This window comes from Actinoallomurus liliacearum (genome assembly GCF_039542035.1).
Lineage (GTDB): Bacteria > Actinomycetota > Actinomycetes > Streptosporangiales > Streptosporangiaceae > Actinoallomurus > Actinoallomurus liliacearum.
Map to the genome: position 1 here is coordinate 56,962 of NZ_BAABHJ010000041.1, position 57,671 is coordinate 114,632.

The 57,671-nt window shown below is 67.6% G+C and carries 42 protein-coding genes (2 of these 42 only partly in view); 21 read left to right on the forward strand and 21 right to left on the reverse strand.

Features of this window, described 5'->3' with window-relative positions; all coding sequences use genetic code 11:
- The 3 genes from ABD978_RS43355 to ABD978_RS43365 form a co-directional block, all read left to right on the forward strand.
- Positions 1-127: the final stretch of a helix-turn-helix transcriptional regulator gene (locus ABD978_RS43355; protein ID WP_345367557.1), read on the forward strand. Its footprint begins 767 nt before the window's first position; only the last 127 of its 894 coding nucleotides appear in the window; the start codon falls outside the window, past its left edge; it ends in the stop codon at positions 125-127.
- A gap of 350 nt (positions 128-477) precedes the next feature.
- The gene (locus tag ABD978_RS43360; RefSeq protein ID WP_345367559.1) at positions 478-855 is read left to right on the forward strand and encodes a hypothetical protein; all 378 of its coding nucleotides are present in this window, start codon (positions 478-480) and stop codon (positions 853-855) included.
- A 575-nt stretch (positions 856-1,430) separates the two neighbouring features.
- Positions 1,431-2,204: a G1 family glutamic endopeptidase gene (locus ABD978_RS43365; RefSeq protein ID WP_345367561.1), complete on the forward strand. Its 774-nt coding sequence runs from the start codon at positions 1,431-1,433 to the stop codon at positions 2,202-2,204.
- Between the two features lie 43 nt (positions 2,205-2,247).
- Here ABD978_RS43365 and ABD978_RS43370 read toward each other — a convergent pair whose 3' ends face one another.
- On the reverse strand, positions 2,248-2,709 hold the full coding sequence (locus tag ABD978_RS43370) for a MarR family winged helix-turn-helix transcriptional regulator (protein ID WP_345367563.1): 462 nt from the start codon (positions 2,707-2,709) through the stop codon (positions 2,248-2,250).
- Between the two features lie 103 nt (positions 2,710-2,812).
- Here ABD978_RS43370 and ABD978_RS43375 point away from each other — a divergent pair, with 103 nt between their 5' ends.
- Positions 2,813-3,373: an NADPH-dependent FMN reductase gene (locus ABD978_RS43375; protein WP_345367565.1), complete on the forward strand. Its 561-nt coding sequence runs from the start codon at positions 2,813-2,815 to the stop codon at positions 3,371-3,373.
- A gap of 11 nt (positions 3,374-3,384) precedes the next feature.
- Here the strand turns inward: ABD978_RS43375 and ABD978_RS43380 are convergent, their stop codons facing one another.
- Positions 3,385-6,048 (reverse strand): DEAD/DEAH box helicase, encoded by a 2,664-nt coding sequence (locus ABD978_RS43380; RefSeq protein ID WP_345367567.1) that lies wholly within the window; start codon positions 6,046-6,048, stop codon positions 3,385-3,387.
- Positions 6,049-6,624: 576 nt separating this feature from the next.
- Between ABD978_RS43380 and ABD978_RS43385 the strand changes: the two genes are divergently transcribed.
- The 4 genes from ABD978_RS43385 (at position 6,625) to ABD978_RS43400 (ending at position 20,211) form a co-directional block, all read left to right on the forward strand.
- Complete coding sequence (locus ABD978_RS43385; RefSeq protein WP_345367569.1) at positions 6,625-7,575, forward strand: HNH endonuclease; 951 nt, start codon at positions 6,625-6,627, stop codon at positions 7,573-7,575.
- Positions 7,576-7,923: 348 nt separating this feature from the next.
- Positions 7,924-13,125, forward strand: coding sequence for a DEAD/DEAH box helicase (locus tag ABD978_RS43390; protein ID WP_345367572.1), 5,202 nt, complete (start codon positions 7,924-7,926; stop codon positions 13,123-13,125).
- A 34-nt stretch (positions 13,126-13,159) separates the two neighbouring features.
- Positions 13,160-16,075 (forward strand): helicase-related protein, encoded by a 2,916-nt coding sequence (locus tag ABD978_RS43395; protein WP_345367574.1) that lies wholly within the window; start codon positions 13,160-13,162, stop codon positions 16,073-16,075.
- Positions 16,072-20,211: an Eco57I restriction-modification methylase domain-containing protein gene (locus ABD978_RS43400; RefSeq protein ID WP_345367576.1), complete on the forward strand. Its 4,140-nt coding sequence runs from the start codon at positions 16,072-16,074 to the stop codon at positions 20,209-20,211. The genes ABD978_RS43395 and ABD978_RS43400 overlap by 4 nt, the downstream gene beginning before the upstream one ends.
- Positions 20,212-20,449: 238 nt before the next feature.
- On the opposite strand, the gene ABD978_RS44160 is transcribed toward ABD978_RS43400, so the two are convergent.
- From ABD978_RS44160 to ABD978_RS43415, 4 genes are all read right to left on the reverse strand, one after another.
- Positions 20,450-20,581 carry a DUF397 domain-containing protein gene (locus ABD978_RS44160; RefSeq protein ID WP_425550829.1) on the reverse strand — a complete coding sequence of 44 codons (132 nt, stop codon included), beginning with the start codon at positions 20,579-20,581 and terminating at the stop codon, positions 20,450-20,452.
- Positions 20,578-21,459 (reverse strand): helix-turn-helix domain-containing protein, encoded by an 882-nt coding sequence (locus tag ABD978_RS43405; RefSeq protein ID WP_345367578.1) that lies wholly within the window; start codon positions 21,457-21,459, stop codon positions 20,578-20,580. Before ABD978_RS43405 ends, ABD978_RS44160 begins: the two co-directional genes overlap by 4 nt.
- A gap of 217 nt (positions 21,460-21,676) precedes the next feature.
- Positions 21,677-22,168 carry an NUDIX domain-containing protein gene (locus ABD978_RS43410; RefSeq protein WP_345367580.1) on the reverse strand — a complete coding sequence of 164 codons (492 nt, stop codon included), beginning with the start codon at positions 22,166-22,168 and terminating at the stop codon, positions 21,677-21,679.
- Positions 22,134-23,126, reverse strand: a complete 993-nt coding sequence (locus ABD978_RS43415; protein WP_345367582.1) for a hypothetical protein — start codon at positions 23,124-23,126, stop codon at positions 22,134-22,136. Before ABD978_RS43415 ends, ABD978_RS43410 begins: the two co-directional genes overlap by 35 nt.
- A 341-nt stretch (positions 23,127-23,467) precedes the next feature.
- On the opposite strand from ABD978_RS43415, the gene ABD978_RS43420 reads away from it, so the two are divergent.
- The 4 genes from ABD978_RS43420 (at position 23,468) to ABD978_RS43435 (ending at position 28,895) form a co-directional block, all read left to right on the forward strand.
- Positions 23,468-25,168, forward strand: coding sequence for an N-6 DNA methylase (locus ABD978_RS43420; protein ID WP_345367584.1), 1,701 nt, complete (start codon positions 23,468-23,470; stop codon positions 25,166-25,168).
- Positions 25,165-25,830, forward strand: a complete 666-nt coding sequence (locus tag ABD978_RS43425) for a restriction endonuclease subunit S (RefSeq protein WP_345367587.1) — start codon at positions 25,165-25,167, stop codon at positions 25,828-25,830. Before ABD978_RS43420 ends, ABD978_RS43425 begins: the two co-directional genes overlap by 4 nt.
- A complete protein-coding gene (locus ABD978_RS43430; RefSeq protein ID WP_345367589.1) occupies positions 25,827-26,075 on the forward strand; it encodes a hypothetical protein in 249 nt (82 codons plus the stop codon). The genes ABD978_RS43425 and ABD978_RS43430 overlap by 4 nt, the downstream gene beginning before the upstream one ends.
- 405 nt (positions 26,076-26,480) lie before the next feature.
- Positions 26,481-28,895 (forward strand): DUF4365 domain-containing protein, encoded by a 2,415-nt coding sequence (locus ABD978_RS43435; RefSeq protein ID WP_345367591.1) that lies wholly within the window; start codon positions 26,481-26,483, stop codon positions 28,893-28,895.
- A 130-nt stretch (positions 28,896-29,025) separates the two neighbouring features.
- Here ABD978_RS43435 and ABD978_RS43440 read toward each other — a convergent pair whose 3' ends face one another.
- Both ABD978_RS43440 and ABD978_RS43445 read right to left on the reverse strand, forming a co-directional pair.
- Entirely contained in the window at positions 29,026-30,138 is a 1,113-nt protein-coding gene (locus ABD978_RS43440; RefSeq protein ID WP_345367593.1) for a hypothetical protein, read from the reverse strand.
- On the reverse strand, positions 30,135-30,650 hold the full coding sequence (locus ABD978_RS43445) for a DUF4365 domain-containing protein (protein ID WP_345367595.1): 516 nt from the start codon (positions 30,648-30,650) through the stop codon (positions 30,135-30,137). The genes ABD978_RS43440 and ABD978_RS43445 overlap by 4 nt, the downstream gene beginning before the upstream one ends.
- A 259-nt stretch (positions 30,651-30,909) precedes the next feature.
- On the opposite strand from ABD978_RS43445, the gene ABD978_RS43450 reads away from it, so the two are divergent.
- Positions 30,910-33,054 carry a UvrD-helicase domain-containing protein gene (locus tag ABD978_RS43450; RefSeq protein ID WP_345367597.1) on the forward strand — a complete coding sequence of 715 codons (2,145 nt, stop codon included), beginning with the start codon at positions 30,910-30,912 and terminating at the stop codon, positions 33,052-33,054.
- Positions 33,055-33,121: 67 nt separating this feature from the next.
- A complete protein-coding gene (locus tag ABD978_RS43455) occupies positions 33,122-34,975 on the forward strand; it encodes a GmrSD restriction endonuclease domain-containing protein (RefSeq protein WP_345367599.1) in 1,854 nt (617 codons plus the stop codon).
- A 70-nt stretch (positions 34,976-35,045) separates the two neighbouring features.
- On the opposite strand, the gene ABD978_RS43460 is transcribed toward ABD978_RS43455, so the two are convergent.
- From ABD978_RS43460 to ABD978_RS43490, 7 genes are all read right to left on the reverse strand, one after another.
- A complete protein-coding gene (locus ABD978_RS43460) occupies positions 35,046-35,177 on the reverse strand; it encodes a hypothetical protein (protein WP_345367601.1) in 132 nt (43 codons plus the stop codon).
- A gap of 492 nt (positions 35,178-35,669) precedes the next feature.
- Complete coding sequence (locus ABD978_RS43465; protein WP_345367603.1) at positions 35,670-36,938, reverse strand: helix-turn-helix domain-containing protein; 1,269 nt, start codon at positions 36,936-36,938, stop codon at positions 35,670-35,672.
- A gap of 169 nt (positions 36,939-37,107) precedes the next feature.
- On the reverse strand, positions 37,108-37,230 hold the full coding sequence (locus ABD978_RS43470; protein ID WP_345367605.1) for a hypothetical protein: 123 nt from the start codon (positions 37,228-37,230) through the stop codon (positions 37,108-37,110).
- A 173-nt stretch (positions 37,231-37,403) separates the two neighbouring features.
- Positions 37,404-38,591, reverse strand: coding sequence for a hypothetical protein (locus ABD978_RS43475; RefSeq protein ID WP_345367607.1), 1,188 nt, complete (start codon positions 38,589-38,591; stop codon positions 37,404-37,406).
- Positions 38,588-41,482: a DEAD/DEAH box helicase gene (locus tag ABD978_RS43480; protein WP_345367609.1), complete on the reverse strand. Its 2,895-nt coding sequence runs from the start codon at positions 41,480-41,482 to the stop codon at positions 38,588-38,590. The genes ABD978_RS43475 and ABD978_RS43480 overlap by 4 nt, the downstream gene beginning before the upstream one ends.
- Positions 41,483-41,489: 7 nt before the next feature.
- Positions 41,490-42,932 (reverse strand): protein kinase family protein, encoded by a 1,443-nt coding sequence (locus ABD978_RS43485; protein WP_345367611.1) that lies wholly within the window; start codon positions 42,930-42,932, stop codon positions 41,490-41,492.
- Positions 42,933-43,420: 488 nt separating this feature from the next.
- The gene (locus ABD978_RS43490; protein WP_345367613.1) at positions 43,421-44,689 is read right to left on the reverse strand and encodes a phosphorothioated DNA-binding restriction endonuclease family protein; all 1,269 of its coding nucleotides are present in this window, start codon (positions 44,687-44,689) and stop codon (positions 43,421-43,423) included.
- A gap of 532 nt (positions 44,690-45,221) precedes the next feature.
- On the opposite strand from ABD978_RS43490, the gene ABD978_RS43500 reads away from it, so the two are divergent.
- The 3 genes from ABD978_RS43500 to ABD978_RS43510 all read left to right on the forward strand — a co-directional run bounded on the left by ABD978_RS43500 (position 45,222) and on the right by ABD978_RS43510 (position 48,705).
- Entirely contained in the window at positions 45,222-46,313 is a 1,092-nt protein-coding gene (locus tag ABD978_RS43500) for an endonuclease/exonuclease/phosphatase family protein (protein ID WP_345367615.1), read from the forward strand.
- A 155-nt stretch (positions 46,314-46,468) separates the two neighbouring features.
- Positions 46,469-47,230: an SDR family NAD(P)-dependent oxidoreductase gene (locus ABD978_RS43505; protein ID WP_345367617.1), complete on the forward strand. Its 762-nt coding sequence runs from the start codon at positions 46,469-46,471 to the stop codon at positions 47,228-47,230.
- 233 nt (positions 47,231-47,463) lie between these two features.
- Positions 47,464-48,705 carry a PP2C family protein-serine/threonine phosphatase gene (locus ABD978_RS43510; RefSeq protein ID WP_345367619.1) on the forward strand — a complete coding sequence of 414 codons (1,242 nt, stop codon included), beginning with the start codon at positions 47,464-47,466 and terminating at the stop codon, positions 48,703-48,705.
- A 133-nt stretch (positions 48,706-48,838) separates the two neighbouring features.
- On the opposite strand, the gene ABD978_RS43515 is transcribed toward ABD978_RS43510, so the two are convergent.
- Both ABD978_RS43515 and ABD978_RS43520 read right to left on the reverse strand, forming a co-directional pair.
- A complete protein-coding gene (locus ABD978_RS43515; RefSeq protein ID WP_345367621.1) occupies positions 48,839-49,384 on the reverse strand; it encodes a hypothetical protein in 546 nt (181 codons plus the stop codon).
- Positions 49,385-49,594: 210 nt separating this feature from the next.
- Positions 49,595-50,086 carry a hypothetical protein gene (locus tag ABD978_RS43520; protein WP_345367623.1) on the reverse strand — a complete coding sequence of 164 codons (492 nt, stop codon included), beginning with the start codon at positions 50,084-50,086 and terminating at the stop codon, positions 49,595-49,597.
- A 277-nt stretch (positions 50,087-50,363) separates the two neighbouring features.
- Here ABD978_RS43520 and ABD978_RS43525 point away from each other — a divergent pair, with 277 nt between their 5' ends.
- The gene (locus tag ABD978_RS43525; protein ID WP_345367625.1) at positions 50,364-50,843 is read left to right on the forward strand and encodes an ATP-binding protein; all 480 of its coding nucleotides are present in this window, start codon (positions 50,364-50,366) and stop codon (positions 50,841-50,843) included.
- A gap of 177 nt (positions 50,844-51,020) precedes the next feature.
- The gene (locus ABD978_RS43530; RefSeq protein ID WP_345367627.1) at positions 51,021-51,434 is read left to right on the forward strand and encodes a hypothetical protein; all 414 of its coding nucleotides are present in this window, start codon (positions 51,021-51,023) and stop codon (positions 51,432-51,434) included.
- A 64-nt stretch (positions 51,435-51,498) separates the two neighbouring features.
- Here the strand turns inward: ABD978_RS43530 and ABD978_RS43535 are convergent, their stop codons facing one another.
- Genes ABD978_RS43535 through ABD978_RS43545 form a run of 3 tightly spaced genes read right to left on the reverse strand, consistent with a single transcriptional unit; the run spans position 51,499 to position 53,161 of the window.
- On the reverse strand, positions 51,499-52,272 hold the full coding sequence (locus tag ABD978_RS43535) for a DUF6082 family protein (RefSeq protein WP_345367629.1): 774 nt from the start codon (positions 52,270-52,272) through the stop codon (positions 51,499-51,501).
- Positions 52,273-52,296: 24 nt separating this feature from the next.
- A complete protein-coding gene (locus tag ABD978_RS43540; RefSeq protein WP_345367631.1) occupies positions 52,297-52,839 on the reverse strand; it encodes a DUF6879 family protein in 543 nt (180 codons plus the stop codon).
- Positions 52,840-52,891: 52 nt separating this feature from the next.
- A complete protein-coding gene (locus ABD978_RS43545) occupies positions 52,892-53,161 on the reverse strand; it encodes a hypothetical protein (RefSeq protein ID WP_345367634.1) in 270 nt (89 codons plus the stop codon).
- Positions 53,162-53,521: 360 nt separating this feature from the next.
- Between ABD978_RS43545 and rho the strand changes: the two genes are divergently transcribed.
- On the forward strand, positions 53,522-55,288 hold the full coding sequence (rho, locus tag ABD978_RS44165; RefSeq protein WP_425550830.1) for a transcription termination factor Rho: 1,767 nt from the start codon (positions 53,522-53,524) through the stop codon (positions 55,286-55,288).
- Positions 55,289-55,485: 197 nt separating this feature from the next.
- On the forward strand, positions 55,486-55,842 hold the full coding sequence (locus tag ABD978_RS43560; RefSeq protein WP_345367636.1) for an SH3 domain-containing protein: 357 nt from the start codon (positions 55,486-55,488) through the stop codon (positions 55,840-55,842).
- A 127-nt stretch (positions 55,843-55,969) separates the two neighbouring features.
- On the opposite strand, the gene ABD978_RS43565 is transcribed toward ABD978_RS43560, so the two are convergent.
- On the reverse strand, positions 55,970-57,671 hold the 3' portion of the coding sequence (locus ABD978_RS43565) for a WD40 repeat domain-containing protein (RefSeq protein WP_345367638.1). 98 nt of this gene lie beyond the right edge of the window; the window shows 1,702 of its 1,800 coding nt (coding positions 99-1,800); the start codon falls outside the window, past its right edge — the gene reads right to left on this strand; its stop codon occupies positions 55,970-55,972.

The window sequence follows — 57,671 nt, forward strand, 5'->3', positions numbered from 1 at the left end:
CGACCAGCTCCTGGGCGTCTACACCGCCGAACCGCGAAGCCCGGCGGAGGAGGCCCTGCGCCTGCTGGCCGCCTGGACCGCCGACCCCTCGGACGAGAAAAACCCGACCACTCCGTATGTTCGGTGAGCCCCGTCCCGCCGGGGTGGTGGCCGGCCTTCCCGACCGACCTCGCGGCGCTCACCCTGCCCGGTGATTCTGCAGCTTCAGATTCCAGCGTTTTCCGTGAAGCGCTCGGCAATCCGAGGGGGAATGTCACAAGATGGCGGCAGAAGGGCCTTAGGACACAAGGGGCCAGCCGCTCTTGCCGAGAGTGAGGCGGAGGGCCGGAGTCAGCCCCTTCCGCTCGTCGATATGAGAGAAGTGAGAAGAGGCAGGCGATGCTTGAAGCGGTCAGGACCCATGGGCGCTCCGTCGTGGTGCTCCTCCTTCTCGGGGCGACTGCGGCCGTACTCACGGCGTGCGCGCATGGAAAGAAGATGGAGGCCACCACCTGCGCCTCGCCGAAGGTGGTCTTTGTCATCGGAAGCAAGCAGATCGTGGCCAGTTCCTGCAGTGACGAGTACGTCACTCAGCCCACTGAGACCGTCCGCGTCGGCCAGCGAATCAAAGTCGTCGCTCGCGCCGGCGAGACGATTCCCTTCAGCGATGAGCAACGAGTCCTCCGCGAGGTCTCCCGCACCGGTGACCGCCGGACCGCCGAGTACCAGGCGCTCCGGCCCGGCAGCGCTGGACTCGATATCCACTATGGTCCGCCGTGTCCCGACTCCGAAGAAACCGGTGAGTCGACCTCACCTCGCCACTCCGGCACGGATATCTGTTCCCTGCTGCCGATCCGGGTCGTTGCGGCGAATTGAGGGCGGCTCGGCATAGTCATTTCGGTCAACCTCGAATAAGGCGTGCCCGTCCGTTTCTGGCCATAGATCATTTAGGGTGATCTTGGCGGCTAACGTGTTACTCGCGTATTTCGTCCTGCTTCTGGTGGTAGGGGGTCCAGGCAAGGCGCCAGGCAGGGCCGAGAGCACATACGGAACACGCGAGGGGAACAGATGCGTCGCGCTACGTGGGGATATGCGAGCGGAGCGGCACTTATGGTGATCAGCCTGACCGCCGCCACTCCCGCGTCCAAGTCGGACAGAACTGACGGCACCGCTATGGAGTGCCGCCAGATCCCGGTAATCAACACGTACTACACCAACTCTGCGGGAAGGCGTACGGCAACACCTTCTGCGGACTCGTCGACGACACGCGTCTACAACGTCTATGGCGGCCCTATGTCGGTCACCGTGCCGCCCAAGACCTGGAATCCTGTCGCCGCATCGGACGCGGAGATTCAGCGTTACGGGCTCTATCCCCGACCGAAGTCACCCGCACGGCGCAAGATCTGGGAGGAGATGTACTCCCACGTCACGTCCTGGGCCGTCCCCGACATGTGCGCCAGAACGTCTACGCGGCCACTCCGAAGTATCCGACCAAGAACGCGCCGACCTGGTCGGGCGCCGTGGCCAAGCAGGTGAAGAAGGCTCCGGCGTTCACGGGGGCCTCCTACATCTTCGACGAGCCGTCGTTCGACGGAGTCTGCAACACCGCGTCCTCCTACAACCTCTGGTCCGGCCTGGGCGGAACCAAAGATGGCCGTCTCATGCAGAACGGTGTCGACAACATCGGCGGAAAAGGGCCCAACGACGACTACGCCTGGTGGGAGGTGCTCAGCAAGGACCGGAAGAACTACCTCCCAGAGATGAAGGTCAAGAACTTCAGCGTCCGAGCCGGTGACCGGGTGTTCGTCGGAACCAGCTACTACGCTCCGAAGAAGCAGGTCTCCTTCTCGTTCTACAACTACCGCACACGTAAGGCCGTCACACTGGGCCCCTGGGGAGTGATCAACACTCCCCAGGGAAGCTTTCTCGCATCCGTCTTCTATGACGGGTCCACGGCGGAGCAGATCGTAGAGCGCTCCCAGACTCTCAAAGACGGACCGCTGATGCTGCGCAAGCCGCACGCAGGCTACAGTCACACCTACGAAGCCGGCTTCTCGAACGGCAAGCAGGACGGCGAGGACTTCGCCTTCAAGAATATCTACCGATACGTCATGCAGGACATAAAAATCAATATCTCGGAGCCGGTCAAGTTCATCTCCAAAGTGAAGCACGAGGGCTCGTACCTGGCTCAGTGGAACAACAAGTGGGACCGCTGTTACGCCTAGGCAGGTTCACCCGCCGGCATCCCGGACTGACTCCGGCGGTGCCTCAGGTCGCCGCCGCGATTCGCTTCAGGACGTCGGTCAACCTGGCCAGGTCCTCACCCTGGACGTGGTCGAGGACCTGCCGCCGCACGCTGGCCAGATGAGCGGGCCATGACTCCTCCAGGCGTGCCAGACCGGCCTCGGTGAGCATGGCGTTGGAGCCGCGGCGGTCCTCCTCACATTTGACGCGCTTGACGAGGTCCTGCCGTTCCAGCCGCTCGACGATACGCGTCATGCCGCTCAGGGAGAGGTCGCAGCTGGCCGCGAGCTCGCTCATGCGCATGAGTCGTCCAGGGGCCTCGGACAGGTGCATCAGGGCCGTGTACTCGGAGAGCGGCAGCTGACGAGCACTCGCCATGTCCGCGTCGATGCTGCGGGGCAGCACCTGGATCACCCGGCCGAGAGCACGGATGAACGCCTCCTCGTCGGGGGTCATCGGCACGACGGGATCTCCGGTGACGGTCATGGGCCCAGGGTAGTCGCTTGACGAAGCAAGTATCTATCATGTTTGCTTGCTCAATCAATTAAATCCGGTTCGCGAACCGGATGAGCTTCACCCGGAGAAGAACATGACGAAGATCGGCATCATCCTCGGCAGCACCCGCCCCGGACGCAACGGCGAGGCCGTCGCTCGGTGGGTCTACGATGTCGCCAGCCGCCGCACCGACGCGGAGTTCGAACTCGTCGACCTGCTCGACTACAAGCTCCCGCACCTGGACGAGGCGATCCCGCCGTCGCTGGGCCAGTACACCCAGCCGCACACCCTGGCGTGGGCAGAGAAGATCGACTCGTTCGACGGCTTCATCATGGTGACGCCGGAGTACAACCACTCCACGTCCGCGGCGCTGAAGAACGCCATCGACTTCCTCTTCGCGGAGTGGAACAACAAGGCGGTCGGCTTCGTCAGCTACGGCTCGGTCGGCGGCGCCCGCGCCGTCGAGCACCTGCGCCTGGTGGCCGGCGAACTCCAGATGGCCGACGTCCGCGCCCAGGTCGCCCTGTCCCTGTTCCACGACTTCGAGAACTTCAGCACCTTCAAGCCCGGCGACCACCAGGTCGAGGCCCTGAACACCACGCTCGACCAGGTGCTGGCCTGGAGCAGGGCCCTCGCCCCGCTGCGCGAGAAGTAGGACCGATCCGGTCAGGTCTCGGCGGCGGCGCGCTCGGCGAGGCGTTGGCGTTCGGCGGCGACGACCTGGCGGACGAGTTCGGCCTCGGACAGGTCCACCGCCTCGGGAGTGGAGTCGGCCAGGTCGCTGACCCGGGCGAAGTCGTCGAACAGTCGCTTCTTCCGCGCCAGCAGCTCGACGATCCGCTGGTCGACGCTGTCCTCGGACAGCAGCCGGTGGACCTGCACCGACTGCACCTGTCCCATCCGGTGCGCGCGGGCGATGGCCTGGGCCTCGCTCGTGGGCTTGAGCTGCGGCTCGCAGATGACGACGACGGACGCGGACTGAATGTTGAGCCCGACGCCGCCGGCCACGATCTGGGCGACCAGAACGGCCCCGTGCTCGGCCGACGAGAAGTCGTCCACGATCTGCTGCCGTTGGTCCGCCGGCACCGACCCCGTCAGGGGCCCGAACACCGGTCCCCGCAGCGATCGGGCGACCAGGTCCAGTACCTCCCTGAAGTAGGAGAACACGATGACCCGCCGCTCGTTCGCCTCCGCTTCGCGGACGATCTCGATGAGCCGTCGCATCTTCTGGGACCGGGTTCCCTGGAGCATGGCCGCCTGGCGCATCTCCATGAAGTTCGAACGCCGGACGGCGGTGCGATAGCGGTCGGTGTCGGCCGCGGACATGGGCAGCCATTCCTCGACCTCGATGAGCTCGGGAAGCTCGGTCAGCACGTCCTCCTGGTTCCGGCGCAGGTACGCCGGCGCGATCTGCCGCCGGAACTTCCGCGGCGACAGTCCCGTGGCATCGACGACGAGGTCGGGACGGACGTACGACGCCAGGTTGCGGAACTCGGCGACCCTGTTCTCCAGCGGCGTGCCGGTGAGGAGGATCGCGCGGTCGCAGCACGTGATGAGGCGCTTCGTCCTGACCGTTCGCTGGGCCTCCGGGTTCTTGATGTAGTGCGCCTCGTCGACCACGACGCACGCCAGATCGCCGATCTGCGCCAGAGTCGGCTCCCACCACGCCAGGGTCTCGTACGTCGTGACGGCGACGCCGCCATCACGCCTCCAGGCGCGGGCCGCGCGGTTGCGCTCCGGCCCGTGCACCCGGTGCGCCCGAAGCTTCGACTTGCCCGTCACCTCACGGATCCAGTTGGTCACCACCGCCGCCGGGCAGATGACGAGGAAGTGCGTCTCGTCCCGGCTGCGCAGGTGGGCGAGTACGGCAAGGGCCTCCACGGACTTCCCGAGGCCCATCTCGTCCCCGATGATCACCTTGCGCTGCACGAGCGCGAAGCGGGCCGCGAAGCTCTGGTAGCCGCGCAGTGACGCGGTCAGGTACTCGCCGCTGAGCGCCTGGTCGCGTACGGCCTTGACGATCTCCTCGGGGAGATCGCCGTGCACCGCGTCCTCGTCCTCGGTGAGGAACCCGAGCTCGGCGAGCATCGCGAAGTAGTCGGCGGGCCGGGCGAGGAAGTCCTCCCATGGGTCCGCGGCGACACTCTTCCGGCGGCCGCGTGTGGGGGAGTCGCCGAGCAGTTCGGCGCGCCGCTTGACGATGTCGATGCTCTCGCGCAGGTCCGCGACCGCGAGCATTCCCGTCGGAATCACCAGGAGATGACTCGTCCTGCGGCCGACCGCCGTCCGCAATGGCGCGAGCTCCGCCGCACGCTCGAGGTCGGCCGCCGCGCCACGGGTCTGCCGGTACGCGTCCCATTCGGCGAGGCGGCGCAGCAGCTCGGTGGTCTCCGGACGACGGTCGTCGATGTCGATCCGTACGGGCATCTCGTCGTACGTCGTCTGCCAGATCGTCTGTGCGGCTCCGAGCATGTACCGCGCCGAGGTCTCCCCGACGCCCGGGAGCGTCTGCAGGGAGCCGTCCCGGTCCAGCACCTCCTGCACCGTACGGATGCCCGCCTGGGTGAGCGCGCCCAGCCGGAGGCGTTCGCCGGTGGCCGCCTTCAACGCCTCGACCGGCATCTCCTGCAGCATCCGCCGAACGTCGGCGGCCCGGACCTGCTGCCCCGCGTGGAGCGCGGCCGAGCGGTACGAGGCTTCGCCAGCGACGGCACGGTCGATGGTGTCGAGCGCCTCGGCCAGGCCGTCGACGGCGGACCGGTCGAGCAGCTCGGGCTTCGGACCGCTCGACCCCGGCAGGAGGGAGAAGCGGAGGGCCGGGTCGAGCAGCGCCTCGTACCCGGAGTCCGCCCGGTCGACGGGCGCGGAGAAGACGCCGAGCTGCTCCAGACGCCGCGGCGCGTCTGCCTCGATGACCGTCGGATGCCGGCTGCGCAGGAACTCGGCTGCCTCGTCGGCCGTCTGCTTCTTCGCCGAGCCGCTGAGAAAGCGGCGTACGCCGAGCCCGCGGGCGACGTCCGCGAGAGCGCGGGGCACGTCTTCGGTGAGCAGCCGTAGCAGGGACTGGTCGGCGGATGTCGTCACCGGCAGGTTGGCGCGTTCCCGAAGGTGCCGGACGATACCGGCGTCGTCCTTGCCGAGCGGAACGACCCGCCAGGCGGACTCGCCCGTCCGGTCGATCACGAGGCTGCGGGCGAGCAGATCCTGCTCGGCGCTGTCGGCGCTGTCCGAGATCGCCTGGCGCCAGGACCGTACGTCGGTGGCTTGTTCACTCCACCGCCGGAAATCCGCTACGAGGTGACGAACCTGTTCGCGCTCTGTTCTGTCCATGCCTCGCCACGGAGATGGTCGACGGGTCAGCTTGAGTGATGGTAAAGGAGAAACCTGCCACGGGGGACGCGACCTCCAAGGCCACAATCGGCGTCGATGTCGCGCTAACCAGCGATGTCGTGCTCGTCAATAGGGCCTGGCAGCAGGCCGTCGATCCGGAGGCGACGGGTGAGGCTCGGGGATCTCGTGTCCGATGTCTGGGTGTCCGGGTGACCGTCGGTCCCGTCGGCCTCGCACACGACCAGGTCCGGTGCGTCGCCGCCCCCTTCGCCGGCGTCGACTTCGGCGCCTCACCACCACGGGCATCGCCGCCGACTTGCCAGAGCCCCAGGTCGTTGGCGCCGCCCCCTCTTAGAAGAAGGCCGATCGAGCGGAGGCCGATCGATGTCGCTCCCGTGAGAGGTGCAAGTGCAGCGGGGTGGCCGTCCCTCCGACGTTTCGGTAGGACTGTGAGGCAAAATGCTGCCGAAACGTTCGCACGATACTCGTCAGAGCCATCAGAAGGACGCATGCTGCCGCAAGAAGCAAAGTGTCCGATATTGGCGGAATGATCGTTGAGTTTGGATAATCCGATGAGTGAAGAAGGCGTGGGTCGGGGTCACAGACGGGTCGTGGTATCGGTTCCTTGCCGAACGCCCGGAGCTCGGTGAGGTCAACTTCTGGCGGCCGTCCAGCAAGGATGAGTTCAAGGCGCTCAACCGAGGCGAACCGTTCTTCTTCAAGACCAAGGCGCCGCACAACCGGATCGTCGGTGGTGGCTTCTTCAGCGGCTTCGAGCGGTTCCCCCTGTCGGAGGCGTGGGACCTGTTCGGCGAGGCCAACGGCGCGGCGAGCTTGGATGAGCTGCGGCAGCGCCTCAACGCGAACCGGAGAAGCAACCCGATCGCGGTCGGTGACGATCCGGTCATCGGATGCATCCTGGTGCGTGACGTGCGCTTCTTCCCCGCAGGGCAGGAGGCCGACCCGCCCCAGGACTTCGCACGCAACCTCGTGCAGGGGAGGGGGTACAAGCTCAAGGAACACCCGGAGGCCGCCTACCTCATTCGCCTGGCCACTCGACTACTCGGATACGACGTCGAGATAGACGACTCGAAGCCATGGCATCTACCCGGGCCTGTACTGGGCGACCCTCGCCTGCAGCCTCGCCGCCTCGGGCAGGGCTCGTTCAAGACGGCCGTGCTCGAAGCGTACGGTCGGCGGTGCGCGATCACGGGCAGTCGGATCCGTCCGGCCCTCCAGGCCGCGCACATCCTCCCGGTCAGTAAGGGTGGTCTGCACAGCCTGGACAACGGCCTGCTGCTGCGTGCGGACGTGCATGTCCTGTTCGACAAGGGCTACCTCAGCGTGGACCAGGGTTACCGGCTCAAGGTCAGTCCACGGCTTCAAGCGGACTTCGAGGACGGCGAGGAGCTCTACGCGCGAGCCGGTCAGCCGATCGCCCTGCCCCAGCGTGCCGCTGACCACCCCAACCGGGACTTCCTCGAATGGCATGAGACGCGCATCTTCAAGGCGTCACGACGGGGCTGATCATTTTTCGGGAAGTTTCCCCAGGTCAGGGTGATAGTGGTTGATTGTGTCAACCGATCTCGAGAGCTCGGCGTCTGATTCACGTGAGCGGGTTGGGTTGTTCTCGCGTGTCGACGGTTGTCGATATCCGGCATTGAAGTTCCGTAGTTCGGCCGCGAAGGCTTCCCTCTGCTCCTGTCCTGGTATGCGCTCGTATCGACGGTTTGTGGCCTCCGAATAACATTTCGAGGTCTAACTATCGACGATTCGCGCCTTTCTCGGTAACTTGCGTGACGAAGTCGCTGCGGGCGGAGGATGTCGGGGCATCCCGGAGGATCGCAGGCGTGCGCGGGGTGCAAAGGGGAGTGTGTGGACGTCTTTCGGGTCCATGGCCAGCTCATCGACGACTACCGAGCGTTCACCTCTGGTGCCGTCAGCGTCAGGGACGAGAACATCGCCGCCAAGGTGCGCGAGGGTCTCGACGACGGCGAGCAGTGGCCGGATCCGTGGCTCTCCCTCAACCCCAGCTTCGAGAGCGGCGGCACGGTCTCGGACCTCGTCAAGGCGGGCGTGCTTCACCCCGAATGCGAGCGGATCTTCCGGAGAGACAAGCCCGAGGACTCCCTCGATGGTGAGCCGATGGAGCTCTACCGCCACCAGCGCGACGCGATCGAGGCCGCCCGCACACGGGAGAGCTACGTCCTGACGACCGGCACCGGATCGGGCAAGTCGCTCGCCTACGTCGTCCCCATCGTCGACCGGGTGCTGCGCGAGCGCGATCAGGGCATCCGCGGCGGCGTCAAGGCGATCATCGTCTACCCGATGAACGCGCTGGCCAACAGCCAGCGGGAGGAGCTGGCCAAGTACCTCCGCCACGGCTACGGAGAGGGCCGCGAGCCCGTACGGTTCGCCCGGTACACCGGCCAAGAGTCTGAGGCCGAGCGCCGGGACATCCTGGACGACCCGCCGGACATCCTTCTGACCAACTACATGATGCTCGAGCTGATGCTTACGCGTCCGCGCGAGCGGAAGGGCCTGATCCGGGCCGCCGCGGGCCTGCGGTTCCTCGTGCTCGACGAGCTGCACACCTACCGTGGTCGGCAGGGCGCCGACGTGGCGATGCTGGTACGCCGGGTCCGTGACGCGTGCGAGGCTCCCGACCTGCAGTGCGTCGGCACGTCCGCGACCATGGCCAGCGGCGGCAGCACCGAGGACCAGCAACGCGACGTCGCCGACGTCGCGAGCAAGGTATTCGGCGTCCCGATCGAGCCGGACCGGGTCATCGGCGAGACGCTGCGGCGGGCCACGGAGGACGGCCGGCACGACCCGGCGGAGCTGGCGGCCAAGGTCGCCGAGCCGACGTCCAAGGCGACGTACGACGAGCTGACCCGTGACCCCCTCGCTCGCTGGATCGAGTCGACCTTCGGCCTGGACACCGAGAAGGGCACCGGTCGGCTGATTCGCCGCCGCCCCACCACCATCCGGCGGGCCGCCGCCGACCTGGCGGCGCTCACCGCGAGGGACGAGAGCGACTGCGCCGAGGCGATCAAGACGACGCTCCGGGCGGGCGCCGAGGCCCTGCATCCCCAGAAGAACCGCGCGCTGTTCGCCTTCCGGTTGCACCAGTTCCTGTCCAAGGGGGAGACGGTCTACGTCTCACTCGAACCCGAGGACACCCGCCACATCACCCGCGACTACCAGCTCTGGGTCCCGGGCGAGCCGGAGAAGCTGCTGCTCCCGTTGGCCTTCTGCCGCCAGTGCGGCCAGGAGTATCTGTCGGTCGCGCGGGACGACAGCGGCGGCCGGCCGCGCATCCGGCACCGCCGCGATGAGGACGGTGAGGCCGGGTACCTCTACATCTCCGAGGCCGCCCCGTGGCCGGACAGCCTGGTCCAGGCCCTGTCCGAGCAGCGGCTGCCCGACTCCTGGCTCACCGTCGACTCCGGCGGCAACCCGGAGGTCATCTCCTCCCGGCGCAAGTACGTGCCGCAGGTCCTGAACGTCCTGCCCGACGGGACGATCCTCGACCGCGACCTCGGCGGCACCGGTGGTGTACGGGCGGCGTTCGTTCCGACGCCGTTCGGGTTCTGCCTGAGCTGCGGCGTCGCGTACGACCAGATGCGCGGCAACGACTTCGGCAAGCTGGCCCGGCTCGACCAGGAGGGACGCAGCTCGGCCGTGTCGGTGCTGAGCGGCAGCGTGGTCCGCAGCCTTCAGGAGATGCCGCCGGAGGAGCTGAGCGAGAACGCCCGCAAGCTGCTGACCTTCGTCGACAACCGGCAGGACGCGAGCCTGCAGGCCGGTCACTTTAATGACTTCGCCCAGGTCGCCCAGTTGCGGGGCGCGCTGTACCGGGCCGCCGTCGAGGCCGGTGACGAGGGCCTGTACCACGAGACCGTCGCCCAGGCGGTGACCGCCCAGCTCGACCTCACCCACGCCGACTACGCGGCCAACCCCGATGAGCTGACGACCCAGCGCAGGCGTACCGAGAAGGCGCTGCGCGACGTCGTCACCTACCGGCTGTACGTCGACCTGGAACGCGGCTGGCGGGTCACCATGCCCAACCTGGAGCAGACCGGCCTGATCAGCATCGACTACGCCGACCTCGACGAGCTCGCCGCGAAAGAGAACGTGTGGGACGGCACGTACGGTCCGCTGCGCACCGCCGACCCCGAGTCGCGCGCGGAGCTGATGCGGATCCTGCTCGACGAGATGCGGCGGGTCCTGGCCATCGATGTCGACTGCCTCACCGACCTCGGGTTCGAGGAGATGAGCCGGCTGTCGCGGCAGCTGAAGGACCCGTGGGCGCTCGCCGAGCGGGAGAAGATGGCGCCGGTCGGCACGGCGTTCGCCCGGTCCGGCCGGGCCGGGGGCAGCCGCAGCGAGCTGAACCTTTCGGGCCGCAGCAGGTTCGGCCGGTACCTGCGCCGGCCGGGGCGCTTCCCCGCCTGGACCGACCGGGTCGACACCGACGACGCGCAGCGGATCATCTCGGATCTGCTGAAGGCCCTGGCCGTGCACGGGCTGTTGACCGAGGTGGTCCAGCCCCGGGACGGCGGCGCACCCGGTTATCGGATCAACGCCACGGCGATCGTCTGGCGGGCGGGCGACGGCGAGTACGGGGTGGCCGATCCGCTGCGCTGGCAGTTCAACGGCACCGACAACCGCCCGCGCGTGAACCCGTTCTTCCGGAATCTGTACCGGAACCGGTCGCGGGGCTTCGCCGGCCTGTTCGCCCGGGAGCACACCGCGCAGGTGCCTGGTTCGGTCCGGCAGGACCGCGAGCGGGCGTTCCGCGACGCGAAGCTGCCGCTGCTGTACTGCTCGCCGACGATGGAGCTCGGCGTCGACATCGCAGGCCTCAACGCCGTGACGATGCGGAACGTCCCGCCGACGCCCGCGAACTACGCCCAGCGCAGCGGCCGGGCCGGCCGCTCGGGGCAGGCGGCCCTGGTCACCACGTACTGCGCCAGCGGCAACAGCCATGACCGGTACTACTTCCGGCGCTCGGACGAGATGGTGGCCGGTGCGGTGGCCCCGCCGCGGCTCGACCTGAGCAACGAGGACCTGATCCGCTCCCACGTCCACGCCATCTGGCTCGCGGAGACGGACCTGCCGCTGGGCCGGGCGATGCCCGAGCTGATCGACCTCTCCGACGAGCGGAAACTGCCCTTGCACGGCCACGTCCGGGACCAGCTCCGTGATCCGCAGGCCCAGGACCGCGCCCTGCGCCGTGCGCAGCGGATGCTCGCCGGCCTGGAGGACATGCTCGACAAGGAGACCTCCTGGTGGGACGACGAGTGGCTGGAGAGGGTCGTACGGTCGGCGCCCGGCGCGTTCGACGCCGCCTGCGAGCGGTGGCGTGACCTCTACCGCAAGGCCAAGACCGAGCGCGAGACCCAGCACCTGCGCGCCGACGACTACACCCTGACGACGGAGGCCAGGAACCGCGCCAAGCGCCGCCGCGCCGAGGCCGAGACCCAGCTGCGGCTGCTGCGCAACGAGCAGGACGGCGAGATCCTCTCGGACTTCAACCCGTACCGGTATCTCGCCTCCGAGGGCTTCCTGCCCGGCTACTCGTTCCCGCGGCTGCCGCTCGCCGCGTACATCCCCGGGCGCGGCGGTCTGAAGGCCGACCGGGACGGCGACTACCTGCAGCGTTCCCGCTTCATCGCGATCCGGGAGTTCGGCCCCGGCGCGCTGATCTACCACGAGGGCAGCACGTTCCAGGTCAGGCGCGTCCAGGTGCCGACCGAGGCCAGCGGCGAGGTCGCGACGGGTGAAGCGCGTCGGTGCGGTAACTGCGGCTACCACCACACGCCCGTGGTGGGCACCGACCGCTGCGAGATGTGCGACATGCCGCTGCCCACGGTGGTCAGCGGGTTGATGCAGTTGCACACCGTCTTCACCGAGCGCCGCGAGCGCATCAGCTCCGACGAGGAGGAGCGCCGCCGGGCCGGGTTCGAGCTGGAGACGTCCTATCGATTCCAGGACCACGGCCGGCGGAAGGGGCGCCTGGACGCGGTCGCGGCCGACGAGGACGGCCGCGTCGCCGAGCTCAGCTACGGCGACAGCGCCACGGTCCGCGTCGCCAACCTCGGATACCGGCGGGGCCGGAACGGCGAGACTGGTTTCTGGCTCGACACGGTCAACGGTCGCTGGCTCCCGTCGCGGGACCCCAAGAAGCCCACGCCGGGCACCGAGATCACCGACGAGGAGACCGGCCTGGCCGACGGCGAGACCGAGGACACCGTACGACGCCAGCGCGTCATCCCTTACGTCGAGGACCGCCGCAACATCCTGGTGCTCACCCTCGCCGAGCCGGTTCCAGTGGAGGTCGCGACGTCGCTGCAGTACGCGCTGGAACGCGGCATCGAGGCGGTCTTCCAGCTCGAGGACTCGGAGCTGAACAGCGAGCCGCTGCCGCCCGACGCCGGGCCCGACCGGATGCGCATGCTGTTCATCGAGAGCGCCGAGGGCGGCGCGGGCGTGCTGCGGCGTCTCCAGGCCGAGCCGGGGGAGCTGGCGCGGGTCGCGCGGGAGGCCCTGCGCATCGCGCACTTCGACCCCGGCACCGGGGCGGACCTCGGCGGCCCGCTCATCCGCACCCGCTGCGAGCGCGGCTGCTACGACTGCCTGCTTTCTTTCAATAACCAGGGCGTCCACCACCTGATCGACCGGCGTACGGTCCGCGATCTGCTACTTCGTCTGGCGGCGGGCCGTGTCCGGCGCAAGGAGGACGCCGAGCAGCTGATCGAGAAGGCCGGCAGCCGCCTGGAGGGCGAGCTGATCACCTGGCTGAGCAACCGCGGCTACCGGCTGCCCACCGAGCAGCAGGTGCTGGTCACCGAGGCCGTTGCACAGCCCGACTACGTCTACCGGCTTCCCGGGGCCAAGGTCGCGGTGTTCGTCGACGGCCCGGCGCACACCGGCCCGGTGGCCGCCCGTGACGCGGAGGCCGAGGAGCGTCTGATCGACGCGGGCTGGCACGTCATCCGCTTCCGCCATGACGACGACTGGGACCGCGTCGTCCGGGAGAACCGCAGCATCTTTGGGCCCGGCGAGAACTGAGCCACGGCGACCCCCCGAGAGGACACGTCACTTCATGAGCACGAACGCGCCGGAAGCCGTCCGATACGCCCCCGGTGCACTGGTACGCGCCCGGGGACGCGAATGGGTCGTGCAGCCCGGTTCGGACGCCGACCTGCTCGTGCTGCGCCCGCTGGGCGGCGCCCAGGACGACCTGGTCGGCGTGCTCCCGGCGCTGGAGAAGGTCGAGCCGGCCAGCTTCCCGCCGCCGACCGCCGACGACCTGGGCGACCAGTCGTCCGCCGGGCTGCTGCGCTCGGCGCTGCGCATCGGCTTCCGCTCCGGCGCGGGCCCGTTCCGCTCCCTGGGGCAGCTCGCCGTAGACCCGCGCTCGTACCAGTTCGTGCCGCTGCTGATGGCGCTGCGGCAGGAGACCGTACGGCTGCTGATCGCCGACGACGTCGGCATCGGCAAGACCATCGAATCCGGGTTGATCGCCGCGGAGCTGCTGGCGCAGGGCGAGGCGACCGGCCTGGCCGTGCTGTGCAGCCCGGCGCTGGCCGAGCAGTGGCAGGAGGAGCTGCGCGCGAAGTTCGGCATCGAGACCGAGCTGGTGCTGGCCTCCACCGTACGGCGACTGGAACGCTCCCTCGACGTCGGCGAGTCGCTGTTCGGCCGGTACCCGAACGTCATCGTCTCCACCGACTACATCAAGAACCCGAGACACCGCGACGAGTTCGTCCGGCACTGCCCGGACCTGGTGATCGTCGATGAGGCGCACACCTGCGTCCCCGCCGCGACCGGCGGCCGCGACGGCAGGCAGCTCCGCTACGACCTGGTCCGGCAGGTCGCCACGAAGCAGACGGCCGACGGCCGGGACCGTCACCTGGTGCTGGTGACCGCGACCCCGCACAGCGGCAAGGACGAGTCGTTCCGCACCCTCCTCGGCCTGCTCGACCCGGAGCTGGAGACCGTCGAGCTGGACACCGAGGTCGGCCGCCGGAGGCTCGCCCGGCATTTCGTCCAGCGCCGCCGCGCCGACATCCGCACGTTCATCGGCGAGGAGACCCCGTTCCCCAAGGACCGGGAGAGCAAGGAGATCTCCTACAAGCTGTCCGACGACTACCGGAAGCTGTTCGAAGCCGTCCTGGACTACGCCCGGGAACAGGCGCTCGACGAGAGCGACGGCGTCGTACGGCAGCGGGTCCGCTGGTGGTCGGCGCTGGCCCTGCTGCGCTCCCTGGCGTCGTCGCCGCGCGCCGCCGCGCAGACCCTCCGCACCCGCGCGGCGAACCTGGAGGCGACCTCGAAGGAGGAGGCCGACGCGCTCGGCCGCGCCGCCGTCCTGGACCTCACCGACGACGACTCCACGCAGGTCATCGACGCCGCGCCCGGCGCGGACACCGAGGACGGCGCCGGCGGCGCCCCGCAGCAGCGGCTGCGCCGGCTGGCCAAGCAGGCCGACGCCCTGGAGGGCAAGGCCGACTGCAAGCTCACCGAGCTGACGACCATCGTCAAGGACCTGCTCAAAAAGGGCTACAACCCGATCGTCTTCTGCCGCTTCATCCCCACCGCCGAGTACGTCGCCGAGCACCTCGCCGCCGCCCTCGGCAAGAACACCGCCGTCGCCGCCGTCGCCGGCACCCTGTCCCCGGCACAGCGCGAGTCCCGCGTCCAGCGCCTGGTCTCCGGCGCCACCGCCGACGACATCGAGGACCAGGAGCCGCCGGAGCGCCGGGTGCTGGTGGCGACCGACTGCTTGTCGGAGGGCGTCAACCTCCAGGAGGGCTTCGACGCCGTCATCCACTACGACCTGGCCTGGAACCCGACCCGTCACGAGCAGCGGGAGGGACGCGTCGACCGGTACGGCCAGCGCCGCGACGTCGTCCGCGCCGTCACCCTGTACGGCGCGGACAACCAGATCGACGGCATCGTCCTGGACGTCCTGATCCGCAAGCACGCCGAGATCCGCAAGGCCACCGGCGTGTCGGTCGCGGTCCTCGACGAGTCCGACAGCGTGATCAACGCCGTCCTCGAAGGGCTCCTGCTGCGCCGCGAGGACGCCGAACAGCTCACCCTCGACCTCGGCGTCACCTCTCGGCGCGACGACCTGCACGCCGAGTGGGTCAGCGCCGCCGAACGCGAGAAGGCGTCCCGGGCTCGTTTCGCCCAGCACGCCATTCGCGCCGAGGACGTGGCCCGCGAGGTCGCCGAGGTCCGCGCCGTGCTCGGCTCTGGCGCGGAGGTCACCGAGTTCACCAAGACGGCCCTGGTCATGCTGCGCGGGCAGATCGCCCCCGCGGCCGACGGCGGCTTCACCGCCGACACCGCCGGCCTGCCGTCCGCGCTCCTCAGCGGCCTGGAATCCGTGCTGGGCGCCAAGCACACGCGCAACATCGCCTTCCACCCGCTTCCACCGGTCAAACGCGGTGAGGCCGCGCTGACCCGTACGGACGCGGCCGTCGGCACCATCGCACGGTTCGTCCTGGACGCCGCCCTCGACCCGAAGCTCGACGGCTGGCAGCGACCGGCCCGCCGCTGCGGCGTCATCCGTACGAGGTCGGTGTCCAAGCGCACCACCCTGCTGCTGGTCCGCTACCGCTTCCACCTGTACCTGCCGACCCGCGACGGCGGACGCCGCCAGCAGATCGCCGAGGACGCCCGCGTGCTCGCCTTCCGCGGCAGCCCCGCCAACGCCGAATGGCTCAGCGAGGACGAGGCCCTGGCCCTGCTCGAGGCACGAGCCGACGAGAACACCGCGCCGGAGTTCGCCCGCTCCACCGCGACCCGTGTCCTGGACGGCCTGGACGCCATCCGCCCCCACCTGGAGCAGTACGGCGGCGACCTCGCCGACGCCCTGCGCGCGTCGCACGCGCGGGTCCGCGAGGCCGTCGGCGCGATCCGTCGCGGCCTGCGCGTCGAAGCCGAACCCGACGCCGACGTCCTCGGCCTGTACGTCTACCTGCCGATCACCGGAGAGGTCTCTCGATGAGCCGCACCAGCACCCTCCCCGTCGGCGTCGCCTCCGTCGGCGGCCTGCTGCCCGAAGAGACGCTGCGCCGCCTGTCCACCGGCAACAGCCTGTCCGGCACCGCGCCTGCCGCGTACCACCTCGGCAAGGACGAGACCGTGGTCGACGCGGCCGAACGCGCCTGGACGTACCTGCGCGGCCGGTACGCGTCGTTCAAGGACCAGCTCGCCAAGCTCCCCGAGGACGACCCGGCGATCGGCGTAACCCGGGAGTACTGGCTGGGCCGGCTGTTCCAGGAGCTCGGCTTCGGCCGCCTGCTGCACACCCCCGCCGGGGGACTGACCAGCGACGACGGCGAGAAGCAGTTCGCCATCAGCCACCAGTGGCAGCACGTCCCGATCCACCAGCTCGGCTGGGGCGTCGCCCTTGACCTGCGCACCAAGGGCGTGCCCGGCGCGGCCGACTCGGCCCCGCAGTCACTGGTGCAGGAGTACCTCAACCGCAGCGACGCCGCCCTGTGGGGCATCGTCACCAACGGCAGGCTGCTGCGGGTGCTGCGCGACTCCAGCGCGCTCGCTGGCTCCGCGTACGTCGAGTTCGACCTGGAGGCCATCTTCGAGGGCGAGGCGTTTGATGCCTTCGTGCTGCTGTACCGCGTCACCCACGTCTCCCGCTTCGAGACCCAGGGCGAGGACGCCGGCCCGGCATCCTGCTGGCTGGAGAAGTGGCGCCAGGAGGCCATCGACTCCGGGCTCCGCGTCCTCGACCAGCTCCGCCTCTCGGTCAAGGCGGCGATCGAGGCCCTGGGTACCGGCTTCATCCAGCACCCCGACAACGACGTGCTGCGTAAAGCCCTGGCCGACCGGGACAACACGGAGGTCACCCCGGAGACGCTGCACCGCGCGCTGCTGCGCGTCGTGTACCGGCTGCTGTTCCTGTTCGTGATCGAAGACCGTGGTGTGCTCTTCGCGCTGGACACCCCGGTCGCGGCGCAGGACCGGTACATGGCGTTCTTCGCCACGGCGCGGCTCCGCCGTCTGGCCGCCCGCCGTCACGGCGGCCCGCACTCCGACGAGTGGCAGGCCCTCAGCCTGGTCCTCGACGGCCTCGGCCGGAAGGACGGCCTGCCCGAGCTCGGGGTACCCGCCCTGGGCGGGATCTTCAAGCTGACCGATGCCGACCGGCCCCTGTTCGGCTGCGCGCTCGCGAACGAGCACCTCTTCACGGCCGTCCGGTCGCTCTCGCGCGTACGGGACCTCAAGGCGAAGCGAATCCGCCCGGTCGACTTCCGGCACCTGGGCGCGGAGGAACTCGGCTCGGTGTACGAGTGGCTCCTGGAGTACGTGCCGAAGCACGACGCGGCGCAGCGAACGTTCACCCTGCTCGAACTCAGCGGCAACGACCGCAAGAAGACGGGCTCGTACTACACACCGACGTCGCTCGTCGACTGCCTGCTCGACACGACCCTCGACCCGGTGATCGACGACGCCTTGAAATCCGCCCGGACGAAGGAGGAGCAGGAGAAGGCGCTCCTCGCGTTGACCATCTGCGACCCGGCCTGCGGCTCCGGTCACTTCCTGGTCGCCGCCGCCCGCCGCATCGCGAAGCGCCTCGCATTCGTCCGTACCGGTGACCCCGAGCCAGGCATCGAAGACGTACGGCACGCGCTGCGGGAGGTCGTCTCGCAATGCATCTACGGCGTGGACCTCAACCCGATGGCCATCGAGCTGGCCAAGGTCTCCCTCTGGCTGGAGGCGGTGGAGCCCGGTAAGCCGCTCGGCTTCCTCGACGCCCACCTCAAGGTCGGTAACGCGCTGCTCGGTACGACCCCGAAACTGCTGGCCGGCGGACTCCCGGACGACGCCTTCAAGCCGATCGAGGGCGACGACAAGAAGTGGGCCGCAGCTCTTAAGAAGCGAAACAAGGCCGAGCGCGAGGCGTGGGGGAAGCGAGCCTCGCAACTACAGGGCAAGCTCTTCGACGACTTCGGTCTTCGGTCGGGCAACGCGGACTTGGTCGAAGCGGCGATCGGCATCACTAGGGCCGGCGACGGCACCTGGGCCGACATCGAGGCCCAGGAAGAGGGCTTTCAGGCCCTCCAGGAGTCGGCGGCATACGTCGACAAGAAGCGTGTCGCCGACGCCTGGTGCGCCGCGTTCGTCTGGTGGAAGGTCGAGGACAAGGGCTACGTCGGCACCCGGCGACACGCGCCCGCAATCACGATGGACAACCTGCTCGACATCAAGCGCGGCGCGATCGCCCCGGAGATCGGCGCTGAGCTGGAGAAACTCACCGAGCAGTACCGCTTCTTCCATTGGCACCTGGAGTTCCCCGAGGTCTTCGGCGTGCCCAAGGACGAAGAGGCCCCGGGCGTTGACGAGCGAACAGGCTGGACCGGCGGCTTCGACTGCGTCCTCGGGAACCCGCCGTGGGACAAGGTCGACTTCGAGGACAAGAAGTACTTCAGCGTCGTCGACCCCTCGATCGCCGCCATTGCCGGCACCGCACGCCGTACGCGCATCACCGAGTGGATCGAGGAGCACCCAGAGGAAGGGGCGCGTTACGTGGCGGCGCGCCGCACCGTGAAGGCCACATTCCACTTCGCGAGCCAGTCCGGAGTTTTCCCGCTATGTGCGAAGGGGTTGACAGTCAAAGGTGTTAACTCTCTTCAGACCGATCAGCTGTTCGCCGAAAGCTTCGCGTCTATAACCGGGCCGGTAGGTCGCTTCGGCTGCATCGTCCCCACGGCCATCGCCACCGGAGCGGGAGCCCAACATCTCTTCCAAGATTTCACGAGGCGTGGTGCGATTAAAGCCCTGTACGACTTCGAAAATCGCAAGCCGCTCTTTACTGCAGTGCACTCAAGTTACAAATTCTGCATACTTTCTTCGGTGGGTCGAGCCTTGCGTGAACCCATGGCGAAGCTGGCGTTCTTCCTGTACGACACCACCGATCTGGACGATGCGCGCCGTGTCTTCGAGCTCAGCCCGGATGAGATCGCCCTTATCAATCCGAACACCGGAACCCTCCCCATTTTTCGCTCCCGCCACGATGCCGACCTCACCGCGTCGATTTATCGCCGAATCCCGGTCCTGTGGAACGATATGGCTCCGGACGGCAACCCTTGGGGGATCGCCTTTAAGCGTCTTTTTGACATGACCGACGACTCTCATCTCTTCCAAAAGAGGGGAGAGCTGGAAGCTGCAGGGTGGGAGCTTAAGGGTAATGTGTTCGTACGAGGCCGAGAACGTATGCTGCCGCTGTACGAGGGAAAGATGGTGCACCACTTCGACCATCGCTGGAATTCGTATGCCGGAACGGGTGAAGATGACCTTCGCCCACTGACTTTGGCCGAGAAGCGAAATCCTAGCGCTACAGCGGATCCTCGGTACTGGATCGCCGAATCCGATATTCCGAGCAAGGGTAAAAGCGGTGACTCCGTCCTGCTCCCTGGAGTCGCTGCCCGCTTGGCGGACATGGAGTGGGAAAGGGGTTGGCTCTGCGGATGGCGCGACGTCTGCAGAGCGACTGATGAGCGGACAGCCATCCCAGCTTTCATTCCCCGGGCTGCTGTGGGCCATAAGTTCCCACTGATGCTATCAGATCAGGCGCCGACCCTTATTGCAGTGCTCATCGCCGTACAGAGTTCCTTGCTATTTGATTATGTGAGCCGTCAAAAAATAGGTAGCACAAGTATGGGATTGTTTATTTGGAAACAACTTCCTGTGCCCACACCCGGTAGCCTCGCGGCCCATGTCACTTTCCTTATTCCTCGCGTCCTCGAACTAGTCTATACGACGTACGATATGGCCCCGCTAGCCCGTGATCTAGGTGACGCTGGCAGGGCTCCATATCAGTGGGACGAAGACCGTCGTGCGGTCATTCGCTCCGAGCTGGACGCGTACTTCTTCCATCTCTACGGAATCGCTCTGGGTGACGTGGATTACATCATGGAGACTTTCCAAACCGAGAACGGTGGTCTCAAACACAACGACATCGCCAAGTACGGCACGTACCGAACGAAAGACCTGGTCCTTGATGTCTACCAGCGTATGGAAGCCGGAGGTGCCAGTCTCAGCACTCCGCTTGTCGATGGCGAGAATTTCGTATCCGTCCTTGATCCACCACCCGGGCATGGGCCGCGGCATCCAGCGTAGACCCGTGTAAGACGGCGAAGCTGACCAACTGGCCGCGCTTGGCGGCATATGCCACCTGAACGTCGTCACGTCGGCGATCGCAGCGGATCATCTCGCGAGCGAGCGCCCTCTTGGTAACTGGTGTGGTACAGCGTGTGCACGTCGGCCAGACCCCGGCGAAAGACCTTCACGTCCGGGTCGCCTACATGCTTGGCGGTTGAGGCCTCTCCAACGGAGCTGTCGCAACTCTGCAGGGCGCTCAAGCGTTGCCCGAGGGATCCAATATGGCGTCGACCTTGGGGCTAGGGTTAACGATGCTGGCTACCTCGACACATGACTCGTTCGGCTCGCTACGGTGTGACTTCTGCCAGGTGACGTTGCTCATGTTCATGTACTGAGTCCTACACCGCTGCTGATCTGTTCAGCAAGGTCGTGCAGGAAGGTGAGGCTGCTGACTTCCGACAGTGATTCGTTTCGTACGTACTCGTATCTGCGTATGTAGCGCGTCACCTTCTCAGATCCCGTGTGGAACAGATCGTTCGCGACGGTCGTTTCGACAACCATTGCTGGATCGGCTGCGTCCAGAAAAGTGAACAGAATGAGCTGCGACCTCGGCATCAACGACTTGACCATCCCGGTGACCAGGGGGAAGACGCGCACCGCTACGCGTGGCTGGGTCTCGGCGATTTTGATGACGTGGTGGAGCTGGGCGTACATCACGTCGGGTGGAACGCTGAAGCGGCGGAGGCCGACCTCGTCGAGGATGACCTCGTACTCGGGACCGTCGGGGCGGAGGACGGTGCGTTGGCGCAGAAGCCGGGCTTCGACGAGGCGTTCGGGGATGTAGGTGATCGGGCCTTCGGCCTTGGCGTGCTCGATGAGCGCCCAGGTGTAGTCCGGGGTCTGTAGGATGCCGGGCATTGCGCCGGGTTGGTACTCGCGGATCGTCTTTGTGCCCGACTCGATGTCGGCGTACAGACGCTGTCGGTCGCCCATCGCGTCGCCGTACGAGTCCCACCAGCCGCGTTCGGCGGCGTCGCGGGCGATCTTGACGATCTCGTGCCACTTCTCGCCGGTGACTCCTAACACGTCGAGGATCTTCATCACTTCGGCGAGGTCGGGGCGGATATGCGCGTTCTCCAGCTTCGAGATCTTCATGCGTGACTGGTGGATCCGGCAGGCGAGTTGGTCGGCGGTCATGTCGCGTTGTTCGCGGATCGTACGCAGTTCTGCGGCGAGGCGTCGCCGGCGGACGAAGGGGCTGCTCATCGTCGACCTCCCCGGGTCGTCGATCAGGGGGTACTGAGGCTGATTACAGCATGTGTTGTTCGAACACGCTAAGGAATCGACGGACATTCGCGCTGGTCCGGTGCCCGGACCGGTGCGTAGCGCGAACGTTCGGCTCTGGAGCGCTCTTGCGCGATAGCGAGCAGCTCGGCGCGGTCGGCGCCGCAGGCCCCGTCGCTCGCCTGATCGGCTGTCGGCCTTACTTGGCGTCGAAGTACCGGGAGAGGTAGAACCGGTACATCGCGCCCGTTGAAGGCGGCACTTCGCTGTGCTTCTTGATGACCCGATGACCGGAGAAATGGGCGGTGTTGGTCTGGAGCTCGCTGGTGAGAGCCTTCACGACGTAGCCGGACGACAGGTCCTGGCGCTCATTCTCGGTCTTGAACCGGCCGACGTACTGACCGAGGAAGCGTTTGCCATCGACGTCGACCTCGACGCCCAGCTCATCCTCGGCGATGCGGGCGATGACATCGTCGATGCCCTCGCCCTTGAACATGCGCAGGCCCGGCAGGGCCCAGCAGTTCTCGTACGGGGCGATGATGCGGCGGACCAGGACCACGCCGGCTTCGTCGGGCAGCTCGACGACGAGGTCGAAGGTCGGGATGACGCTCCACTCCAGGAGTTGTTCGAAGACCTCGCGCGGCGCGAACTTGATCTCAGGGCGGGTCCGGGTGCGCCGTTGAGCTGCCATGGATGCTCCTCTGAGCGATGCCGGTCGCAGTGCGCCAGATCGAGTCGCGGTCGGGAAGGACGATCGGGTCGTCGACGAGTTCGATCTTACGGGCGTAGCTACCGACCGTACGGTCATGTTTGATATCGCTCACCCGCAACAGCATCTGGAAAGCGGCTGGGCGCTGCCGCAGTCGATCGGCGATGCCGCTCAGGACCTCGCGGTCCTTGAAGAGAAGCTCCAGGGCGCGAGTTCCTGTTCCGTGACTGCCGCCGAAGCTGACGATGAAGTGGCCTTCGTCGATGGCGCTGTGGGACAGATAGTTCCGGACCTTGGTGACGAGCAGGTAGTCCTCTAAAAGGAGACCGTCCTCGTCGACCCTCGGCACGTAGAGCCGGTCCGGTCCGGCGATGCGCCAGTTCGGGCGCTCCACCAGGCCCCGGCCGGCGACCAGCCTCCGCGCCACAGCCGAGTCGGCGATTCCATTCTTGGAGATGACCCAGCGGAACGGCAGGTCGAGTGGTATCTGATCGGCTGCCAGGGAGTCCGGGTCGCCGTCTGGCGCGTACCCGAACAGCAGTCGAGAGAGCCCTTCGGAGGTAGGGCTGCCGATGAGCGCCAGGTCGTGGGCTGCGTGGGTGAGGATCTCGTCCTCGACGCGAAGACGTCCGGTCTGCTGGGCGGATACATAGGCATTGCCGCTCGCGGCGGCGAGCCCGTGGAGATTGTCGGGATGGAGGCTCTGCGTGCCGCCGTAGAGGACGTGCTTCGAGTCGTGCCGGTAGGCGATGAGCCTGCTCTGGTGGAGACCGAGTAGCTCACGGGCGATATTGGCCTGGTCCCGGAATCGTGCTCTCGTCCGCATCCAGCGGGCCGCACGCGTTGACACCGTGACCATTCCCGACGCGCCCGCCGCCTGAGTGGCGACGGTCAGCACCGCGCTGATGTCCATGGAGGAGCCCCGTCTGCGATCCGGCATCGAATCACACTGCCAGCAGTATGTCGGTATCCGGCTGCCCGCAGAACGTTCCTTAGCGGAACGTTCTGCTATCGCCCGTGAAGCAGCGGCGCGGCCGTTCGCTCGGTCAACGGCCGACGGCCGATCGTTCCGCGCAGCGACATTCCGTGCGGGGCGCTTGGCGGTCGGGTGCAGTGCTGCAATAGCGCCTGCGACTCACGGAATCCGCCGCGAGAGCGAGTTCACACTTCCAGCGCACGGTGGTGCGCACTGGCAGCTTGTCCCGGCTACGCGCTAGCTTCGTTCTCGCTGGACGAGATGGCAGGAGAGCGGGTGCGATGGTAGACGCGAGTGGCAGGCGCTTGTCAAAGGCCGAGATCGCCAAGGCGGCAGGGGTCCGCAGGCCAGCTGTGAACAACTGGGAGAAGCGGCATGCCGACTTCCCCCGGCCGGTCGATGAGGGAGACCGCTACGAGGTCGAGGCGATGGCGCGGTGGCTCATGCGCCGGCCGATTCCGGCGAACGTGTTGCGGCCGGGTGAGCCCGCCGGCAGTACGTATGGCGAGCGATTCGCCCGGAGCATCGGCCTCATACCACAGACGGAGAACCCGGAACCCGCGCAGACGTCCGCGCGGGCGGCGGTGCGCTCGGCGGCCGACTCGGCATGGGAGCCGCCCAGGGATCTCCTGCCGAACCTGGAGAAGTGGCGCGGTGAGGGAGGAGACCCAGAGTCGTATGAGGAGCTGCTGCTCGTGCTGCTCCACCTGCGCTGCCACGATCCGCGGCTCTGGGGGTCGCTGGTGCGGGCGGCCCGCCCGGCGGCGCCGCTTCCCTTCGGGACGGTCCTGGCGCGAGCCCTCGTTGAGCACCAGCAGCGCTACCCCGTCGTCCGTGACGCCGTAGGGAACGTCGGGCTGAAGATCTGGACGGACCGGCAACTCGCCGAGGTCGTGCGGATCCTCGAAGACGTGTGCGCCGGCGAGCGCCGGGACGTGCCGTCGACCATGACGCGGGCGGCCGTCGTGTGCCGTGCGCTCCTCGACGGGTTCGCCACGGACGATCGCGTACGCGGCGGTGAATTCCACACTCCGGACTCCATCGTCCGGCTGGCGGTCCGCCTGCTCGCTCCCAGACCCGGAGACCGCGTCTACGACCCGGCCTGCGGAGACGGCGCGTTCCTGGCCGGCGCCGCCGCCCGCATCGAGGAACGGGGTGGCACGTCGCGGTCGCGCTCGTTCGGCGGGCAGACGATGAGCGTACGGTCGCTGCGGATGGCCGCGCTCAACCTGGCGATTCACAACCTGACGACGGTCACGGAGCTCCGGCGGGGCAGCGCGCTGCGCGAGGACCCCTCCCGCACCGGGAAGTCCGACGTCATCTTCGCGAATCCGCCGTTCAACATGCGGGACTGGAGCCGGCGCGATCCGACGGACGATCCGCGGTGGCGGCGTTTCGGACCTCCGCCCCGGCACAACGCCAACTACGGCTGGCTGCAGTACGCCGTCGCGAAGCTGTCCCCACGCGGACGGGCGGCCGTGCTGATGCCGAACACCGCGGCGGTCTCCGCCAACACCCACGAGCACGGCATCCGCCGGAAGATGGTCGAGCAAGGCGTCGTGGACTGCCTCATCATGCTTCCCGAGCAGCTCTTCCGGTCGACACCCGTGCCCGTGACGCTCTGGCTCCTGCGGAGCCGCCCCTCGGACGACTCCCACCACGTCCTGTTCATCGACGCAAGGGCGCTGGGCATCAAGGTGGATCGCAAACACCGGGTCCTGCGGCCGGAGGACATCGACAAGATCACCGAAACGTACGAGGAATGGCGGCGGGTCGGCCCCGCGTACACCGGCGATGCGGGATTCGCCGCCGTCGCCTCGGCAGCGACCATCGTGGACCGAGCGTGCAGCCTCGCGGCGAGCAGGTACGTCACCGCCGAGCCGAGCTCCGACCCGTACGCCGAGGAGAAGGTGCGCCGGCTCCCCGAGGAGCTGCAGAAGTTGCACCGCCGGGCGGCCGAGGTGGACGCCCTCGTCGACGACCGGGTGAGTGAGGTGCTCCGATGAGGACCCTGATCGGGGATGTGCCCGACGGCTGGCAGACGAAGCCGCTGGAGACGTTCTGCGAGGTGACGGCCGGGCCGTCCGGCGGAGCGGCCCGCACTCGGCGCAGGACGGGCACCGGCGGGGCGCGCGTACCGCTGATCGTCCCTAAGAACATTGTCGAAGGCCGGATCGTCGCGGAGAAACCCGCGTACGTCTCCGAGGAGAAGGCCGAACGGCTGAGGAATTACCGGCTCGAGCCCGGAGACGTCGTCGGCGTCCGGACGGCCAGCATCGGCCGGTATGCGCTCGTCGGCGCGGAGCACGCGGGCTCGCTGTTCAACACGGCATGCCTGCGGATCCGCCCGGACAAGGAGCACGTTTATCCCGGTTATCTCCTGCACTACCTGCGGAACCCGCTCGTACGGGAATGGGTCGAGCAGAACTCGCTGAAGTCGACGATCCGCAGCATCAACACCGAGACGATCCGGCAGCTCCCGCTTGTCCTTCCTCCCATGCCCGTACAGGAGTCGATCGGTGGCGTCCTGAGCGCGCTCGACGAGAAGATGGCCGTCCACGCGGAGATCAGCCGCTGTGCCGGGGAGTTGCGCGACCAGCTCTCGCCGCTGCTCCTGACCGGTGCACTGCCGGCGTCGTACGGAGCACGGCCGGGGGACGACCGATGACGGCGACGTCGGTGCTCACGAGCCTGACCACCCTGGTGGCGACCCAGGGCCTGCCCGCGGTGATCAAAGCCGGCGCGATCGGCGTCGTCGCGCTCACGGCCGCTCGCTCGAAGAAGGGGTGGCGCCGCCGGGACGCCCGGGAGACCCTCAGGATCCTGGTCCGGCCGGAGCCGGAGGAGAAGCCGTCGTCGCGCGGGCGCAAGCGGGTGAAGGGAGTGCGGCAGCGAACACCCGGTGGAAGGTGACGGCCGATCCGCCCCGGGGTGGGCAGAGGAGATCCTGAGTGGTGGGTGCCTCGACGGTGCCCATACCGCCCGGTGTCGAAGCTCGACCGGCGGGCCTACTCCGGGGCGTCGGCCGGCCACCGGTTCTGGGACTTCAGGATCTCCTTGTAGATCTGGTACTTCGGATCCTTCGGACCGTAACTCCAGTGCGCGGACCGGTAACGCCCGGGATGGTCACGTGAATGTTCCGCGTCGTGGTGTCGTAGAACACTCCGTGCTCCACGTACACGGTGCGCTGCTTCCCGCCGGTGCTCAGGCGAATTCGAGGGAGCTTCGTTCGGGCAGAGGTTTGATGCCGGTTCGCCGGGGTTCTGTCGGTGGAAGGACCTAGAGTTCTGTCGCGAGCCAGATCGCCAAGGAGGTTGCGTGCCCAAAATTCCGAACAGTCGCAAGGCCAGCCGTGCTGCGGTCAACGCTCTTCGAACACTACTGGAGCAACATGACCACATTGTCGATGAAGTCCCTGGTCAGAATGATTTCGGGGAAGACCTATGGGTCAGGTTCACTGTAGACCGCAATCTAACTGGCGACCTTATATATATACAGGTTAAAGGTGGTCATTCATATCGGCGAGCGAAAGGCTACAGTGTATCGGTTGGTCGCCATGGCGACACATGGGCCGATGGAAATGTGCCGGTCATCTGTGTCATCCATGATCCGGACAAGGATGCTCTATATTGGGCAAACGCCACTCAACAGCTGAATGCAGCACGGCGTCAGCGGCGCTCTTTGAGATCTATTAAAGTCAGTGCTAAGGATTGCCTTGACGACGCATCGATGGCTGATTTCGTCGCACGAGTTCGCCATTATATAAGCCGTTATCAAGGCAATCGGGCCGTGCGCACACAACTCAGCGATATGACGGGAGTCGAATTCGGCCCCTCGGATATAGTGCGACACTTCGTCAACGTATATGGCGAAGACCTGGTGTTCTGGCAGCGGCGGGGCGAAGGATATGCAACGCTGCTTCACAGCGATCTCGACTGGGAGCCAGTGTATATCGGTCCCGAGATGCTCCACGCTGATGCGCTGACGGGGCTCGGTCTAGGTCCGACGCCTGCAATCGGAGGCATAATCCTCAACATGGCTGAGGCCATGTGGCTGGCCGCATGCTTTGAGGCGACCGATTGGGCGCGTGAATCAACGCCAGGCCAGGAGCGAATCAAGCCTAGAGTCGAGGTTTGTGACAACTATGTATCTCACCGTATCAAGCATCGACTCCTGAGTGCTCCAGATGCAATCACGAGGTCGATAGAAATCTTCAAGTCAAAAGGTGGCGCCGATCCAGGAGTTTTGGATGAGATACAAAGATTAGGGTCCAATGCCCGCGTCGTGGAAGAAGCGCGCACAGCGTCTTGGGAGAAGTGGGAGGACTTGTCGCCTGAAGCTCGCAAGCTTGCCGCCATCTACTTGGTTGAAGATGTCGGAATAGGGGCTCCATCTCTTCCTATTGACCGGCAGTTCGAAATTAGTTGGCGTTGGAATCGACCTTGGAAGGAGTCTGACTTTTCGGCCAGATCGGGTCAACCGAGTACCCGGCTGACCCCCGACAGAGAGATCGTTCGTGCTCACGACCTCGTAGTAGGGGACAGAATCTATTGGCGTAATGATGACAGCAGCGAGGAACGCAGGTTGGTCTCCGACATCTGGCGGTCTGAGAAGACGCCTATGGCTATATGTCTGCGCTTTGATGCGCGCGATGTCGGGGACACCTTCTGGCTGGGAGAACAGTTTGCCCGTGCGGATTGCGCCGCCGCAGAGAGCCCCGACGCGCGCAGAGACATCCTCGCCTTCGTTCCCGATCTCACCGAAGCAAAGCCACAAGTTATGGCGATCGTGGACAGAGGTAATGGTCTAAACGTTGAGCCTATAGAGATCGTAGACTGGCCACACGAGGCGCTGGCTATTTGTAACATGCTTAACGCCCCTGATGCAATTTTTGAGATTTCCGGTTTGTGGTACAGCCTGCCTGTCGGCGTCAGAGTCAGCCTAGAACAGGCCAGGGAACGCATGGTCGGTGGCGATAATGAGCGACATGAGCTGGCGCTGCTCTCCGTGGCTCAGCTAGACCTCCCTGAATTGCCGGACCGGGAGGCTGATATCGACTGGGCACAGCTATTTCCTTCGGCGGGCTGTCCCGAAGAAGGATGTCCGTACTGCGACGGCTGCCCGGGTCACGCCGAGAAGGTAGAAGGGGAACGCGGCGTCAATCAGTGTGCGCCAGGCGGCTCATGCAGTTGTCAGACCACGGATCTCAAGCCTGATGACGAGCCCTGTGACTGCATGTTTATGGTGATCGGCCCACGTTGGGCAGCTGCCATTTACCGCGAACTCGCTGACATAGCTGAGATACTCTGCGAGCAAGCCGAGGACCTCATGTGGGGTGTCGAAGGAGGGTACGTCGGGTTCCCGCGGTCTCTATGTGCCCAGCCTCCCCAATTCTACGTGCGGCTGGCGCAGACGTGCGCCTCCCTCTGCGGCGAGCTCGCAGAGGGACGGATCCCGATCCCTCGCACCACTGCCGAGTACCTCATGCTAGACGAGGCTGTGACGTCCTACCTCGCTGGCTGGACCGGCCGGGACGGACTTCAAATCGACGAAATGAAGCAAGAATTGGCACATCTGCCCGAGGCTCACGGAGATTTTGATCTCGATGCTTTGTGGATGTTTCAAAGCGTCGACTCAGATTGGGTTGAGATCGCACAATCTGAAACGGTGTACGAGCCGTACTCGATGGATCGTATCTTCGACGAACTACCCGGGGCGTCGCTTTGGAGTTGAGCGCTGCAGGGGTGTCCCGACGGCCTGGGCTGAGTGTCGACGTGCCGATTCACTCCGACGCGTCGGCTAGCCATCGATTCTAGGATTTCAGGCTCTCCTCGTAGAGCCGGTACTTCGGACCGTCCGGACCTCATGTCGGCAGCACCCGGAACAGGCTGACGGGCCGCAGCTCGGTGCGACGGCCGGTGCGTCTGAGGGCACCGGCGGCGCGGACTTCGAGGCCCTGACCGTGGGCGCGCAGCGCGCGATCGTAGTCGTCGGACGGTAGCTCCACCCAGACCTGACGCTGCAGATCGCTTCGCTTGGTGCTGACCCGGCCTCGTACGACCGCCCATCCGGGCTGGTCGGGGCCCTCTCGGCGGAGACCCTGAATCCGGCCGTGCAACACGGCCTGCTCGGTGGTCTCCTTTCGCCCCAGATCGTCGGCGGCGTGCCTGAGCATCGTGATCTGCTCTGTCTCGAAGCGGATGGGGGCAGTGGGGAGATCCGTCGGCTCGTCCTCGGCCCAGGCGAACCGCATCTCGACGGGCTGATCACGATCGGTGCCGCCGAGCCGGGCCAGCGCGCGGCACAGTGTCTTCGATATTCCTTCTTCGACACGCTCGGCGAACGGCGACAGATCGGCGATCTCGTCGGCCTCCGCCGCGGCCGCCTGCGTGCTGAGCAGCATCTCCCGCAGCTTGACCAGGGCCCGGCGTTCGAAGGGGGTCGCGGGGAAGAGCGTGTCGCTGCGCGGTAGCTCGATGTGGGTGGCGATGACGAAACTGCCCGGCCCGGTGGTAACGAGCGTGCGCGCCGGGAACTCCTCGACGATCTTGGGCTTCCGTGGTGGCAGAACGAGCTCGCCGCGGTGGGTCTCCTCGGCGTACGCGGCGGCGATCAGCAACTCGCGTACGCCCTGGAACGCTTCGGCGGCGTCGGCGGCCGAGATCATGCCCGACGGCGCGTCGGGGAACGTCCGGATGTACTGCCGGTCGACGTACGACGCGGTCACGCTGTGGATGATCTGCGACTCGGGACGCGACTCGGCCTCGGCGAGCGTACGGATCACGTCGTTGACCCGCTGTGGGTAGTCGCGGAACCGGGACGAGACCGGGACGATCACTTCGAGCTCGTCCGCCTCCAGGGCCCAGATCGTCGCGCGGCCGTTCAGGTCCCCGACCAGCCGCCACCCGGACGTACGCAGGTAGCGCTCGATGTCGCCAGGCGTGAGGCGCTCCAGGTCGGCGCGGCTCGCGGTCACGACGGCTCCCCACCCGGGTCGGCAGCGTTCACCAGCGTACGAAGCGAATCTACGGTCAGCAGATTGACCTTGGGAATATCGACCCGCTTCTTCGCGTCCTTTTTCGCGTCGACGACCGGATCGTCCTTCGCCAGCGAATGCCAGTACACGCTCTTGCGCAGCAGCAGGCCGTCCGGGTGCAGGCTGACATAGTGGCGTGGCTCCGGCGGGACGATGACCAGGAAAAGGTAGGTCGGGAAGGTCGTCTCCGGATCGGCGAGGGCGTTGAAGTGCGGGACCTTGAGGTAGTGACGCCAGTGCGTGCCGTCCCCGGCCGCGGCCGAGTCGGACTTGACCTGCACGTTGATGGGTGTCGACCGCGCGCCGCGACGCCCGCCGACGCGGTCGGGCCACAGGCAGAAGTCGATGCCGTCGAGGTCGGGCTCTGGCTTGGCGAGCCTCAGGCCGGCGGCGGCGCTCAGCACCCGGACGAGGGCCTCCGCGTAGCCGCCCTGGTGATTGTTTCGGTCCACCGTCTCCTGGGATGCCTCTCCGCGCGTCGGCTCATCCGGCTCTAGCGTCCTACGGTTAATCCACCTCTTAACGCGGCGTCAAGGCAAAGTCACTTGGTCATTTAGGCCGGTCGGGCCGTTATGGCCTTTTCGTTGGTGGCCAGATATGGACGTCATGGGGCTGAAGGGGCGATTCGTCGGCGCGCTGGGCTGAGGATTCGTCATCGATCAAATACGCTGTGTTTCGCATAACGGTCAATCATGCAGCCCGGGGGGATCAGTGCCGCAGCTCGCGTTCGCCACCAGCTTCCTCGAGGAGTACGAGCGCCTGGAAAAGCCGGTTCGGCAGGGTGTCCGCGACGCGATGGAGAAGTTCCAACAGCTGAGCGTCGCCGAGCTGTACGCCGACAAGGGCCTGCACCTGGAGCCGGTGTCCAAGGCGCGCGACTCGCGCATGCGCAGCATCCGGATCACCGGGTTCTGGCGGGGCGTGGTGCTCGCCCCGGACGACGGGAGCGAGACGTTCCTGCTGCTGCGGGTCATGAAGCACGACGCCGCGTACGAGTGGGCGATGAAGCGGGTCGCCACGGTCAACGCCGCCACCGGCGGACTGGAACTGCGCAACGTCGCGGCCATCGAAGAGCTGACCCCGATACTCCAGCACGCGGCCGAGACGGCACCCTCGTTGTTGTTCGAGGAGCACTCCGACGCGGTGCTACGCCGCCTCGGCATCGACGACGGGGTGCTGCCAGCCGTACGCACGATCACCGGCAAGCCGCAGTTGCAGGCGTTCGCCACGCTGTTCCCCGAGGACCAGTTCGAGGTGCTGTTCTTCCTCGCGGAGGGCAACAGCCCGGACGAGGTCTGGCGTGAGGTCGTGTCCGTACGGCGCCCGGCCACCGAGGCGGCCCCGACCGAACCGGCCGACCTGGCCACCGCGATCGCCAACACCCGCGACCGCATCGCGCTCGTCTCCGGCCCGAAAGAGCTGGAGGACATCCTCACCAAGCCGTTCAGCGCCTGGCGGATCTTCCTGCACCCAGCGCAGCGCCGGGTGGCCTACCGATCGGCGTACAGCGGACCGGCGCAGGTCTCCGGCGGGCCCGGCACCGGCAAGACCGTCGTCGCCCTGCACCGCGTGAAACACCTGCTGGAGAAGAACGACGACACCCGAATTCTCCTGACGACGTTCACCAACGCGCTGGCCGACTCCCTGCGGGAGAACCTCGCCCTGCTCGTCGACGACCCGGCGCTGCTCGAACGCGTCGACATCACCACCGTGAACGCCGTCGCCCACCAGGTCGTCGCCGAGCACGGCACCGTACCGTTCCTGGTGCCCGACGCGGACGCGGACGCCCGCCAGCGCTGGCAGCGGATCGTACGCCGCCTCGACCTGCCGTGGAGCGAGCACTTCCTGGCGCTGGAGTACCGGCACGTCGTCCTCGCCCAGGGGATCGGCTCGATCGAGGAGTACCTCCGCGCGTCACGGGCCGGCCGCGGCGCCTCGCTCCAGGCCGCGCAGCGCGAACAGGTCTGGCGGGCTATCGAGGAGTTCACCCACCGGCTCGGCACTGAGGGGAAACGCACGTATCTGCAGCTGTGCGCGGACGCCGCCGACCTGCTGAAGACCGCCGTCCCGCGCTATGACCACGTCGTCGTCGACGAGGCACAGGACCTCCACCCGGCACAGTGGCGCGTGCTGCGCGGCGTCGTCGCCGAGGGACCGGACGACCTGTTCATCGCCGGTGACCCGCACCAGCGGATCTACGACACCCGCGTGTCCCTGCGCTCCCTCGGAATCAGCGTCGTCGGCCGATCGAGCCGGCTGAAGATCAACTATCGGAGCACCCAGGAGATCCTCGCCTGGTCGTCCGGCATCATGACCGGCGAGCAGGTCAATGACCTGGACGGCGGCTCCGACACCCTCGCCGGATACCGATCCGCGCTGCACGGCGGCCGCCCGACCGTCACTCCCGCTGCGAGCCAGGCGGCCGAGCTCGACGCCCTGGTCACCAAGGTCCGCTCCTGGGTGGACGACGGCGTCGCGCCTTCCGAGATCGCCATCGCGACGCGCTTCCACCAGTTCGGGGCACGTGCCAAGGACCGCCTGGCCGACGCCGGCATTCCCGCGGTCGCCCTTAAGGACGGCCCGGACCCCTCCGACGAGGGCGTGCGTATCGCGACCATGCACGCAATGAAGGGCCTGGAGTTCCGCTGCGTCGCCACCATCGGCGTCAACGAGCGCGCCTTCCCGTTCGAGCCCGCCGTCACCCCGGCCGACGTCGACCGGATGCAGCACGAGGTCGACATGCTCGCCGAACGCTCGCTCCTCTTCGTCGCCTGCACCCGCGCCCGAGATGACCTGTACGTCTCCTGGCACGGTAAGCCGAGCGCCTTCCTCCCGGTCGCGACGCGGTCGGACTGACCCCGCCGATCGTCCCGCACCTCACCGCAGCTCGCACCAACCCACGGTTCTGAAAGGGATAGTGATCTTGGGCTTCCAGACCCCCCTCCACGCGCTGGCCAAGTACCTGGAGTGGACGACGAGCGGCTCCATCCAGCTCCCCGACTTCCAGCGCGGCTACAAATGGGACGACGAGCGCATCCGTCAGCTCCTCGTCACGATCCTTCGCGGGCATCCGCTCGGCGTCGTCATGATGTTGGAGACGGGCAACGACCAGATCCGCTTCGCGCCGCGCGCCATCGAAGGAGTCGTTCTCCCCGACGGCACGGAGCCCAACCTGCTGCTTCTCGACGGTCAGCAGCGGCTCACGTCCCTCACACAGGCGCTGACCGGTGACGGCGTCGTCCACACGAAGGACAGCCGCGGCAAGCTCATGGACCGCCGCTACTACATCCACATGAAGACCGCGCTGCTCGGCGAGGACCGGATGGACGAGGCGGTCATCGCCATTCCTGGCGATGGCGTGCTGCGACGCAACTTCGGCAAGGACATCGTGCGCGACCTGTCCACCCCCGAACGCGAGCGCGCCGAGGGATACTTCCCGGCTCGCCTTCTCTTCGCGGGGGCGGAGACCGTCAACTGGCTGTTCGCCTGCGAGGACAAGGAGCAGGCCAGTACGTTCCACGCCAAGGTCATCGAGCCCTGCCTGAAGTACACCATCCCTGCCATCGAGCTCGACAAGACGACCACCAAGGCGGCCGTCGCCACCGTCTTCGAGAAGGTGAACACGGGAGGCCTGTCGCTCAACGTGTTCGAACTCCTCACCGCGACCTTCGCCGGTGACAAGAAGTACTACGACACCCACAGGACCGACTTCCGGCTCAACGACGACTGGAAGGCCACGCAACAGGCCTTCGCCCCGTACCCCGTCCTGTCCTCGGTGGAGAACACCGACTTCCTCCAGGCCGTGAGCCTCCTCACGACCCTCAAGCGGGCCAAGGAGGACACCTCCGACCGGCCGCCCGCCGTCTCCGCCCGGAAGGAGGACCTGCTCAAGCTCAGCCTCGACGACTACCTGGAGTGGGTCCAGCCCGTCCGCGACGCTTTCATCTGGACCGCGACCTTCCTCGCCGACCATCACATCTTCGAGACCAAGTTCATTCCGTACCCGAAGCAACTCGTCCCACTCGCGGCTATCAAGGTCGGTCTCGGCGATGATGCCGACCTGCACGGCGTACGCGCCAAGCTGGCCCAGTGGTTCTGGTGCGGCATCCTCGGCGAGCTCTACGGCTCGGCGATCGAAACCCGATTCGTGCGGGATATCGAGTCCGTGCCCGACTGGGCTCGTGGCAAGGAGACGCCGGTGCCCCGGACCGTCGCGGACTGCACCTTCGCGGCCTCCCGCCTGCTGTCACTACGGACCAGGAACGCGGCCGCGTACAAGGGCATCTACGCGCTGATCCTGTCCCAGGGTGCCAAGGACTGGATGTACGACAAGGCGCTCGACAAGGTGCAATACGTGGATCTCGAAGTGGACATCCACCACATCTTCCCGTCGAAGTGGTGCATCGACCACGGCATCGATCCGGCGCTACGGGAGAGCATCGTCAATAAGACCCCGCTCTCAGCGAAGACGAACCGCGCCATCGGAGGCGTGGCGCCGTCCACTTACCTGCCGAAGATCGAAAAACAGGCCGACATCGATTCAGGGCAGTTGGACGCCGTTGTCGCCACGCACCTGGCGGATGCCGCAGAGCTCCGAGCCGATGACTTCAACGCCTTCTTCGACCAGCGCCTGGGAAGGATCATCTCCCTCATCGAGCATGCCACGGGAAAGCCGGTTCAGAACGACATGACCGATGCCGAGCGAGAGGAGGGCCCGGAGATGTTCGATCCGGAGGACATCGCCGTGAGGCCCGATCCGGACGAGGCTGAGGTCTGACAGCCGGGGGAGGTGGGGACGCCGGTCATCGCGGATCACGATTCCGCGGCGGGCCGCCGTCCTGCTGGGTTCAGCCGTCATCGCTCCCGGTCAGCCACTGATCGTGACGCTCCTTCACCGTACGCGTCAGCAAGGTGATGAGCTCGTGGCGGGTCCGCCCGTAGGTCTTCACCCGGTAGCAGTTGGGGCATAGCGCGATCATCTGCTCAGGATGGTCACGGCCCCCGTCGGCGAGGCCCACGATTGATCGACCTCCATAAGTGGCCGGTTCTGATCGTCGAGGTCCGGAGCCAGGCGGCCACATCCGGGTTTCTCGCACCGGCCATCGCTGCGGAGCAAGACCGCGCGACGGGCTGTGGCCAGCCGGAGCCCGTCACGACGCGTACGATCGCGTCGTCGGCCGTGCGTCTCGGACTCGCGGCGGGCGACCAACTCGCACAGGCGGGCGTACGCCGCTTCGCGATCTTCCGACGCACCGCCGTCCTCATCCAGCCCCGCCATGCTCGTGTGCTCGGCGACATCCTCGTCGTACAGGCCGACCGCCGGGACTGCTGTCGTGGTGCGCCGGGCATCGTGGGCGGGAATGGGTCTCGCTTAAGTCAACTCGCCTCGAACGGACTCCGCCAGGCTAGACGTGGAGAGCAGAGCGAGGGGCGACCCTCCATACGGTCTACCCGTGTGGTTTCTGACAATGTCAACTGCTGTTAACGATCGTCACCCTGATCGCCACCTCGTCATTGAACCTAATCCCGATAGCCTGGCCGCCGCCCTCGACCTCTTCATTGTTGACGAGCATCGGGGGTGCCAACAAGCCTGTGGTTCTCCTCCATGCTTCCCGACCTTCAACATCGTCACTCAAGGAGCTGCCGACATTGCATTCGTCGCATTTTCCGCATGCCTCGCAATCGGCCGCGAGCTGCTCCTCGCGGCTAAGGAACAGATGTTCAATGAACGCATAAGCGTACGTGCGTGCCTGGAAGGGATTATCGCGCGTCGGGATTTTATCGTCCGGATGCGCCACTTTCAGCACTGCCGTGAACCCTGATGCGTCCCTCAATAGGACCGCATCATGGGCTACATCGAGATCGCATCCATACAGATCACCCTCGAAGATCTCATCTACGACACCTTTGTTGATACTAAGGAAGTCAAAGAGCATGCGGCTGATGAAACCTGGAGAAGCCACGCCCTCAGGGGAAGCCGAACGCCATTCCTCCAGTGTCATCTCCAGCGGCTCCCACCAGCGGTAAGGATGTAGTCTCGACAAGTAGATTCGGCCGTCAGTCACACGCGACGCCATCTCGTCGTCGACGAGATCGGGAAACCCGAGAGGAAAGTGGGAGAGTTCCATCGTGACGCCGCGCCAATCACCATCGTTGTCGCGACGCTCAAGTCCATCGAGGTACTCCCAAGGTGGCATATCGTCCCACGTCCCACGGCCCCATTCGATGGACGAGTGAAGGACGAACTCTTCCGCCATGGTGCGCGGCCACGGCCGCCCACCACGACCGATCCGGATCGCCATCTCCCTATAGGTTTCGGCAAGCCTATTTAGCCATGCGCGGTTCCCGTAGACTCGGAACAGCACCGCTTGAGGGAGCCGCTCCGTCATGCCGGAAGTGTCCGACCAGTCTTGCCCGTCGAGATCTTGCAGCGAATCACTGGTAACGGCGAGTTGTGCTGCCATGGCGGGCGTCAGAGCACTCCCTTCCATCCCGAAGCATGCGTTGAGCCTCCGCACGTGCTCGGCTACCTCAACTTCCTCCCGTGTCTTCCCCTGCATTTTGCGCCTAGCGGTCTTTAGCACCCTTTCGACAGCTGCCCGGGTCTTGGCCGATACCGACGAGGGATCCTCCTCGGCTCTCCGCCAGGTCGCAACCGAGATGCGCGCAGCCCTGGCCGCGTCCACCTGCGTCAACCCAGCCGCCTCTCGGGCCGTCTTCACATCCAGTCCGTCAACCATGAGGACTCCACTCGAGTGTTGTGAGCGCTTGTTGACTGCTCAGAGCTTAGTGAGTGCTCAATCTACCCTCGGTCCATCAAAAGGACAACCGGTTGACGACAGCGCGCAGGCCAACTAGCACGGCTTGGAGCACAGAGTCGGCCACAGCTCGAGCGCGGGGAGAACCAGGTCAGCGCATGTTCGACGCTGGATACCAAGTTGGTGGCAGGAACAGATCAACCTGCTCCGCGACCAGCTGAGCGGCGTCGGACAGAACCTGCAGTGTCGTCAGGCGCTGCTGCCCATCGATCACATGGCGTACGGGATGTGGGCGACCGTGAACTGTTGTTCGAGCACGAAGGCGCCGAGGAAATGGCGAGCAACGGGCCGCTGAAGATGTCCGTCGGAGTGAAGGTGTCCGCCTTTATGATCAGCTGTTTTCTCCTATTGCGTAGATCCCCACGTTTCGGGGCCGTGACGCGAAGGTCATGAGAATTCAGAAAGCTGGGCCGCGAGACCGTGGAGGCTGGCATTGGCGGCCATGGAGCGAAGGGTCGGTAGGTCGATCGGCACTAGCTGAAGCTGGCGCGTGAGGCGCGACAGGAGGGCCTCGACGTCGGGCGCGCTGACGCGCGACCGCTGAGCGAGGAAGGCGTCCATGCGCTTCAGCAGCACATCGGTCCGGAGCTTCTCGTCGGGGCACCAGACGTGAATCAGGTCGCTGCCGAGCACGATGAATGAGCCCACCTTGAACGCCGACAGGCCGTTCTCCCCGCCTGCCCGGCCGAACGCCTTGGCGGGAAGAACCACCTGCCAGGTTCCATCCGCGCGGCGCTTCGGTTCGAACTCGCCCAGGCCCCTCTTCGCTAGCCACTTTCGGGCGTAGGAGAGGTTCAGGCCGCCGTCGCTCGCGTTCTCCTCCAGTTCCAGCAGCGACGCGACCTCGGGTGTGCCCGCGTACAGCGAGGTGATCTCGGCGTCGTCCTCCTCGCCGATCTGCGTGTAGGCGACGTAGCGGTCGCGTTCCGGTCCGAGGGTGCGGACGATGTACGCCGGCAGGAAGACCTGCTCGGCGTGCAACATCCGCAGGTCCTCGACGCGCCCGGGGAGGTTGTAGTGGTCGCGGTTCGGATCGCGGGCGAGGTCGGTGAGGGCCTTCGGCTCGAAGGACCCGAAACTCGACACCAACGTGAACCGGTCATGATGGTCGGCGGGGGACAGGAGGGTGACGCGGCCGGAGCCGTAGTACCGGCGGCTGAGCGGCCGGGAGCCGAAGCCGCCGAAGTACAGGACGCGCCGGTCCCGCTCCACCCTCTCGTACCGCTTGTCGTCGCGGACCGATTGGTACCCAAGCTCGGTCAACGACAGCATGCCGCCGGCCTCCCGCACGTGGCCGATCGCGGTGAGGAAGCGGATCGCACGGTCCACGAGGTTCGGGTCGAGGAAGAAGAAGTCGGCCAGCTCCGCGACGGACCGCAGGCGGCCCTCGGCAATGCCGTGTTCGAGAAAACGGTCGATCAGCGCGTACGGACGGCCCTCGGTGACCGTCGCCTCGACCTCAACGCGGTACACAGGGAGCAGCAGCCGCATGATGCGGGTCGGCGTCCGGCCCAACGCGAACGCGACGTGTTCCAGGGCGCGGGCTTCTCCGTACCGGATCAAGCGATCGTTCATATGTCTTCCAGGAGGGAGCGGATCTCGGCGTACGGGCGGATCTCACCGTGGGTGCGCAGGTGGTCGTGCAGGGAGCGGGCGAGTGCGCGGAAGCCCGGGTCGCGGGCGCCGGTCAGCGTCCGCAGGTCGCCGACCAGGACCAGTTGCTGCTTGGCCCGGGTGAAAGCAACGTTCGCGCGGCGGAGTTCGGACAGGAAGCCGACGTTCCCGCGCTCGTTGCTGCGGGTGAAGCCGTGCAGGATGACGTCGCGTTCGCCGCCCTGGAAGGCGTCGACCGTGCCGACATTGAGAAGGGTGTCCGCCTCGTGCCCGGTGAGCCGGTCGACGCGGGCCCTGACCTCCTTCACCTGCGCCTTGTACGGCAGGATGACCGCCCACTCGACCTTCAGCCGGTGGTAGAACGCGGCCAGCCGGGCGATGAGCTCGGCCTCGGCCGGGTTCGTGTAGCCGGACAGGTTCACGTGGTCGAGGCCGGAGTGCTGTTCCCGCCGTTGCGCTACGGGCAGGGCCGACGTGTCGACGAACGTCATCGGGCTGCCGAACAGCGGGTCCCGGTGCTCGCGCCGCACGTCCGTGCGCAACCGGCCGCCGTAGAACTCCGACGAGATGAAGTCGCCGATCGTGGCGGGCATCCGCCGCTGCCGGGACAGCAGCACCCGGTGGGTGTCGGGGAAGCCGTCCCACAGCAGCTCCAGGATGCTCTTGGCGAGCAGGTCACGGACGCGCGGATCGTCGTCCGCCGCGCCCCACTCCTCGAGCTCGGTATCCAGGAACGGCGGGAGCTGCTTGTGGTCCCCGACCAGCACCGCCCGCCGGGCGCGGACCAGCGGGACGAGCGCGGTGTTCGTGCCGATCTGGCCGGCCTCGTCGACGATGGCGACGTCGAAGTCCACGTCCGCCAGCTCAGGCCGGGACGCCGCGCCGATGCAGGTCGCGGCGACAACGTCGGCGTAGCGGATCAGTTCGGGATACAGATCGTCGGTCTCGGTGGAGACCTTCTCGTGCCACTCGGCGAGGAGCCTGCCGCGCGCCGCCAGGACGGGCAGCCATTCGGCCGCCCACTCCCGCAGTTCACCGGGATCCTCCGGAGGCGACACCGCGCCGGGAACCGCGCGTACGGCCTCGTGGAGGAAGCGAGCGGCGGCGCCTGCCTCCTCCCGGCACCGGCCGTGTCGCTGAATGCTCTCTTCATTCGCCGTCCGTGCCTTCCGTACGGCGGGGTCGTCGCGGGTGACAATCTCGAGTTCCTCCTCCGCGCTGGCAAGCTCGGCGCGGATGCGCGCGGCCGCCTCCTCCACCTCGCGCTGCCGCTGCCGGCCGGCGGCCACCCGCCGCTCGTGCCTTCGTCCGAGGATGTCGAAGAATTGGCCTACCACGGGAAGCGTGACGCGTGCCGCCGCGCGGTCCCGTCGGGCGGACCATCGATCGATGTGCTCTCGGGCGCGGGCGATCTCGCGCTCACAGCCGGTCAGTTCGGCCGTCAGGCCGCCGATGCGGTCCCGCAGCGTGTTACCGGCGGCCCGGCAGGCAGCGTGCAGGTCCGCTTCGGCGCGTTGCACCTCCTCGGCCGCGACTGCCTGCCGTGCGAGGCTCGCGTCGAGCTCCGCCGCCCAGCGTTCGGCGTGCGGGAGTTCCGTGTAGGCGGCGAGGGCAGGCGAGGTGTTCGCGAGCACCTGGTGCACCAGGTCGGACGCCTGACGGTCCAGCAGGTAGGCCTGACCGTCGCTCGTCACACTCCCCTCGGCACCGACACGCACCGCGACGAGGCGCCGCGACAACCGGGGCAGCACGTTGTCCACCGCGCGGTGGCTGTTCGAGGTGACCAGAACCCGTTCACCCCGCTCGGCGCAGGCGTCGGCGATCTGGCTGATCGTGCGGGTCTTGCCGGTTCCAGGCGGGCCGAGGACCAGCAGCACGTCCGGGACGTGCAGCGCCTTGCGGAACGCGGTGGTCTGGTCCTCGTCGAGAGGCTCGGGAGGCCGGTCGTCGGCGGCGGGAATCGGCCGTACGCGGTGGTCGACGAGGGCGGGCAGCAGGCCCGGGTTGCGCACCTGGCCGTCCCGGAGTGCCGCGATGGCTTCGCGCTGCTTGTCGTAGACGGTGCTGTTCGGCGTCTCCTCCAGCTCACCCTGGCCCTGAACTCGATTCCAGCCGACCGCCTGGTGGAACCGGACGGTGGCGCGGGCACCGGTGACACGCGTGACCTGGCCGCGTAGCTCCGGTTCGCCGTGGATTTGCACGAACGTCCGCTCCTCGGGCACCTGCCCACCGACGAGGTCGAAGTCGTAGACGGCGTTCGTGCCGTAGCGTCGGCCGCCGACCGGCATGACCGCCCGGTACGGGTACATCCGCGGTGCCGTCTCGGCCCGTATCCGCTGCTCGGCATCGACCAGCGCACTCAGCGTCGTAAGGTAGGCGGACCGCTCGTCGTCCAGCCGGGACGCCCCCTGCCGGGCGGCCTGCTCGGCCAGCAGGTCCTGCCACGCGCGGGTGATGGTCGGCCAATGCGCGTCCATCCCCTCGGGTACCCGGCGGAGCTCGTACGCGAGACGCCAGCCGTGCGGGCGCAGCATGAGATGGCTGTTCACCAGGTTCCGGTAGTCGGTCTTCCACAACGGGCGGACCGATACGACTCGGTAGGCGTCACCGCGGCCCGAGACGTACAGCCGGGCGACGTACGTCCGGCCGTAAACGAGCATGCTCCAGTCCTTGTCGGCGGCCTTCGGCTCGGCCAGTGTCACCGGGATGCCGCCCGGGCGGGTGTTCAAGTCCTTGATGAGAGCCTCGGCGCCGGCGGGCAACCAAGCCCGGTCGCGGTGCTCGCGGATAGAGGTGTCCAGCTTCGGGCTCGGCACGAGAACCAGCGGGCCGGGCAGAGCGACGTTCAGCATGCGTTCCTCAGAGCTGGTCACGGGCCGCCTGGAGCGCGGCGCCGAACGAGGGGGCGGTGGGGCGTGCGCCGGAATCGGCGCTCAACGCCGCGTCGATGGCCGCGCCGGCGGGCGTGGGAAGGCCGGGAGACTGGCCGCCTACGGGCAGCGGAGTCCGCGGGTGGGGCGGATGCCCGGTCACCAGGTGGTAGGCAAGCGCGGCGAGCTGATACACGTCGGTGTACGGGCCGGGGCGGGCGCTGCTGCGCCGCCGCTGTTCGGGCGCCTGATAGTCGGACGGGCCCTCGCCGGGTGTGGGGGCGTGGCCTGCCAGGCCGAGATCGAGGAACGACAGCCGGCCGTCGTCGTGGACGACGATCCGCTCCGGTACCAGCAGACGATGCGTCGCGTTCAACGCGTGCAGCCGCGCCAGGGTGTCACACAGCCCTGCCAGGCCGCCGAGCAGGGAGAACATCCCCGGTGGGTCAGAAGGGGAGAGCGGCTTGGCAGGGCCGTGTCGCCGCGATGTCGGCCAGGCAACGGCGATGGTGGCCATGTGCTCATCTGCCGCGTACTGGCTGAGGCGCGGTTCGCCGAGCCGGGACAGGAGCCTGCGTTCCCGATCCAGCGCCCAGAGCGCGCGACGCGCCTCCGGTACGTCCAGGTTCGCCCGGACCTGTCGCAACCAGACGTAACGGTCCGGCCCGCCAGACGGAATCGTCCGCAGTGCCCGAGCCTGCCGCCAGACCGTTCCGTCGTGGTGCGGCCGCTCGTCGAGCAGGACACCCTGCAGTAGGTAGACACGGTCGCCGACGGTGAGCTCGTTGCCGCCTTGCCACGCGGCGTCGGCACCCGCGCCAGGCCGGGTGCCCGATGGCACGACCATCGGGGTGACCACCGGGCGAGTCGGAGGACTGGCGTGGCCGCCGGCGTCCCAGGTGAGAAAGCGAAGTCGCTCGAGGATCTCCTGAAGCTCTTGCCGGACCTGCTCGTTGTGACGGCGCTGTGCGGCGTTCCGACGTTGATCAAGCCGCTGCTGTACGGCGTCACGTTCCCGGGCGCGCGCGTCGAGCTCTTCGAAACGAGCCAGCAAATGTTTGCGCAGGTCATCGGTTGCCGCCTCTAGGCCACCGATCTTGTGAATGAGGGAGATGCATAGGCCGTTCAACTCATCCGCGGCGGCATCGCCTCTGTCCAAGGCGGCCTGCAGCTCGTCGGTCAGCAGCTGTTTGGCCTCGCCGAGATCGGACGATCCGCCGCCGCGTACACGCGCCGCGACGTTGGTGATGAGGTTCGTCAGGTAGCCGCTACCGACATTCCCCGCAACACCGGCGATCGCCTCGGCCACAGAGCTGCCGCTCAGTGCCGCCTCCAGGACCGGACTGAGCGCAGATGACGCCAGGACGACGAGGACCCCGGTCGCGGGCAGCCGTCGTAACAGGCCGGGCTCCTCCCGGATGGTGCGGGTCACCTCATCCCGCGCGGCACGCCGCATTCGACCCCCCGTCCCGCATGACCCAACCACCGTTCTTCAGCAGAATAAATGATCGATTGCCGCCTTAATCGCCCTTCAGCCCGGCTCTCGCCAGGCCACCCGACGTTCGGCCCGTGCCGACCGTACGGTCTGCTCCGCGGTGACCCATACCTGCGGGCGGGTCACTGCGGAACGTCGGCCGACGCGGCTATGGATTCAGCATGCCGGGCCAGATGTACTCGTTCGTGCGCGCCGTCAAGGCACGGAATCCTGCCCGCAGGAAGCCGGTGAGGCGAGCCTCCAGCAATCGACAGAGCCGCCGGGGTGTACCTACGGCCACCTGCCGAGCAACCGGTCGAATGCCCTGTCCCGGACAACGTGCCCGAGCATCTGAAGACCGTCGGCCAACTCTGCGCGTTCGGCCGACGCCCTGGCAGCACGACTGGCCCGGCGGGCTGGTGGGCGCAGACCTTCGCCAGCTAGCGTCATCGCTCGCCCTCCACGGCTCTTCTCGAGGGCCAGCCGTCGGCTCTCATCCACTGGTCGTGGAGTTCGCGTGCCCGCTGGGCCAGTACGGGGATGAGCCGGTGGCGGCTCTGCCCGTGTGTCTTGACCCGGTGGCAGTCGGGGCACAGGGCGATCATCTGAATGGGGTGGTCACGGCCGCCGTCGGTCAGTTGCTCGATGTGGTCGACTTCCAGGAGCGGCTTCCCGCGGTCGTTCCGGTCCGGGGCCGGCTTGGCGCATCCGGGGTTCTCGCAGCGGCCGTCGCTGCGGAGTAGGACCGCCTCGCGGGCGGCGCTGATCCGGATGGGGTCGTTGGCGATCCTGGTGCGCCGTTGCCCGTACGTGCGTCTCTCCCGGCGCGCCACCAGTTCGCACATGCGGGCGTAGTCGGAGTTGGAGGCTCCGGGGGTGCTCCCGGGCGCCGTCTCCTGGTCGGAGTCTCCGGGGGGTGGTGCTTCGTCGGCGGCGACGTCTTCGTCGTATAGCTCGACGGCGGTGAGGAGTTCACTCTCGTAGAAGTCGTCCAGGAACCGCGCGGTGATCGCATCGATCATCCGGACGCGCGCCGGGCCCGAGCGGCGGGCAAGCGTGTAGACGGACTCCGGTAGGCCGCCTTCGGGCGCGTGCTCGGCGAACCACGTCCATACCGCGGTGCCGTGGGCCCGTGGGACGTCGGTGTGGCCGGGCAGCTCCCACAGCCCGGCATGGAAAAGCGCGGCGATTGGGTAGTCCGGCCGGCCGTGGCGGCTTTCGCCATCCCGGCGATGAGTCTGCAGCAATGGGGTCAGCGCGGCAACGGTGTCGGTCCATCCCAGGAGGCGGTCGTGGCCGGCGCGGGCACGGCCGATTGCCCACAGGAGGACAACGGCCTGCTTCAGCATCGGCTTGCCGGAGGCCGAGGCAGGACGCAGGTCGTCGATGGTCGAGGCGATCTCGTCCGCGGTCTGAAGGCCCGACGGGTCGGTGTTGGGTGCGCTGGTCACTTCGAAGCCGAGGCGCCGCAGGACGGTCACCGCGTGGCCTCTGCCGCCGGAGAAGTCCTTCGCCGCCAGAGGAGATCGCTTGGGCAGGTAGCCGTGGGCGGCTCCGGCGATGGCCTTGGAGTCGTAGCGCGTTCCGTCGTACAGGAGCCAGTACCGCCGGGAGGAGTCGAACCCGTACTTCTCCAGGAAGGCGTCCCGGCCCAGGCGGTCGAATTCGGCGATCGCGGCGAGGACTGCTTCGCGCGTGATGTCGGTGAGCGCCATGATCGCACCGTACGCCCGCTATGTGACAGATGTAGCGTCAACTGGAACTTCAGGAAGCGGCCCGCGCGTACTCTGCTCGGTGTTCGCCTGGCATGCTCCTGAAGGAGGCTCGGCGGCGGGCCGACGGCCGAACTTTTTCCGGGTCGGGCGGCGAGGAGGATGTGACGTCGGGATCGCCCGCGCGGATCGGTGGTCGGCGTGTGCTGAGAGCCACTGCGTACGACGGAGTCGGCTCGGTATGCCGTCCGGTAGCCGTACACCTGGTGGCCTTGTCGTCGAGCCGATCGGCAGCGGTCATGAGGACGGGCGGGCCGCTGTCGGTGGCGACGAAGCGGTTGGTGATCTCGTCACCGGAAGATCCGGGGTTCGTCCTCGACGATCAGCGCACGCATGCTCTCGATGCCAGAAGTGGGTGCATATCGTCGGGATATCGAAAATCACATACGTGCTGGCAACACCACCCTGCCTTGACTGGCGGTATGGCTCGGACCCGAAGGGTCCAGCAGTGACCGACAGTGAGCAAGGACGGACGATGGCGCAGGTGGGCACGGCGGAGACCGGACAGGGCGGCGCCGGTCGCCGGGATACCGACTCCGGTACCCGGCGCGCGTGCTTCCGCCGGGTGATCCACATCGGCTGCCGGCCGGGGCCCTGGAAGCGCGGCCTGGTCCTCGCGGCGCTGGCGCTGCTGCTCGGCCTGGTCATGCTGCTGCACGCACAGATTCCGAACGGGATCGGCAACCTCGGCAGCCTGGTGGAGACCTTCCTGCCGTGGTTCGGCTTGTTCGTCCCGGTGCTGCTGGCCGGGGCGCTCTGGCGTCGCTCCGCCTCCGCGGTGGCCGCGCTGCTGCTGCCGGTCACGGTGTGGCTGATCCTCTTCGGCGGGCTGCTCAGCGACAAGTCTCACCTGGGCGGCGACCTGACCCTGGTCAGCCACAACGTCAGCGCCGGCAACGCCGACCCGGCCGGGACCGCCCGCGACCTGATCGCATCCGGGGCGGACATGGTGGCGCTCGAGGAGCTGGCGCAGGGTGACGCACGGCGGCTGGTCGACCCCACCGAACTGCGCGCCCGGCAGGCCACGGTCACGTACGAGAAGGTGCTGGGGAAGACGTACCCGTACCACACGATGCAAGGCACGGTCGGGCTCTGGAGCAAGCTGCCACTGTCGGACACCCAGCCGCTCGACATCGGTGGCGACCCGGCGATGCACACGATTCGGGCGCTGCGCACCACGGTGACCACGGACCAGGGGCCGCTGGCGGTGTATGTGGCCCACCTGGGGTCCGTACGGGTGATGCCCAGGGGCGGCTTCTGGACGAGCCAGCGGAACGCCGGCGCACACGCGCTCGCCAAGGCCATCGCCGCCGAGCCGAACAAGCGGATCGTGCTGCTCGGCGACCTGAACGGCGCCATGGACGACCGTGCGTTCGCCGACATCACCGCGCAGCTGCGTTCGGCCCAGGACGTGGCCGGGGGCGGCTTCGGCTTCACCTGGCCAGCGGAGTTCCCGATGGTGCGGGTCGACCAGATCCTGGTCCGGGGCGTGCGGCCGGTACGTTCGTGGGTGCTGCCCGCCACCGGCAGCGACCACCTCCCGGTGGCGGCCGGAATCAGCTGGTGAACCCCGCCTGAAAGGTGAGCGACTATCGGGTCCTGTTGGCCGGTCGCGACGTTCCGGGCCGCGATCCACGGTCTTCGGGGTGATGTCCACCCGCCCAGCGATGCCCAGTGGCGATGCCCGCTACGTTTGTCGGACATTGTGCAAGGAGGGATCGCGTGTCCGGAAAACGTGCGCTTGTCACCGGCGGATCGCGGGGCATCGGCGCGGCCGTGGCCGCGCGGCTGGCGGCGGACGGCTTCACCGTAGCCGTCCACTGCGGATCGGACGTCACCGCGGCGAGTGCCGTCGTCGCCGGGCTTCCGGGTGAGGGGCACGTCGTCGTCTCCGGCGACCTCGCCGATCCCGCCCGGGTCCAGGAGTTCGTCGCCGAGGCGATCGCCGGGCTCGGCGGCGTGGATGTGCTGGTCAACAACGCGGCGGTCCACGGCCATCAGCCGATCGAGGCGACCTCGTACGAGGAGTGGCACGAGGGCTGGCGGCGTGTCATCGACGTCAACGTGCACGGTACGGCCAATGTGACCTGGTGCGTCGTCGAGCACCTGCGCACCCGGCCGGAGGGCGCCGAGGGCGCGCGGATCATCAACGTCGGCTCGCGCGGCGCCTACCGCGGTGAGCCGGTCGCCGTCGCGTACGGGGCGAGCAAGGCGGCGGTGCACGCGATGACCCAGTCGCTGGCGGTCGCCCTGGCGCCGTACGGCATCGGCGTCGCGGCCGTCGCCCCCGGGTTCGTACGGACCGACATGGTCGAGACGATGCTCTCCGGCCCGGCGGGCGAGGCCATCCGGGCGCAGAGCCCGTTCGGTCGCGTCGCCGAGCCTGAGGAGATCGCCGCCGCGGTGGCCTGGCTAGCCTCGCCGGACGCCCTGTGGGCCAGCGGCGCGGTGATCGACCTCAACGGTGCCTCCTACCTCCGTTAGTACTTCGAGGTCGAGACGGCCAGGCCGACATCGTTGTGGCGGCAGAGCGGACCCCGACCCCGTCGGGAGTGGGGCTCGTATGGGCGCTCTTGGGCTATGCGACGATTTCGAGGTCTTGGGATCCGTGTTACGGAAGTGGCGACCTGGCCGCCCCGGAGGGGCCTGTCGAATCCATCTGAAATAGCATTTTCGGTGGGTGAATCGTCAGGTAGCAGGAGGACGGGTGGGGGTCCGTGAGTACTGCGAAGATCGATTATGGAGCGCTGTTCGCCGTCGCTCCGACCCCTTATGTGGTGCTGGATCCCGACTTCGTGATCACGGACGTCAATCTGGCACTTCTCGAGGTGACGGGGAGGACCCGCGAGGAGTTGATCGGGAAGAACCTGTTCGACGTCTTCCCGGCCGATCCCGCGGGCCCCTCCGGCGACGGGAAACGCAGGCTGGAGGCCTCGCTGCGCTGGGTGGCGATGTCACACCGGCCCGACACGATGGCGCCGATCCGGTATGACGTTCCGGTGCCGGGCTGGCCAGGGGAGTTCGAGGAACGCTGGTGGTCGTCGATCACCACCCCCGTGGTCGGCCCGGACGGCGCGCTGGCGTGGCTGCTGATGCGGACGATGGACGTCACCGCGTTCGTCGACTTCTGCGACTCCGGCGACCGGCCGTCGAACGAGAACCCGAGCGGGCGGGAGCAGGCGCTGGCGGCCGAGTTGTTCGACCGGGCGCGGGAGTTGCAGCGGCTGAACGATGAGCTGCGCCAGTCGTACGCCCGCGAACGTCAGGTCGCCCTGGCCATCCAGGACCGCATGCTGCATTCGCCGGACCTGGCCCGGCACCCGGAGATCGCGGTGCGGTACGAGCCGGCGACCGACGCGCTGAACGTGTGCGGCGACTGGTACGACGTGGTGGACCTGCCCCAGGGGGCCCTGTCCATGGCGGTCGGCGACGTCGTCGGTCACGGGCTGGAGGCCGCCGCCATCATGGGGACGTTGCGATTCATCCTGAGCGGTGCCGTCCGGAACACCCACAGCCCCGCGCAGGCGCTGCAGACCCTGGACCAGTACGCCGGTTCCGTAGAAGGGGCGCTGGCCGCGACCGCCGTCAAGGCCGTGATCCACCCCCGCAGCCGCCTGATCGCCTACAGCAGCGCCGGTCATCTGCCGCCGGTGCTTGCGTACTCCGGCGGTGGCCACGAACTGCTCGATCAGGCGACCGACCCGCCGCTGGGCGTCCGCCCCGAAGCCGTCCCCCGGCCCCAGGCCACCCTGCAGTACAGCCCGGGGGACACCCTTGTGCTCTACACCGACGGGCTCATCGAACGCCGCGGTGAGGACGTCGACACCGGGCTGGCCCGGCTCACCGCCGCCCTCGCCGAGTACCGCGGGCTGCTACCGCAGGATCTGGCCGACGCCCTGCTGGACAGGCTCCGCGACGGCGCCTCTGACGATATCGCCCTGGTGGTCGTCCGCCTCTGAGACACCGGCCGGAAGCGCGGCGGTGCCGGGCGTTCTCCCGAAGACGCGCAGCGCACTCGACGGCGCGCCAAGGCGATCGTTCGCGTCGAAGACGTCGGCGGGACGCCGCGGAGGGCCGTTGGGTGAAGCGCCGTCAGACCGAACGTACGGGAGCGTCGGAGGGGAGGCCGAAGGCTCGCCGGGCCTCGGCGTCGGGGGAGGGGGGTCCGTCGTCGAGCCGGTACGTTCGGACCGCGCGCCGGGAGAACATCCGCTTCAGCGACGGGTCGAACATGGCCCCCTCGAGGGCCGCCGTCACCTGCCGTACGACGAGCCGTCCCGAGGCCCGATCCAGGGTGACGAGCAGCGGTTCCTGCGAAGCGGAGTCGTAGTGGAGCTCCGTTCCGTGCCGGGCGTACTCCCTGCAGTCGGTGATCAGGCTGACGAGCACCTCGGTTCCGCGCCGGCGGGTCTCGATCGTTCTCTCCGCGCAGAACCAGCGCGCGGACGAACCGGCGGGCGGGGAGATCTCCCCGGGGAGTCCTGCCGACCTGTTCTCCAGGTAGCGGTCGATGATCGGGGCGGCCTCCGCCATCAGCGAGCGGTCGACATGAGGGGGCCAGAACCACCACGCGGCCGTTCCGGCGACCGCGACAAGGGCGGCGCCGATCGGCGTGCCTATCAGAACGCGCCGCCTCACGGCCGCGGACTCTGACCGCTCACGAAGATCATTGCGTTACCGTAACTGGGATCCCGGCGCTGAGCGCTCTCCGGCCCTAAACGGTTCGTTACCGGCCGTCTTCGGCACCGAGCCGAAATCCCCTGGGCGTCCCTTTACCTCGCGAACGTTCCCCACACCGAGACCGGGACCGGCTTCGAAGAGCGTGCCGGCCGAGGGTCTTCATCCGGATCAGGGGATGACGTCGGCGGCGATCGTGATGGTCGACGTCCGGCAGGTGGACATCCGGCCGCTGAGGTTCGTCTGGGCGGCCGAGTTGCTGGCGCAGCGCCGGCCGTGGACGGTCGCCACGCCCGCGCTGCCCGGCTTCGGGGTGTCCGTCCGGTAGTAGGTGCGGAAGATCGCCATTGCCGTGGCGCAGCTGACGTGTCCCTTGAGCACGCCGATCGCGGCCATCGGGCCGTTGCCGGGCGGCTGGACGGTGCCGCAGGTCTTACCCGGTCCGGCCAGCGCCGGCTTGTGGGTGGTCGGCGAAGGAGCGGGGCGATGCGTCTTCGTGTGCGTCGGGCTCGGGGCGGGCGTGCTCGTCGCCGGGGTGGCCGTCGGGGAGGTGGTCGCGACCGACGGCGGTGCCGAGGGGGCGGCGCTGGACTTGCCGTTGTCCCGGCAGGCGTTCAACGCCAGCAGAACGAGCGGGAGGCAGATGAGGGCCCGGCGATGCATTCACGAACTCCGAGAACAGACGTCAAGATCCGGACAGTCCCCCAAACGTGCGGTTCGTCGTGCTTCGTCGGCCGGAAGCGCGAGCTGACGGCCGAACGTTCCGCACGGTGACGCTCCGGCACGGTGCTCGCCGATCGGCGGCGTGCCGCGGTCTCGCGTGCGAATCCCGGTTCCGGGCACTCAGGGCCACCTACCGACTGTGACGACCCGTGCGCCTCGTGTGAGGTGAGAAGCACTCCGGCGGTACGCCGCCGATCGTCCACCCCACGAGGTGTCCATGCTTCTCGCGCAACCGGAACCGGCCGCCCTCGCGCCGGTCATGTACTGGCGGGCGGTGTTCCCCGGCACCCCCGACCAGGCGCACGCCGTACGGGCGTTCGTCGCCACGCTGCTGCCCGGGCGGCCGCGGCTGGACGAGGTCCTGCTGGCCGCCGGCGAGCTCGTGGCCAACGCGTTAAGGCACACGCGCTCCGGGCGGGGCGGCTCCTTCACCGTCGACGTCTACCACGCGGCCGGCCGTACGGAGATCTCAGTGACCGACCAGGGCGGCCCGGACGAGCCGGCGGTCGCCGACGCGGACGAGTTCGCCGAGTGCGGGCGCGGCCTGCGTACGGTCGCGCTCCTCGCCGACAGCTGGGGCTGGCACGGCAACGACCAGGGCCGTACGGTCACCGCCGTCTTCGCCGCGGAACCGGCCGCGACGGCCGTCCTCCCCTGCCCGGAGTCCGGGTCCCGCGCGACGGCCGGGGGGAGGTGAAACCATGGAATACCAGCTCAGCGGCGTGTCGTGGCGCAAGACGACCCGGTGCGGCGGCTACACGGGCGAGGACGGCGAGGCATGCGTTCTCGTCGCCCTCGTCGAGGCGGGCCGACCGTGAGCGACGGGCGGCGGCCCCGGACCTCGTCCCGGGCCGCGCCCACGGGAGGGGGCGCCGTGCATTTCCACGCGTACGGCTACCGGGGGCCTGGCGAGGCCGTCCGGCCCTACGACGCCGTACGGTCGCCGGGCGGGGCCGGGTTCGACAGCTCGCCCGTCCCGCCCGAGCGCACCGCCGCCTGGCTTGCCAAGCCCGCCCGCTTCATCAAGGGCACCTGGGACGCCCCGGCCGACGCGGTCGCCTGGCTGGAACGGCAGTACGTCGAGATCGAGTCGTCGATCGCCCACCCCGAACTGCGGCGGCACGCGCCGACCGTACGGACCATGGCCGCGACCGCCCTCGACACCCTGCGGCGCGGCAACGACGTGGCCTGGGCCTGGTGGCTCACCGGCGAGAACTACGTCGACCTGGCCGTCGTGTGCTGCCCGAACCGCGAGCCCGGCGCGCGCTGCCCGCTCGGCCGGCACTGACCCCAGGTGAACCGAGCGAACTGATCAGGTGACGCCTTCTTGGTCGCCGACGGTACGCCGTTCGCTAACGCCTCCGAACGTGCGGCAGGCGGGAGGCCCCGGACGGCCGGGCGAAGTTTCGGATCGATCGGCAGAGCACGACTACCGATGCGCCGATGCCAGCCCACACCATGCGCTCCTTCGCCGTAGTCGTGGACTCGGCGGCGGGTGCCTGAGCAGGAGGATTCTCTCGTGCCAAGGGGCGGGCTCGCTGGTACTCCTCGTCGAGGATCTGGTGGAAGCGCTGCTCGCGGCGGCTCGCCGACGTGGACAGACGGACCTCGCGCGCGCTCCGCCAGTAGTCACGTCCCACGCTTCCCTGGAACATCTCGTTCGCGATGGCGCGTAGACGTGGCTCGGGAAGCGCTCTGGTCTCGAACGACAGTGACCACTCTGCGATGATCATGTTCGTGTAGAGCAGTTGTTTGCGCTTTCTAGGGTCGTCAGGAGTCGGCACCGGTCCCCAGCACTCGTCCAGGTCAGGGTCCTCCATCGCCATCTTCAGGAGATCGCCGATGGCCTGGCGGCGGGTCTCTTCTCTGGAGAGTTTTGCCTCACGTGCCTGGTAGCTCAGCGTGATGACGATGCCGACCAGCGCCAGAACAGAGATGACGGCGGACGCCGCACCGTAGGTCTGCCCGATGAAACTGAGCCGCTGCCATCTGTCGGTCTTACCCCGAAAGACCTCCAGTGCGATCGGTGATACACCGATCAACGCGACGGCCACTATCGCTGTGAGCAGCAGAGAGGTAACCGGCAGGATGTTCCTGAGGCTGCGGTCCCCGTTTTGTCGGCGCATGCCGCCTAATTGTCGCTGTGTCCGTCAAGGAACCGGTAGCAGGGGCGCGATCTCTCGGGCGAAGTAGGGCAGGAACGGCTCGGCGCGTTCCCATAGCGCCCCGATCTCATCGACCGCCTGCTGGACGATGTCAGGATCGTCGATGCGCCGAGCGCCGCACGCCTTCCACTGCTCGTCGTATCGCACGTGGTAGAGCGCGTGTTCGTCAACGACGACTTCGGGAAGAGACCCGTTGCGTTCCAGGTCACGCACCTGCTCTGCGTCGAGGACCTGAATCGAGGTGCCTTCCTCGGCGAGGATTTTGAACCACTGCGTCTCCCACAGGAGGTACTCCGACACGGGTCGTTCGACGATCCGCAGACGTCGCAGCCCACTGCCCTGCCGTGCGTACTTCTCTGCCTCGGCGCGGGCATCCGCTCGCTCACTCTCGAACACAGCCAGGACCCGAGCCCAGTCGCGCGCGAGGAACGCCTGCCAGCTCGGATCCTCGTCCGGCTCGTGGAAGTACTGGGAACGCTCGAGCTTCCAGATCGGCCTGGTGAGGTGCTCGGTCTCCTCCCGCCGCAAGGCGTGATAAGACGCGGCGTCGAGCGTCTTCCCTGGTATCTCCCGTAGGCGGTCAAGCATCCCGGATGTCCGGCTTGGCGGCACTGAGCATGTTCCCGGGGATGACTACCAGTCGCTCGTCGACGCCGATGCGGACGTCGGGCGGCAAACGATCGGTGAACGCTGCCGTGACGTCGCGCCCGATGATCGCTATGTCACCGTTGTCCAGTTCCCAGATGTCCGGACAGTCGTTGGTGGTGCGACTGTTCCCTAATTCGGCTGCGGTCTTGCCGAGCCGACGTGTGAACTGAGCCTCAGGATCTACTTCCCACGGTCGGGACATGGCGAGACTCCTGTCTACGGCGGTGGTCGTAAGAACTGTCGCATGCCCAACAAGGCGATACAAGCGTCGATCCAAGCCTGGCTGTCTGCGGTATGAAGGATTGATCCGCCTATAACAGCACTTTTGGTGTGTGATTTGACGCGTCGAGCTGCTGAATCTTCGTGACCTCGTTCGCCGAGCAGGATCCGTTCGCCGCCCAGGGCGTGACCGAGAGGCTCTGCCTGTTCGCCGGACAGGCCAGGGCCGCTCCGGAATCTCTGGATGGTCGTTGATGATCAGAGTTGTTAGCTTTTGAGTGCTGCCGGCTGGCTGGTGGCTCCGGACGCTTCGCGCGTACTCCGGGATGGGGCGGAGGGGACAGTGGCTGCATCGAACCCGGAGTCGGCCGGCGGCGGCTTTCCGTTGCTCGGCAGGGGCTTTCAGCTGCTTGCGGAGGGGCTCGGCCCCTTCGTGGACGAGCGCATGAGCGCCGTCGATGGCGAGGACTGGCTGACCGCCTTGGAGGCCGAGGATCGTGCCCGGTTCGGCCATGCGCGCCGGCTGACGATGACCGACCCCGCGCTGCAGTTGCGCGTGCTGGTGTTCCGGTGGCAGGTCTTCGACGCCGTGCTGCCTCGGTCGGCCCGGTCGTACGCCGGTGAGCTGCGCGAAACCAGGAACCGCTGGGCGCACAACGAACCTTTCGCCGTGAGCGAGGTCCGCCGTGCCCTGGAGACGATGGAACTGCTGCTGCGCGCCGCCGGTGCCCACGCGGCGGCGGACGAGGTCATGGGCCTCTACGCGTCCACCGGTGATCGGTCCTGGGCGGCGACGGAGGAATCCGTACGGGAGACCGCGGCAGGCCCGGGGAACGGGGCGTCGCCGCTCAGCGCCGCCGTCCTGGACGAACAGGCGCAGGACGCCGAGGACGGTGGCCGGCCGACTCCCACCGAGACCGAGGACGCGCCGGTCCGGGAGCACGCGGAGACCGAGGCGGAGACCGTCGGCCCGGTGATCGACGAGGACGATGTCCTCGTCCCCATCTCCGGGATACTCGACATCTTCGAGAACTACGCCTTCGTGCGGACCTCGGGCTACCTGGCGGCTCCCCACGACGTGTACGTCTCCCTGTCACAGGTCCGAAAGCACCGCCTGCGCAAAGGTGACGTCGTCGCCGGTGCCGTTCGGCAGCCGCGCGAGGGTGAGCGGCGCGAGAGGTTCAACGCGCTGGTGCAACTGGACACGGTCAACGGGATGGACCCCGACCAGGCGCGGAACCGCGTCGAGTTCGCCAGGCTGACCCCGCTGTACCCGCAGGAGCGACTGCGCCTGGAGACCGAGCCGGGCCTTGTCGCCACCCGGATCGTCGACCTGATCTGTCCGATCGGCAAGGGCCAGCGCGGGCTGATCCTGGCCCCGCCGAAAGCGGGCCGGACGACACTTCTGCGGACCATCGCCGACGCGATCGGCCACAACAATCCCGAGTGCCACGTGATGGTCATCCTGGTCGACGAGCCGCCGGAGGCGGTCACCGACCTGCAGCGGTCGATCAGAGGCGAGGTCATCTCCTCGACCTCCGACCGCCCGGCCGCAGACCACATCGCCGTCGTCGAACTCGCCCTCGAGCGGGCCAAGCGCCTGGTCGAGCTGGGGCACGACATCGTCGTGCTGCTCGATTCGATCACCCGTCTCACCACGGCGTACAACCTGGCGGCTCCGGCGTCCGGCCGGGTCCTGCCGGGCGGGCTCGACCCGATCGCGCTCCACCCGCCCAAGGCGTTGTTCAGCGCCGCCAGGAACATCGAGGACGGCGGCTCACTGACCATCATGGCCACCGCGCTGGTCGAGACGGGCTCCCGCATGGACGAGACCATCGCCGAGGAACTCGGCCGGCTCGCCGGCATGCGGCTCCGGCTGGACCGCGACCTGGCCCACCACCGGATCTTCCCCGCGCTGGACGTCAACGCCTCCGGCACCCAGCAGGAGCAGATCCTGCTGGCGCCCGAGGAGCACGCCATCGTCTCGCGCCTGCACGAGATGCTCCGGAGGATGGACCGGCGGCAGGCCATCGAGGCACTGCTCGCCAAGCTGACGGAGACCAAGAGCAACGCCGAGTTCCTGCTGCAGTTGTCCAGATCCGGTGGATGACCGACCCGGTCGAAGAGGCGGGTGCGCATACACACCGGGTGGCCGAGATTGCGGTCGGTGTTTTCGCGATGCCGGCTCGCGGGAGCGAGACGAGGGACGTCAGGGGCCGGTTCCGAAAGATCGAGGGGCGCTGATCATGACGAACTTTTCGGATGCTAGGTTCCACTGGAACGTGCCAATCGATTCTTGGAAGAGGCATGAACAAGTTTAAGAAGAGCGCCGTGACGGCGGTCGTTGCCGGTGCGGTCGCTCTCGGCGGAGTGGTCGCCACGGCCACTGCCGCAAGCGCTGTGGGGTCCTCCAAGTGCACCGTCAACATCACCAACGCCACGTACAAGACGACCACCACCGTCAAGCTGCGCACAGGGCCCAGCACGGGCTACACCGCCCTGGGCAGCCTCTCCACCGGGACGAAGTTCTACGGCACGTGCAAGTACGACCCGTCGTACGGCATCGGGGTCAGCAACGAGGTCTGGACCTACGGCAAGGTGACCAGCGGCGCCAACACCGGTAAGTGGGGATGGGTCTACTCCTCTTACCTGAAGAGGGCCTGACCTGCTCTTCGATTTCTGAAGGGACCCCGGCGGTTGGCGATTCGCTCAACCGCCGGGGTCTCCTTCGTTGAAACGGGTGCGGATTCGTGCGGCTTCTCATCTCGCGACCCGAACACGGTCAACGTCACTAGGCGCTCGGGACGCCGCAGATGCGAATGAGCTCGCCCGCCGCCCAGCGGATGGACGGGTGCTCGTCGTCCTGCAGCTGGAGCAGGGAGGGGACCGCGGCGATGACCGCCTCGCGCTCCTCGCCGGGGCCGTCGGCGATGTCCGCGATGAGGAGCAGCAGGGTGTTGCGCGCCCGGTTGGTCGGGATGAGCATCCGTTCGACCAGGAACGGCGCTGCGGCGGCGGCCGCGCTGAGGGCTGTGTGTTTGGAAACGAGGAGCTCGTAGAGCCTCTTGACCGCGGTCTGAGCCGCGTCCTCGTCGTCGGAGGCCACCTCGGCGATCAGGCCCGGAACCTCGTAGGCGGGGCCGCGGTTGCTCCAGAGGGAGTTCCAGTCGATCTCGTCGAGCCGCAGCCGTAGCCCGCGGGTCGGCCACAGCCGGTCCAGGTCGAGCCGGAGCGCCGCGGTGCCCTGGCCGGTGGTCACGTACAGCACGCCGTCGGAGGCCAGGGTGAGGGCCTCGACGCCGGTTCCGAGTGGCAGGTCCGCGACGTCCATGGTGTGCAGGTCCCAGACCCGCGTCAGCCCGTCCGCCCAGGCGGCGGCCAGGGCCGGGCCGGTCGCCAGGCGCGCGGACGTGAGCGCGGCGACCGGCGCCCTTCGCCGGTCGAACGCCGTCCGCAGCGGTTCACGGTCGGTCGCCCAATAGCGGAGGACCCCATTGGCGTCGCCGCTCACGACCACGCGGCCGCCGTCTTCCGAGCGGCAGCACGTTACGGCCGTCACCGGCGCGCGGTGCAGCGCCCGGTCCGCGGGCTGCGAGCCATCGGTCGTTCGGACGTAAACGCGGCCGGTGGAGTCTCCCGCGACGGCCGTCGTCCCGTCCTCGTCGGCGGCGGCCACCGTACGTCCCGGCAGGTCGCGGATCCCGGCGACGTCGGGGACGGGCGGGACCGGCGGGGTGGCCGTCGTCGAGACGGCCGTCCAGCGGAGCCGGTACTCGGTACCGCCCTCGGCGAAGGACGCGGGGACGAGTTCCTCGACGGGGGACGGCAGCTCGCTCGGCGCCCCGAGCTCCTTGTCCGTCCAGGTGAGGCCCAGGGTGTCGGCGACCTGGACGACGGCCTCGCGGGTCCGGCCCTGGATCACGACTGCGTAGTCGGCGCCCGGGCCCCGGCCGTGGCGGATGAGCGCGTCCGGAGCCCCGTACGACAGGGCGTCGGTGCCCATCTCCTGCCAGGGCAGGAGACCCAGTTCTCGGTACGACGTCTGGAGCCGCTCGACGATCGCGGGGTCGCCGTCCATGACGGTGCGGGGGACCCGCAGCGTCCAGCCGAAGTGCGCGGGGAGCCGTTCCAGCGCGAGTTGCAGGAAGAACTCGGAGATGGACCGGCTCTGCACCGCCCAGCCCTCATGGGTGTTGACCATGACCTTCGGGTCGGGAAGGTGCGCCTCGGAGGCGAGGTAGCCCCACTGGCTGACGTACTCGTATTCGGCCATGATGACGCGGATCTCGTCGTCCGGTGGATTCTCGACCGAGTCGGGTGCGGACGGCGGCCACTGGGAGTGCGTCCAGTACAGGCGCGGCCGGAAGGCGAAGGAGTTGACGGGGGAGTCCCACCATTCCACGAGCGCCGCCGGGATGGGATCGGACTCGTCGAGCTCGTACCCCGGCGCCTCGCCCTCTCGTGTCACGAGGGGTTCGCCGCCGGGATCCTCA

Excerpts from the sequence above, each read along its gene's own strand:
- ABD978_RS43360 (WP_345367559.1), top strand. The coding sequence starts at position 478 with ATGGAGGCCACCACCTGCGCCTCGCCGAAGGTGGTCTTTGTCATCGGA.
- ABD978_RS43370 (WP_345367563.1), bottom strand. The coding sequence starts at position 2,709 with ATGACCGTCACCGGAGATCCCGTCGTGCCGATGACCCCCGACGAGGAG.
- ABD978_RS43375 (WP_345367565.1), top strand. The coding sequence starts at position 2,813 with ATGACGAAGATCGGCATCATCCTCGGCAGCACCCGCCCCGGACGCAAC.
- ABD978_RS43380 (WP_345367567.1), bottom strand. The coding sequence starts at position 6,048 with ATGGACAGAACAGAGCGCGAACAGGTTCGTCACCTCGTAGCGGATTTC.
- ABD978_RS43395 (WP_345367574.1), top strand. The coding sequence starts at position 13,160 with ATGAGCACGAACGCGCCGGAAGCCGTCCGATACGCCCCCGGTGCACTG.
- ABD978_RS43400 (WP_345367576.1), top strand. The coding sequence starts at position 16,072 with ATGAGCCGCACCAGCACCCTCCCCGTCGGCGTCGCCTCCGTCGGCGGC.
- ABD978_RS44160 (WP_425550829.1), bottom strand. The coding sequence starts at position 20,581 with ATGAACATGAGCAACGTCACCTGGCAGAAGTCACACCGTAGCGAGCCG.
- ABD978_RS43405 (WP_345367578.1), bottom strand. The coding sequence starts at position 21,459 with ATGAGCAGCCCCTTCGTCCGCCGGCGACGCCTCGCCGCAGAACTGCGT.
- ABD978_RS43410 (WP_345367580.1), bottom strand. The coding sequence starts at position 22,168 with ATGGCAGCTCAACGGCGCACCCGGACCCGCCCTGAGATCAAGTTCGCG.
- ABD978_RS43415 (WP_345367582.1), bottom strand. The coding sequence starts at position 23,126 with ATGCCGGATCGCAGACGGGGCTCCTCCATGGACATCAGCGCGGTGCTG.
- ABD978_RS43425 (WP_345367587.1), top strand. The coding sequence starts at position 25,165 with ATGAGGACCCTGATCGGGGATGTGCCCGACGGCTGGCAGACGAAGCCG.
- ABD978_RS43430 (WP_345367589.1), top strand. The coding sequence starts at position 25,827 with ATGACGGCGACGTCGGTGCTCACGAGCCTGACCACCCTGGTGGCGACC.
- ABD978_RS43460 (WP_345367601.1), bottom strand. The coding sequence starts at position 35,177 with ATGATCGCGCTATGCCCCAACTGCTACCGGGTGAAGACCTACGGGCGG.
- ABD978_RS43465 (WP_345367603.1), bottom strand. The coding sequence starts at position 36,938 with ATGGTTGACGGACTGGATGTGAAGACGGCCCGAGAGGCGGCTGGGTTG.
- ABD978_RS43475 (WP_345367607.1), bottom strand. The coding sequence starts at position 38,591 with ATGAACGATCGCTTGATCCGGTACGGAGAAGCCCGCGCCCTGGAACAC.
- ABD978_RS43480 (WP_345367609.1), bottom strand. The coding sequence starts at position 41,482 with ATGCTGAACGTCGCTCTGCCCGGCCCGCTGGTTCTCGTGCCGAGCCCG.
- ABD978_RS43490 (WP_345367613.1), bottom strand. The coding sequence starts at position 44,689 with ATGGCGCTCACCGACATCACGCGCGAAGCAGTCCTCGCCGCGATCGCC.
- ABD978_RS43500 (WP_345367615.1), top strand. The coding sequence starts at position 45,222 with ATGGCGCAGGTGGGCACGGCGGAGACCGGACAGGGCGGCGCCGGTCGC.
- ABD978_RS43520 (WP_345367623.1), bottom strand. The coding sequence starts at position 50,086 with ATGCATCGCCGGGCCCTCATCTGCCTCCCGCTCGTTCTGCTGGCGTTG.
- ABD978_RS43525 (WP_345367625.1), top strand. The coding sequence starts at position 50,364 with ATGCTTCTCGCGCAACCGGAACCGGCCGCCCTCGCGCCGGTCATGTAC.
- ABD978_RS43535 (WP_345367629.1), bottom strand. The coding sequence starts at position 52,272 with ATGCGCCGACAAAACGGGGACCGCAGCCTCAGGAACATCCTGCCGGTT.
- ABD978_RS43545 (WP_345367634.1), bottom strand. The coding sequence starts at position 53,161 with ATGTCCCGACCGTGGGAAGTAGATCCTGAGGCTCAGTTCACACGTCGG.
- ABD978_RS43560 (WP_345367636.1), top strand. The coding sequence starts at position 55,486 with ATGAACAAGTTTAAGAAGAGCGCCGTGACGGCGGTCGTTGCCGGTGCG.